The organism is Paraburkholderia sp. PAMB 6770, from assembly GCF_057748135.1.
Genome location: NZ_CM173238.1, coordinates 1 through 55,657 on the forward strand (window position 1 = coordinate 1; position 55,657 = coordinate 55,657).

Below are 55,657 nucleotides of genomic sequence, written 5' to 3' on the forward strand. Positions count from 1 at the left end.
GTTTCTCTGCTGCAGACGCAGCAACGCAGCGAAGCAGCGCCGGAGTGAACAGGGCAGTAGCGGGGCGCAGCACGCAGCGAATGTTCTTTAAAAACATACAGCCGATAAGTGTGGGCACTTGATGCAGGGCGCGCAGCGCGGGGTTCGCAAGAGCCGCGCGCAGGGCAAAAGTATCAAAGTGTCTCACACAGTATTGAAAGGAAGGTCAGGGCTGCTTCGTCAAGGGGCAGGGCCTGGCCGCAACGTCAGTACGTTGAGTGAGCGACCGGTTTAGCGGGAGACCGCGGAACCGAAAACAGTAACAGGTTTGAACTGAAGAGTTTGATCCTGGCTCAGATTGAACGCTGGCGGCATGCCTTACACATGCAAGTCGGACGGCAGCGCGGGCTTCGGCCTGGCGGCGAGTGGCGAACGGGTGAGTAATACATCGGAACGTGTCCAGTAGTGGGGGATAGCCCGGCGAAAGCCGGATTAATACCGCATACGATCTGTGGATGAAAGCGGGGGACCTTCGGGCCTCGCGCTACAGGGGCGGCCGATGGCAGATTAGCTAGTTGGTGGGGTAAAGGCCTACCAAGGCGACGATCTGTAGCTGGTCTGAGAGGACGACCAGCCACACTGGGACTGAGACACGGCCCAGACTCCTACGGGAGGCAGCAGTGGGGAATTTTGGACAATGGGGGCAACCCTGATCCAGCAATGCCGCGTGTGTGAAGAAGGCCTTCGGGTTGTAAAGCACTTTTGTCCGGAAAGAAAACCTTTGAGCTAATACCTCGTGGGGATGACGGTACCGGAAGAATAAGCACCGGCTAACTACGTGCCAGCAGCCGCGGTAATACGTAGGGTGCGAGCGTTAATCGGAATTACTGGGCGTAAAGCGTGCGCAGGCGGTGCTGTAAGACCGATGTGAAATCCCCGGGCTTAACCTGGGAACTGCATTGGTGACTGCAGCGCTGGAGTATGGCAGAGGGGGGTGGAATTCCACGTGTAGCAGTGAAATGCGTAGAGATGTGGAGGAACACCGATGGCGAAGGCAGCCCCCTGGGCCAATACTGACGCTCATGCACGAAAGCGTGGGGAGCAAACAGGATTAGATACCCTGGTAGTCCACGCCCTAAACGATGTCAACTGGTTGTCGGGCCTTCATTGGCTTGGTAACGTAGCTAACGCGTGAAGTTGACCGCCTGGGGAGTACGGTCGCAAGATTAAAACTCAAAGGAATTGACGGGGACCCGCACAAGCGGTGGATGATGTGGATTAATTCGATGCAACGCGAAAAACCTTACCTACCCTTGACATGGATGGAACCCCGCTGAGAGGTGGGGGTGCCCGAAAGGGAGCCGTCACACAGGTGCTGCATGGCTGTCGTCAGCTCGTGTCGTGAGATGTTGGGTTAAGTCCCGCAACGAGCGCAACCCTTGTCCCTAGTTGCTACGCAAGAGCACTCCAGGGAGACTGCCGGTGACAAACCGGAGGAAGGTGGGGATGACGTCAAGTCCTCATGGCCCTTATGGGTAGGGCTTCACACGTCATACAATGGTCGGAACAGAGGGTAGCCAAGCCGCGAGGTGGAGCCAATCCCAGAAAACCGGTCGTAGTCCGGATCGCACTCTGCAACTCGAGTGCGTGAAGCTGGAATCGCTAGTAATCGCGGATCAGCATGCCGCGGTGAATACGTTCCCGGGTCTTGTACACACCGCCCGTCACACCATGGGAGTGGGTTTTGCCAGAAGTGGCTAGTCTAACCGCAAGGAGGACGGTCACCACGGCAGGATTCATGACTGGGGTGAAGTCGTAACAAGGTAGCCGTATCGGAAGGTGCGGCTGGATCACCTCCTTTCCAGAGCCTGCGCCATGGCGCAAGTGCTCACGCTTATCGGCTGTAGGCATGACAGACTCAGGGGTCTGTAGCTCAGTTGGTTAGAGCACCGTCTTGATAAGGCGGGGGTCGCTGGTTCGAATCCAGCCAGACCCACCAATCTGTCGGAGGCGGGCCCCTGGGGGAAGACATGGGGGGCATAGCTCAGCTGGGAGAGCACCTGCTTTGCAAGCAGGGGGTCGTCGGTTCGATCCCGTCTGCCTCCACCAGTCCTCAATGCACGAAGCGCCTGCGGTGGCAGGGCCTGCGTGCATTGGCGATTGAGCCAGTCATGGCGGCGCGCACAGGGTGTGCGCCGGCTGTCGTTCTTTAACAATCAGGAAGAAGTAGTAAAGAGATTGGCCGAAAGCATCTCGAGATGGATGCGAGTAGGTGAATCAGGGTTGTGATTGTATCGATGTATCTCAGGGCCCTCGGAAGAGGGCAGTGGAATACGGCACAACGCGAAAACTCAACCTGTAGCGGGAAGGTGTCGGAAGAGACACACCTGTTATAGGGTCAAGCGAACAAGTGCATGTGGTGGATGCCTTGGCGATCACAGGCGATGAAGGACGCGGTAGCCTGCGAAAAGCTGCGGGGAGCTGGCAAACGAGCTTTGATCCGCAGATGTCCGAATGGGGAAACCCACTCCGAATGGAGTATCCGTGGCTGAATACATAGGCCATGTGAAGCGAACGCGGCGAACTGAAACATCTAAGTAGCCGCAGGAAAAGAAATCAACCGAGATTCCCAGAGTAGTGGCGAGCGAAATGGGAGCAGCCTGTACTCTTTATCTGCATTGTCAGCTGAACGCTCTGGAAAGTGCGGCCATAGTGGGTGATAGCCCCGTAGGCGAAGGCAGTGTGGAAGAACTGGGTGTACGACAAGTAGGGCGGGACACGTGAAATCCTGTCTGAAGATGGGGGGACCATCCTCCAAGGCTAAATACTCGTGATCGACCGATAGTGAACCAGTACCGTGAGGGAAAGGCGAAAAGAACCCCGGGAGGGGAGTGAAAGAGATCCTGAAACCGCATGCATACAAACAGTCGGAGCCTCGCAAGGGGTGACGGCGTACCTTTTGTATAATGGGTCAGCGACTTACATTCAGTGGCGAGCTTAACCGAATAGGGCAGGCGTAGCGAAAGCGAGTCCGAACAGGGCGTCCAGTCGCTGGGTGTAGACCCGAAACCAGGTGATCTATCCATGGCCAGGCTGAAGGCACGGTAACACGTGCTGGAGGGCCGAACCCACTAACGTTGAAAAGTTAGGGGATGAGCTGTGGATAGGGGTGAAAGGCTAAACAAACCTGGAAATAGCTGGTTCTCTCCGAAAACTATTTAGGTAGTGCCTCGTGTATCACCTTCGGGGGTAGAGCACTGTCATGGTTGAGGGGTCCATTGCGGATTACCTCGCCATAGCAAACTCCGAATACCGAAGAGTGCAATCACGGGAGACAGACATCGGGTGCTAACGTCCGGTGTCAAGAGGGAAACAACCCAGACCGCCAGCTAAGGTCCCGAAATATGGCTAAGTGGGAAACGAAGTGGGAAGGCTAAAACAGTCAGGAGGTTGGCTTAGAAGCAGCCACCCTTTAAAGAAAGCGTAATAGCTCACTGATCGAGTCGTCCTGCGCGGAAGATGTAACGGGGCTAAGCCATATACCGAAGCTGCGGATGCACAGCAATGTGCATGGTAGGAGAGCGTTCCGTAAGCCTGCGAAGGTGCACCGGAAGGTGTGCTGGAGGTATCGGAAGTGCGAATGCTGACATGAGTAGCGATAAAGGGGGTGAAAGGCCCCCTCGCCGTAAGCCCAAGGTTTCCTACGCAACGTTCATCGGCGTAGGGTGAGTCGGCCCCTAAGGCGAGGCAGAAATGCGTAGCTGATGGGAAGCAGGTCAATATTCCTGCACCAGTGTGAAATGCGATGGGGGGACGGATCGCGGAAGGTTGTCCGGGTGTTGGAAGTCCCGGTCGCTGCGTTGGAGAAGGTGCTCTGGCAAATCCGGGCACGGGATTCAAGGGCGTGGCGCGAGCTTCTCCGGAAGCGAAGCAACTGGAAGGGGTTCCAGGAAAAGCCTCTAAGCTTCAGTTTCACATTGACCGTACCGCAAACCGACACAGGTGGGCGAGATGAGTATTCCAAGGCGCTTGAGAGAACTCGGGAGAAGGAACTCGGCAAACTGGTACCGTAACTTCGGGATAAGGTACGCCCTTGTAGCTTGACAGGCCTGCGCCTGGAGGGTGAAAGGGTTGCAATAAACTGGTGGCTGCGACTGTTTAATAAAAACACAGCACTCTGCAAACACGAAAGTGGACGTATAGGGTGTGACGCCTGCCCGGTGCCGGAAGATTAAATGATGGGGTGCAAGCTCTTGATTGAAGTCCCGGTAAACGGCGGCCGTAACTATAACGGTCCTAAGGTAGCGAAATTCCTTGTCGGGTAAGTTCCGACCTGCACGAATGGCGTAACGATGGCCACACTGTCTCCTCCCGAGACTCAGCGAAGTTGAAGTGTTTGTGATGATGCAATCTCCCCGCGGCTAGACGGAAAGACCCCATGAACCTTTACTGCAGCTTTGCATTGGACTTTGAACCGGCCTGTGTAGGATAGGTGGGAGGCTGTGAAGCGTGAACGCCAGTTTGCGTGGAGCCGTCCTTGAAATACCACCCTGGCTTGTTTGAGGTTCTAACCTTGGGCCCTGAAGCGGGTCTGGGGACAGTGCATGGCAGGCAGTTTGACTGGGGCGGTCTCCTCCCAAAGTGTAACGGAGGAGTACGAAGGTACGCTAGGTACGGTCGGAAATCGTGCTGATAGTGCAATGGCATAAGCGTGCTTGACTGTGAGACTGACAAGTCGAACAGGTGCGAAAGCAGGTCATAGTGATCCGGTGGTTCTGTATGGAAGGGCCATCGCTCAACGGATAAAAGGTACTCTGGGGATAACAGGCTGATACCGCCCAAGAGTTCATATCGACGGCGGTGTTTGGCACCTCGATGTCGGCTCATCTCATCCTGGGGCTGTAGCCGGTCCCAAGGGTATGGCTGTTCGCCATTTAAAGAGGTACGTGAGCTGGGTTTAAAACGTCGTGAGACAGTTTGGTCCCTATCTGCCGTGGGCGCTGGAAGTTTGAGGGGGCCTGCTCCTAGTACGAGAGGACCGGAGTGGACGAACCTCTGGTGTACCGGTTGTCACGCCAGTGGCATCGCCGGGTAGCTATGTTCGGAAGAGATAACCGCTGAAAGCATCTAAGCGGGAAACTCGCCTCAAGATGAGACTTCCCCGGGGCTTCGAGCCCCTTGAAGGGTCGTTCAAGACCAGGACGTTGATAGGTCAGGTGTGGAAGCGCAGTAATGCGTTAAGCTAACTGATACTAATTGCCCGTAAGGCTTGATCCTATAACCGGTGTGTTTCGCCGCCCCCGAACCGGGATGCGCGGCAGACCACCCGGGTTGAGATCGCGTGTTGTGCCTGAAACAACGCAACCCCGCTTCAGCATCCCTCTTTACGCTTCTTCCCGATTGGCTGCGGCGCCGTGCCGGCGACGCAGCAACCCGTCATGCCTGATGACCATAGCGAGTCGGTCCCACCCCTTCCCATCCCGAACAGGACCGTGAAACGACTCCACGCCGATGATAGTGCGGATTCCCGTGTGAAAGTAGGTAATCGTCAGGCTCCTCATGCCCTCGCTCCGAACCCCGTCCACCTCCGTGGCGGGGTTCGGCCGTTTACGTGAACAGCTTATAAGTGAGAACGGTGGGGTTCGTGATCAGCACATAACGCTTGACACTGTGTTGCTCTTCCCCCATAATCAACAGTTCTCTGCGGAGGGGTGCCCGAGTGGCTAAAGGGGGCAGACTGTAAATCTGTTGGCTTACGCCTACGTTGGTTCGAATCCAACCTCCTCCACCAGAATGCTTGCTGTAGCGCAGTTGGGAGTCGCCAGATCCTTGCGGGTGTAGCTCAATGGTAGAGCAGAAGCCTTCCAAGCTTACGACGAGGGTTCGATTCCCTTCACCCGCTCCAGCAATAGATGTAGCGCCCATGTGGCTCAGTGGTAGAGCACTCCCTTGGTAAGGGAGAGGTCGGCAGTTCGATCCTGCCCATGGGCACCAGAAGTACTCGGTGATTGTTTGCGCGCGGCGCAACGTACGGAAAATCCTCTTAGGAGTCGAAAATGGCCAAGGGTAAGTTTGAGCGGACCAAGCCGCACGTGAACGTTGGCACGATTGGTCACGTTGACCACGGCAAGACGACGCTGACGGCGGCGATCACGACGGTGCTGACGGCGAAGTTTGGCGGTGAGGCGAAGGCATACGACCAGATCGACGCGGCGCCGGAAGAAAAGGCGCGCGGCATCACGATCAACACGGCGCACGTGGAGTACGAGACGGCGAACCGTCACTACGCGCACGTTGACTGCCCGGGTCACGCGGACTACGTGAAGAACATGATCACGGGCGCGGCGCAGATGGACGGCGCGATCCTGGTGTGCTCGGCCGCGGACGGTCCGATGCCGCAGACGCGCGAGCACATTCTGCTGGCGCGCCAGGTGGGTGTGCCGTACATCATCGTGTTCCTGAACAAGTGCGACATGGTGGACGACGCGGAACTGCTCGAGCTGGTGGAAATGGAAGTGCGCGAGCTGCTGTCGAAGTACGACTTTCCGGGCGACGACACGCCGATCATCAAGGGTTCGGCCAAGCTGGCGCTGGAAGGCGACAAGGGCGAGCTGGGCGAAGTGGCGATCATGAACCTGGCGGACGCGCTGGACACGTACATTCCGACGCCGGAGCGTGCGGTGGATGGTGCGTTCCTGATGCCTGTGGAAGACGTGTTCTCGATCTCGGGTCGGGGCACGGTGGTGACGGGCCGGGTGGAGCGCGGGGTGGTGAAGGTCGGCGAGGAAATCGAGATTGTCGGGATCAAGCCGACGGTGAAGACGACCTGCACGGGCGTGGAGATGTTCCGCAAGCTGCTCGACCAGGGTCAGGCGGGCGACAACGTGGGTATCCTGCTGCGCGGCACGAAGCGCGAAGACGTGGAGCGCGGGCAGGTGCTGGCGAAGCCGGGTTCGATCACGCCGCACACGCACTTCACGGCTGAGGTGTACGTGCTGAGCAAGGATGAGGGCGGCCGTCACACGCCGTTCTTCAACAACTACCGTCCGCAGTTCTACTTCCGTACGACAGACGTGACGGGCTCGATCGAGCTGCCGAAGGACAAGGAAATGGTGATGCCGGGCGACAATGTGTCGATCACGGTGAAGCTGATCGCGCCGATCGCGATGGAAGAAGGTCTGCGTTTCGCCATCCGTGAAGGCGGTCGTACCGTCGGCGCAGGTGTCGTCGCCAAGATCATCGAGTAAGCCAGCCAGTACTCGTTGATCAGAAGTTTCGGGGTTGGCGATAACGTCAACCCCAAAATGGTTTAGGGGTATAGCTCAACTGGCAGAGCGTCGGTCTCCAAAACCGAAGGTTGGGGGTTCGATTCCCTCTGCCCCTGCCAACTCTAGCGCCCAATGTGGCGTACGATAAGGTGTTATGGCGAATCCTTCCGTCGAAACTGTAAATACTTCCGGCGACAAGCTGATGCTCGTAGCGGGTGTATTGCTGGTCTTGGCCGGGTTCGTGGGATTCTTCTGGCTTGGTGGTCAGGAGTGGTATGTCCGCGGAGCCGCGCTGGCCGTAGGCCTCATCGCAGGCGTCGCTGTCGGGCTGCTCTCGGGGCCGGGTAAGGGCCTTATCGCTTTCGCGAAAGATTCTTACAGGGAAGTTCGCAAGGTTGTCTGGCCGACCCGAAAAGAGGCTACGCAAACCACACTCGTAGTGTTTGCGTTTGTGGTCACCATGGCTGTGTTTCTGTGGATCTGCGACAAGTCCATAGAATGGGTGATTTTCTCGGCGATTCTGGGCTGGAAATGATATGAGCGATACTCCCGCATCCCCGAGTGGAAAACGTTGGTACGTGGTGCACGCCTACTCCGGTATGGAGAAGAGCGTGCAGCGTGCGCTTCAGGAGCGCATCGAGCGCGCCGGCATGCAGAATCAGTTTGGCCAGATCCTGGTGCCGACTGAAGAGGTAGTTGAAGTCAAAGGCGGTCACAAATCGGTGACCGAGCGTCGTTTCTTCCCGGGCTATGTGCTCGTCGAGATGGAAATGACCGATGAAACCTGGCACCTCGTAAAAAACACGGCAAAAGTGACAGGGTTCGTGGGTGGAGCGCGGAATCGCCCGAGCCCGATTTCCCCGCGGGAAGTCGAAAAAATCATGTCGCAGATGCAGGAAGGGGTCGAAAAGCCCCGTCCGAAGACGCTGTTCGAAGTTGGCGAGATGGTGCGGGTAAAAGACGGTCCGTTCACGGACTTCAACGGGACCGTCGAAGAAGTCAATTACGAAAAATCTCGCGTCCGTGTGTCCGTCACTATTTTCGGCCGCGCTACGCCGGTCGAGCTCGAATTCGGGCAGGTCGAAAAGCTGTAAATCAAGAATCCACGAAGCGCGCCATAGGGCGCGTTTCGTATTTCGCGCTTACGGTCCGCGCAATGACCGTTGAGGAGCGTCAGTAGCCGATTCGTGGCGAACGCGCGTTACTACTCACCGAACGCCTTGGCGTTCCAACGAGGTTTTCAACATGGCAAAGAAAATCATCGGCTTTATCAAGCTGCAGATTCCTGCAGGTAAAGCCAATCCGTCGCCGCCGGTCGGTCCGGCGCTGGGCCAGCGCGGCCTGAACATCATGGAGTTCTGCAAGGCGTTCAACGCGCAGACTCAGGGTATCGAGCCGGGTTTGCCGATTCCGGTCGTTATTACCGCATTCGCCGACAAGAGCTTCACGTTTGTTCTGAAGACGCCGCCGGCGACCGTGCTGATCAAGAAGGCCGCGAAGGTCGACAAGGGTTCGAGCAAGCCGCACACCGACAAGGTCGGTCAGATCACGCGCGCTCAAGCCGAAGAAATCGCGAAGACCAAGATGCCGGATCTCACCGCTGCCGACCTGGACGCGGCGGTTCGGACCATCGCTGGTAGCGCCCGCTCGATGGGCATCACCGTGGAGGGCGTGTAAATGGCCAAGCTTTCGAAGCGTCTGCAAGCATTTGCAAACAAGGTGGATCGCCAGAAGCTGTACGCGATCGACGAAGCGCTGTCGCTCGTCAAGGAATGCGCGAGCGCCAAGTTTGACGAGTCGATCGACGTCGCGGTCCAGTTGGGCATCGACGCGAAGAAGTCGGATCAGGTGGTTCGCGGCTCCGTGGTGCTGCCGGCCGGTACCGGCAAGTCGGTTCGCGTCGCAGTGTTCGCGCAAGGCGACAAGGCCGAGCAGGCACGTGCCGCCGGCGCCGAAATCGTCGGGATGGAAGATCTCGCCGAGCAGGTGAAGGCTGGCAATCTGAACTTCGACATCGTGATCGCTTCGCCGGACACGATGCGTATCGTCGGTACGCTCGGTCAGATCCTCGGTCCGCGCGGCCTGATGCCGAACCCGAAGGTCGGTACCGTGACGCCGGACGTCGCGACTGCCGTCAAGAACGCGAAGGCGGGTCAGGTTCAATTCCGTGTCGACAAGGCCGGTATCATCCACGCCACGATCGGTCGCGCCTCGTTTGAGCCGGGCGCGCTGCGCACGAACCTCGGCGCGCTGATCGAGGCGCTGCAAAAGGCAAAGCCGGCATCGAGCAAGGGCGTGTACCTGCGCAAGATCGCGTTGTCGAGCACGATGGGCGTCGGCGTTCGCGTCGACCAGGCATCGCTCGCGGCACAGTAAGAAATCGGCGGCCCGACGCAAGTCGGGCCGCTTCAAGGGCTTTGGGCGGTTGCGCAAGGGCAGTTCGCATTGGGCAACCGGTTGTCAAAGACCGTTGGCGGAGCAGCAGCAGTCGGGCGGCTCCTTAATGTAAAGCCAACGCAGATGGCGAACCCGAAAAGGTTTTGAAGTGCTGACACCGTTTTCGTCGCGCGTTCTTGAGCGCGAAGGCGGTGGAAATACTCCGGACTGGTCGGACGCCGTTGTTGAACGCGATGCATGGGGTGCGAGCCCTCTGCGTCGAATCTGGAGGTTAACCGTGCCACTGAACAAAGAAAGCAAGCAGGCCGTCGTCGCTGAGGTCGCCGCGCAAGTCGCGAAGGCCCAGACCGTCGTTCTGGCTGAGTATCGTGGGATCACGGTTGGCGATCTGACCAAGCTGCGCGCGAAAGCGCGTGAGCAACAGGTTTACCTTCGCGTGCTGAAAAACACGCTGGCGCGTCGCGCCGTCGAAGGTACGCCGTTTGCTCCGCTGGCAGAGCAGATGACGGGCCCGTTGATCTATGGCATCTCTGAAGATGCGATTGCTGCTGCGAAAGTCGTCAACGACTTCAGCAAGAGCAATGACAAGCTGATCATCAAGGCCGGTTCCTACGAAGGCAATGTGATGGACAAGGCCGGCGTGCAAGCGCTTGCCAACATCCCGAGCCGCGAAGAACTGCTCTCGAAGCTGCTGTTCGTCATGCAAGCACCTGTTTCGGGCTTTGCTCGCGCGCTGGCCGCGCTCGCAGAGAAGAAGCAGGGCGAAGCAGCGTAACGAACCCAGCTTGGCGCCTGATCGCTGACTGTATCCGAATTCAATCTAGGAGTATTTCACATGGCAATCGCAAAAGAAGACATCCTCGAAGCCGTAGGCTCGATGTCGGTTCTGGAACTGAACGAACTCGTCAAGGCGTTCGAAGAGAAGTTTGGCGTGTCGGCTGCTGCTGTTGCAGTCGCGGGCCCGGCTGCAGGCGGCGGTGCTGCTGCAGCTGCTGAAGAGCAGACCGAGTTCACGGTCAACCTGCTCGAAGCCGGCGCGAACAAGGTGTCGGTCATCAAGGCCGTTCGCGAACTGACGGGTCTCGGCCTGAAGGAAGCGAAGGACCTGGTTGACGGTGCACCGAAGCCCGTCAAGGAAGCGGTGCCGAAGGCTGCCGCTGAAGAAGCGAAGAAGAAGCTCGAAGAAGCCGGCGCGAAGGCTGAAATCAAGTAAGTTTCAGCGCGCTGTGCGAAGGCTGGCGGTTTTACACCGCCGGCCTTTTTGTGCTTTGTGGGGACGGCGTTTTTGCGCGGCGTTGCCGGCAAGAACATGGTTCCCAGAAGCCAAAGAAAACCGCCTTTCGGCAACATCGACCGGCGATTCTCTTTGTCTTCTGAAGCGACTGCAGAAGGCAAGTTTGGTCGGGCAGCGGGGAAGTTTTCACACATGACAGGCATCCGCTGCCGTCAGCCAGCGGTTGGTAGCGGCCAACCACCAAGCTTTCAGGCTCGTTCAAGCCATCGGACGGCCATCGGGTCTCAGTCGGTGAACACTCGGGTTGTCACATCAAGGTTTCCTGCCTCGACAACAATGCCCGCCGTGATTCGGAGATCGTATGCAATATTCCTTCACCGAGAAGAAGCGTATTCGCAAGAGTTTCGCGAAGCGCCCCATCGTTCACCAAGTACCTTTCCTGCTGGCTACCCAGCTTGAATCATTCAGCACGTTTCTGCAAGCGGATACGCCGCTCGCACAACGTAAGGCCGAAGGCCTGCAGGCGGCGTTTACATCCGTTTTCCCGATCGTTTCGCACAACGGATTTGCGCGCCTCGAATTCGTCAGCTACATGCTGTCGTCTCCCGCGTTCAACATCAAGGAGTGCCAGCAGCGCGGCCTGACCTATTGTTCGGCGTTGCGCGCCAAGGTGCGCCTCGTTCTCCTCGACAAGGAATCGCCGAGCAAGCCGGTCGTCAAGGAGGTGAAGGAGCAGGAAGTGTACATGGGCGAAATTCCGCTCATGACGCCGACCGGCTCGTTCGTCATCAACGGCACGGAACGCGTGATCGTGTCCCAGCTGCACCGTTCGCCGGGCGTGTTCTTCGAGCACGACAAGGGCAAGACGCACAGCTCGGGCAAGCTGCTGTTTTCCGCGCGGATCATTCCGTACCGCGGCTCGTGGCTCGACTTCGAGTTCGATCCGAAGGACGTGCTGTATTTCCGCGTCGACCGCCGCCGCAAGATGCCGGTCACGATCCTGCTGAAGGCGATCGGTCTCACGCCGGAACAGATCCTCGCAAACTTCTTCGTGTTCGACAATTTTGCGCTGATGCCGGAAGGCGCGCAGATGGAATTCGTTCCGGAGCGTCTGCGCGGTGAAGTCGCGCGCTTCGACATCACGGACCGCGACGGGAACGTGATCGTCCAGAAGGACAAGCGGATCAACGCGAAGCACATTCGCGACCTCGACAACGCGAAGACGAAGTTCATTTCGGTTCCGGAAGACTATCTGCTCGGCCGCGTTCTCGCGAAGAACGTGGTGGACGGCGAAACGGGCGAAGTCATCGCAAACGCGAATGACGAAGTCACCGAGACGGTGCTCGAAAAGCTGCGCGAAGCGAAGATCAAGGACATCCAGACGCTCTACACGAACGACCTGGACCAGGGCCCGTATATCTCGTCGACGCTGCGTATCGACGAAACGGCCGACAAGATGGCCGCGCGTATCGCGATCTACCGCATGATGCGCCCGGGCGAGCCGCCGACCGAGGAAGCGGTCGAAGCGCTCTTCAACCGTCTTTTCTACAGCGAAGATGCGTACGACCTGTCGAAGGTCGGCCGGATGAAGTTCAACCGCCGCGTCGGCCGCGATGAAATCACCGGCCCGATGACGCTGCAGGACGACGACATCCTCGCGACGATCAAGATTCTCGTCGAGCTGCGCAACGGCAAGGGTGAAGTCGACGATATCGATCACCTCGGCAACCGTCGTGTGCGGTGCGTCGGCGAACTGGCGGAAAACCAGTTCCGCGCGGGCCTCGTGCGCGTCGAGCGCGCGGTGAAGGAGCGTCTCGGCCAGGCCGAAAGCGAAAACCTGATGCCGCACGACCTGATCAACTCGAAGCCGATTTCGTCGGCGATTCGCGAGTTTTTCGGTTCGTCGCAGCTGTCGCAGTTCATGGACCAGACCAACCCGCTGTCGGAAATCACCCACAAGCGCCGCGTGTCGGCTCTTGGCCCGGGCGGTCTGACGCGCGAGCGCGCCGGCTTCGAAGTGCGTGACGTGCACCCGACCCACTACGGTCGCGTGTGCCCGATCGAGACGCCGGAAGGTCCGAACATCGGCCTGATCAACTCGCTCGCGCTGTACGCGCACCTGAACGAATACGGCTTCCTCGAAACGCCGTATCGCAAGGTGACCGACGGCAAGGTGACCGACCAGATCGACTACCTGTCTGCAATCGAAGAAGGTCGTTATGTGATCGCTCAGGCGAACGCCGCGGTCGCGGACGAGGGCACGCTCACCGACGAACTCGTGTCGGCGCGCGAAGCGGGCGAAACGCTGATGGTCACGCCGGATCGTATCCAGTACATGGACGTCGCGCCGTCGCAGATCGTGTCGGTGGCTGCGTCGCTGATTCCGTTCCTCGAGCACGACGACGCGAACCGCGCGCTGATGGGCTCGAACATGCAGCGCCAGGCGGTGCCGTGTCTGCGCCCGGAAAAGCCGGTCGTCGGTACGGGGATCGAGCGCACGGTCGCGGTCGACTCCGGCACGACGGTACAGGCACTGCGCGGCGGCGTGGTGGATTACGTCGATGCGGGTCGTATCGTGATCCGCGCGAACGACGACGAAGCGCTGGCAGGCGATGTCGGCGTGGACATCTACAACCTGATCAAGTACACGCGTTCGAACCAGAACACGAACATCAACCAGCGTCCGATCGTCAAGGTGGGCGACAAGGTCGTACGTGGCGACGTGCTGGCCGACGGCGCATCGACGGACCTCGGCGAACTGGCGCTCGGCCAGAACATGCTGGTCGCGTTCATGCCGTGGAACGGCTACAACTTCGAAGATTCGATCCTGATTTCGGAGAAGGTCGTCGCGGATGACCGTTACACGTCGATTCACATCGAAGAGTTGAACGTCGTTGCACGCGACACGAAGCTCGGACCGGAAGAAATCACGCGCGACATTTCGAATCTCGCGGAAGTGCAGCTTGGCCGGCTCGACGAGTCGGGCATTGTCTACATCGGCGCGGAAGTCGAAGCGGGCGACGTGCTGGTCGGCAAGGTGACGCCGAAGGGCGAGACCCAGCTGACGCCGGAAGAAAAGCTGTTGCGCGCGATCTTCGGCGAAAAGGCCTCGGACGTGAAGGATACGTCGCTGCGCGTGCCGTCGGGCATGAGCGGCACCGTGATCGACGTGCAGGTGTTCACGCGCGAAGGCATCCAGCGCGACAAGCGCGCGCAGCAGATCATCGACGACGAACTGAAGCGCTATCGCCTCGACCTGAACGACCAGCTGCGCATCGTGGAAGGCGACGCGTTCCAGCGTCTGGCCCGCATGCTCGACGGCAAGGTTGCGAACGGCGGCCCGAAGAAGCTCGCGAAGGGCACGAAGATCGAGCAGGCTTACCTCGAGGATCTCGACCATTACCACTGGTTCGACATCCGCCTCGCGGATGAAGAAGCGGCCGCGCAGCTCGAAGCGATCAAGGATTCGATCGAACAGAAGCGTCACCAGTTCGACCTCGCATTCGAAGAGAAGCGCAAGAAGCTCACCCAGGGCGACGAACTGCCGCCGGGCGTGCTGAAGATGGTCAAGGTGTACCTCGCCGTGAAGCGTCGCCTGCAGCCCGGCGACAAGATGGCAGGGCGTCACGGCAACAAGGGCGTCGTGTCGAAGATCGTGCCGATCGAAGACATGCCGTACATGGCCGACGGCCGTCCGGCCGACGTCGTGCTGAACCCGCTCGGCGTGCCGTCGCGGATGAACGTGGGTCAGGTGCTCGAAGTCCACCTCGGCTGGGCCGCGAAGGGTCTCGGCTGGCGAATCGGCGAAATGCTGCAGCGCCAGACGAAGATCGAGGAACTGCGTGTGTTCCTGACGAAGATCTACAACGAGTCGGGCCGGGCAGAGGAACTGGACGGCTTCTCGGACGACGAGATTGTCGAACTCGCGCGGAACCTGCGCGAAGGCGTGCCGTTTGCGACGCCGGTGTTCGACGGTGCGACCGAAGAGGAAATGTCCGCGATGCTGGATCTCGCGTACCCGGACGAAGTCGCACAGCAGCTCGGCATGACGCCGTCGAAGAACCAGGTGCGTCTGTACGACGGCCGCACCGGCGAAGCGTTCGAGCGCCCGGTTACGGTCGGCTACATGCACTACCTGAAGCTGCATCACCTTGTCGACGACAAGATGCACGCGCGTTCGACGGGCCCGTACTCGCTGGTCACGCAGCAGCCGCTGGGCGGCAAGGCGCAGTTCGGCGGCCAGCGCTTCGGTGAAATGGAAGTGTGGGCGCTCGAAGCGTACGGCGCATCGTATGTGCTGCAGGAAATGCTGACGGTCAAGTCGGACGACGTGACGGGCCGGACCAAGGTCTACGAGAACCTGGTCAAGGGCGATCACGTGATCGACGCCGGCATGCCGGAATCCTTCAACGTGCTGGTGAAGGAAATCCGCTCGCTCGGTATCGACATCGACCTCGACCGCAACTAATCGGACTACGGAGAGAAGGCAATGAAAGCTCTGCTCGATCTATTCAAGCAAGTCCAACAAGAAGAAGTTTTTGACGCAATCAAGATCGGTCTGGCCTCGCCGGACAAGATCCGCTCGTGGTCGTTCGGCGAAGTCAAGAAGCCGGAGACCATCAACTACCGTACGTTCAAGCCCGAACGCGACGGTCTGTTCTGCGCGAAGATCTTTGGTCCGATCAAGGACTACGAGTGCCTGTGCGGCAAGTACAAGCGCCTGAAGCACCGCGGCGTGATCTGCGAGAAGTGCGGCGTCGAAGTGACGCTCGCGAAGGTCCGCCGTGAACGGATGGGCCACATCGAGCTCGCCTCGCCGGTCGCGCACATCTGGTTCCTGAAGAGTCTGCCGAGCCGTCTGGGCATGGTGCTCGACATGACGCTGCGCGACATCGAACGCGTGCTGTATTTCGAGGCGTATGTGGTGATCGACCCGGGCATGACGCCGCTGAAGGCGCGGCAGATCATGACCGAGGAGGATTACTACAACAAGGTCGAGGAGTACGGCGACGAATTCCGCGCGGAAATGGGCGCGGAAGGCGTGCGCGAACTGCTGCGCGCGATCAACATCGACGAGCAGGTCGAACAGCTGCGCTCCGAGCTGAAGAACACCGGCTCCGAAGCGAAGATCAAGAAGTACGCGAAGCGCCTGAAGGTGCTCGAGGCCTTCCAGCGTTCGGGCATCAAGCCGGAGTGGATGATTCTCGAAGTGCTGCCGGTGCTGCCGCCGGAACTGCGTCCGCTGGTGCCGCTCGACGGCGGCCGTTTCGCGACGTCGGACCTGAACGACCTGTACCGCCGCGTGATCAACCGGAACAACCGGTTGAAGCGCCTGCTCGAACTGAAGGCGCCGGAAATCATCGTCCGCAACGAAAAGCGGATGCTGCAGGAGGCCGTCGACTCGCTGCTCGACAACGGCCGCCGCGGCAAGGCGATGACCGGTGCGAACAAGCGCCCGCTGAAGTCGCTCGCGGACATGATCAAGGGCAAGGGCGGCCGCTTCCGTCAGAACCTGCTCGGCAAGCGCGTCGACTACTCGGGCCGTTCCGTGATCGTGGTCGGTCCGACGCTGAAGCTGCACCAGTGCGGTCTGCCGAAGCTGATGGCGCTCGAGCTGTTCAAGCCGTTCATCTTCAACAAGCTGGAAGTGATGGGCGTCGCGACGACCATCAAGGCGGCGAAGAAGGAAGTTGAAAACCAGACGCCGGTCGTGTGGGACATCCTCGAAGAGGTGATCCGCGAGCACCCGGTGATGCTCAACCGTGCGCCGACGCTGCACCGTCTCGGCATCCAGGCGTTCGAGCCGGTGCTGATCGAAGGCAAGGCGATCCAGTTGCATCCGCTCGTCTGCGCGGCGTTCAACGCCGACTTCGACGGCGACCAGATGGCCGTTCACGTGCCGCTGTCGCTCGAAGCGCAGATGGAAGCGCGCACGCTGATGCTGGCGTCGAACAACGTGCTGTTCCCGGCTAACGGCGATCCGTCGATCGTGCCGTCGCAGGATATCGTGCTGGGTCTGTACTACGCGACTCGCGAAGCGATCAACGGCAAGGGCGAAGGCCTCTCGTTTACCGGCGTGTCGGAAGTGATCCGTGCGTACGAGAACAAGGAAGTCGAGCTGGCGTCGCGCGTCAACGTGCGGATCACCGAAATGGTCCACAACGAGGACAAGTCGGAAGGCGCACCGGCGTTCGTGCCGAAAATCTCGCTGTACGCGACCACGGTCGGCCGCGCGATCCTGTCGGAGATCCTGCCGCCGGGCCTGCCTTTCTCGGTGCTGAACAAGCCGCTGAAGAAGAAGGAAATCTCGCGTCTGATCAACACCGCGTTCCGCAAGTGCGGTCTGCGCGAAACGGTGATCTTCGCCGATCAGCTGATGCAGTCGGGTTTCCGTCTCGCGACGCGCGCCGGCATCTCGATCTGTGTGGACGACATGCTCGTGCCGCCGCAGAAGGAGCAGATCGTCGGCGACGCCGCGAAGAAGGTGAAGGAATACGATCGGCAGTACATGTCGGGTCTCGTCACCGCGCAGGAACGCTACAACAACGTGGTCGACATCTGGTCGGCGACGTCGGAAGCGGTCGGCAAGGCGATGATGGAGCAGCTGTCGACCGAGCCGGTGGTGGATCGCGACGGCAACGAAACGCGTCAGGAGTCGTTCAACTCCATCTACATGATGGCGGACTCGGGCGCACGGGGTTCGGCGGTGCAGATCCGTCAGCTGGCCGGTATGCGCGGCCTGATGGCGAAGCCGGATGGCTCGATCATCGAGACGCCGATCACCGCGAACTTCCGCGAAGGCCTGAACGTGCTGCAGTACTTCATCTCGACTCACGGCGCACGTAAGGGTCTGGCGGATACGGCACTGAAGACCGCGAACTCCGGCTACCTGACCCGACGCCTCGTCGATGTGACGCAGGATCTCGTCGTGGTCGAAGACGATTGCGGCACGTCGAGCGGCGTTGCGATGAAGGCGCTCGTCGAAGGCGGTGAAGTGGTCGAAGCCCTGCGCGACCGGATCCTCGGCCGCGTTGCGGTCGCGGACGTGGTCAATCCGGAAACGCAGGAGACGCTGTACGAATCGGGCACGCTGCTCGACGAAGTGGCGGTCGAAGAGATCGAGCGTCTCGGCATCGACGAAGTGCGCGTGCGCACGCCGCTTACCTGCGAAACCCGCTATGGCCTGTGTGCATCGTGCTATGGCCGCGACCTCGGCCGCGGCTCGCTGGTGAACGTCGGCGAAGCGGTCGGCGTGATCGCGGCGCAGTCGATCGGCGAACCGGGCACGCAGCTCACGATGCGCACGTTCCACATCGGCGGCGCGGCATCGCGTGCGGCGGTGGCATCGTCGGTCGAAGCGAAGTCCAACGGTACGGTGCGTTTCACGTCGACGATGCGTTACGTGACGAATGCGAAGGGCGAGCAGATCGTCATTTCGCGTTCGGGCGAGGCGATGATCACGGACGATCACGGCCGCGAGCGCGAGCGTCACAAGGTGCCGTACGGCGCCACGCTGCTGCAACTGGATGGCGCGCAGATCAAGGCCGGTACCCAGCTCGCCACGTGGGATCCGATGACCCGCCCGATCATCACCGAGTACGGCGGTACGGTGAAGTTCGAGAACGTCGAGGAAGGCGTGACGGTCGCCAAGCAGATCGACGACGTGACCGGTCTCTCGACGCTGGTCGTGATCGACGTGAAGCGCCGCGGTTCGCAAGCCTCGAAGAGCGTGCGTCCGCAGGTGAAGCTGCTCGACGCGAACGGCGAGGAAGTGAAGATCCCGAACTCGGAACACTCGGTTCAGATCGGCTTCCAGGTCGGCGCGCTGATCACGGTGAAGGACGGTCAGCAGGTCCAGGTGGGTGAAGTGCTCGCACGTATCCCGACCGAATCGCAGAAGACCCGTGACATTACCGGCGGTCTGCCGCGCGTGGCGGAGCTGTTCGAAGCGCGTTCGCCGAAGGACGCGGGTATCCTCGCGGAGGTCACCGGCACGGTGTCGTTCGGCAAGGACACGAAGGGCAAGCAGCGTCTCGTCATCACGGACCTCGAGGGCAACCAGCACGAGTTCCTGATCGCGAAGGAAAAGCAGGTTCTGGTGCACGACGGTCAGGTCGTCAACAAGGGCGAAATGATCGTCGACGGGCCGGCGGATCCGCACGACATCCTGCGTTTGCAGGGTATCGAGGCGCTGTCGCGCTACATCGTCGACGAAGTGCAGGACGTGTATCGTCTGCAGGGCGTGAAGATCAACGACAAGCACATCGAAGTGATCGTGCGTCAGATGCTGCGCCGCGTGCAGATTTCCGATAACGGGGATACGCGCTTCATCCCGGGCGAACAGGTCGAGCGGTCGGACATGCTCGACGAGAACGACCGCATGAACGCGGAAGACAAGCGCCCCGCCACGTACGAGAACGTGCTGCTCGGTATCACGAAGGCGTCGCTGTCCACCGATTCGTTCATCTCGGCCGCATCGTTCCAGGAAACGACGCGCGTGCTGACCGAGGCCGCGATCATGGGCAAGCGCGACGACCTGCGCGGGCTGAAGGAAAACGTGATCGTCGGTCGTCTGATCCCGGCCGGTACCGGTCTCGCGTTCCACAAGGCGCGCAAGACCAAGGAGACGGCGGATCGCGAGCGCTTCGACCAGATCGCGGCCGAAGAGGCTTTCGACTTCGGTACGCCGGAAACCCCGGCCACCGAACAGCCGCACTCGGCCGAGTAAGTTCCGGCGGCTTCGGCTGCCTCGGCTGCATCGTCCGCAAAGCCGCCCGGTTTCGACCGGGCGGCTTTTTTTTATCGCACGGGCGTTCGTGCCGTCACCCGGGGAAGCGGCGGCAAGCCGCACGCGCGACCTGTCCTGCGTTCGGGCACCGACCGCGGCGGCGCCACGCGCGCGCAGGCCGAATAGCCAACGCGGCAGAGAAAGCACGATGGATGCGCGATTCGGTTGGTAAAATTCGCGTCACCTGCATCGCGCTGCTTTTCCCGAATTCATGTCCCGCTCGCTCGAAATCCTCAACGAAGTATTCGGCTACCCCGCGTTTCGCGGTCAGCAGGGCCAGATAGTCGAGCATGTTGCGGCGGGCGGCGATTGCCTGGTGCTGATGCCCACGGGCGGCGGCAAATCGTTGTGCTACCAGATTCCTTCGCTGGTGCGCCGCGAGGCCGGCTATGGGGCCGGCATCGTCGTGTCGCCGCTGATCGCGCTGATGCAGGATCAGGTGGCGGCGCTGCGTGAAGTGGGCGTGCGCGCCGCTTACCTCAATTCCACACTGTCGGGGGCCGAAGCGGCCGCGACCGAGCGTGCGCTTCGCGAAGGCGAGATCGATCTGCTCTACGTCGCGCCGGAGCGGCTGATGACCGCCCGCTTTCAGGAGTTGCTGGAGCGCACGCGCATCGGCCTTTTCGCGATCGACGAAGCGCATTGCGTTTCTCAATGGGGGCACGACTTCCGGCCGGAATATATCCAGCTTTCGGTACTGCACGAGCGCTTTCCCAACGTGCCGCGGATCGCGCTTACCGCGACAGCGGATGCAATCACGCGCGACGAAATTGTCCAGCGCCTCGCGCTGGACGACGCGCAGGTTTTCGTGTCGAGTTTCGACCGGCCGAACATCCGCTACCGGATCGTCGAGAAAGACAATGCGCGCACGCAACTGCTCGACTTCATCCGCGGCGAGCACACGAAGCCGGACGGCACGACCGACGCCGGCGTCGTCTACTGCCTGTCGCGCCGCAAGGTCGAGGAAACCGCGGAGTGGCTGCAGCAAAAGGGCATGCGCGCGCTACCGTACCACGCGGGAATGGAATTCGAGATTCGCCAGAAGCATCAGGAGATGTTTCAGCGCGAAGAGGGTGTGATCATGTGCGCGACGATCGCGTTCGGCATGGGCATCGACAAGCCCGACGTCCGCTTCGTCGCGCATCTGGATCTGCCGAAAAGCGTCGAAGGGTACTATCAGGAAACCGGGCGCGCGGGGCGCGACGGGCTGCCCGCCAACGCGTGGATGGCCTACGGCCTTGGCGACGTCGTGCAGCAGCGCAAGATGATCGACGAGTCGGATGCGGACGACGCGCACAAACGCGTGCAGACCAGCAAGCTCGACGCGCTGCTCGGCTTGTGCGAAACCGCGACATGCCGGCGCGTGCGTCTGCTGGGCTATTTCGGCGAGGCGAGCACGCCGTGCGGCAACTGCGATACCTGCCTCGAGCCGCCGGATACCTGGGATGCCACACGCGAGGCGCAAATGGCACTCTCCTGTGTATTCCGTGCGCAGCGCGCAAGCGGATTTCATTTCGGCGCCGGCCATCTGATCGAAATCCTGCGCGGCAACCGCGGCGAGAAGATCCTGCAACGCGGGCACGAGAAGCTGAGCACGTTCGGGATCGGGGCGGCAATCGGCGAGCCGGAGTGGCGTGCGATTTTCCGGCAACTGGTTGCCTTCGGCTATCTCACGGTCGATCACGAAGGCTTTGGCTCACTGGTGCTGACCGAGGCGAGCAAGCCCGTGCTCAAGGGCGAGCAGCGCGTGACGATGCGCCGCTACGTGAAGCCGACGCGCGTGCGGCAGTCGTCCGGCCGCACCAGCGAGCGGGCCGATCCGACGATCGGCATGGGGCCGCGCGAACGCGCGCGCTGGGATCGCCTGCGCGCCTGGCGGACCGAAACGGCGAAGAGCGACGGCGTGCCCGCGTATGTGATCTTCCACGATGCGACGCTCGCGGAGATTGCCCGCACGGAGCCGGCCTCAATCGAGGACCTGCGGGCGATTCCGGGCATGGGTGCCCGCAAGCTCGATCGCTTCGGCTGGGAATTGCTGTCCGTGATCGCCGCGGAGTAGCTCCGGCGGCCTGCCGCCGTGTCGGGCATCGCGCAAGCTATTGACTCATTTAATCTTTTCGGAATATTATGCTAGGTTCCGGTTCTTGCGGTACTCGCCTGTTGGCGGGTTTCGCGGTCCGGGAGTTCGATGCGCAACCTTTTCTGCTTTGCCCAGAAAGAAATGCGTCGATTTTGTTCAATTTCAGGAATAAACAATGCCAACCATCAATCAACTGGTTCGCAAAGGCCGCACTTCGGAAACCACGAAGAGCAAGAGTCCGGCCCTGCAGGACTGCCCCCAGCGTCGTGGCGTGTGCACCCGCGTGTACACCACGACGCCGAAGAAGCCGAACTCGGCGCTGCGTAAGGTCGCCAAGGTTCGTCTGACGAACGGCTTCGAAGTCATTTCGTACATCGGTGGTGAAGGCCACAACCTGCAGGAACACTCGGTCGTGCTGATCCGCGGCGGCCGTGTGAAGGACTTGCCGGGTGTGCGTTACCACATGGTTCGCGGCTCGCTGGATACCCAGGGCGTCAAGGATCGCAAGCAGGCTCGCTCGAAGTACGGCGCGAAGCGTGCCAAGGCCGGCAAGTAATCGGGCTGGCCGCTCGTTGCATCAGGTCGCCTGCAAGGGCGGTGTTGGCGGTGGTGCCGGATTCGCCGGTGCTGTCGAGTAAGTGGTCACCCGACCAGGCTGGTAAGTCGTCATGGATGAATCGGGTTAGTTGGTGGCCGCGGGGCGGTTGCATCGAAGTGCAGCGCTCCAACTGAAAAGTTAAAGGAAGAAACATGCCGCGTCGTCGCGAAGTCCCCAAGCGGGAAGTGTTGCCGGATCCGAAGTTCGGCAACGTAGATGTAGCCAAGTTCATGAACGTGCTGATGCTCTCGGGCAAGAAGTCGGTTGCCGAGCGTATCGTGTACGGCGCTTTTGAACAGATCCAGACCAAGGGTGGCAAGGACCCGCTGGAAGTGTTCACCGTTGCGCTCAACAACGTGAAGCCGGTGGTCGAAGTGAAGAGCCGCCGCGTTGGTGGTGCGAACTATCAGGTTCCGGTCGAAGTGCGTCCGTCGCGTCGTATGGCATTGGCGATGCGTTGGTTGCGCGAGGCTGCGAAGAAGCGCAGCGAGAAGTCGATGGCCCTGCGTCTGGCAGGCGAGCTTCAGGAAGCGGCCGAAGGCCGTGGCGGCGCAATGAAGAAGCGCGACGAAGTTCACCGGATGGCTGAGGCCAACAAGGCGTTCTCGCATTTCCGTTTCTAAGCGTCCCGAACCCGGGTCTAACGGAAAAATTCTGGGCGGGTGCGCTGATTTGGCGCCTCGCCCGTTTGTGTTAAGGCATGCAGGGTTTTCGACCCGGCATGCCAATCCCCATAGAGGATTAAAGTGGCTCGCAAGACACCTATCGAGCGCTACCGCAATATCGGTATCAGTGCTCACATCGACGCCGGCAAGACGACGACGACCGAGCGCATTCTGTTTTACACCGGTGTGAACCACAAGATCGGCGAGGTTCACGACGGCGCCGCTACCATGGACTGGATGGAGCAGGAGCAGGAGCGTGGCATTACGATCACGTCCGCTGCGACCACCGCCTTCTGGAAGGGCATGGGCAACAATTATCCCGAGCACCGGATCAACATCATCGACACCCCGGGGCACGTGGACTTCACGATCGAAGTCGAGCGCTCGATGCGCGTGCTCGACGGCGCGTGCATGGTCTACTGCGCGGTGGGCGGCGTGCAGCCGCAGTCGGAAACGGTGTGGCGCCAGGCGAACAAGTACAAGGTGCCGCGTCTCGCGTTCGTCAACAAGATGGACCGTACCGGCGCGAACTTCTTCAAGGTCTATGACCAGCTGAAGACCCGTCTGAAGGCGAACCCGGTGCCGGTCGTGGTGCCGATCGGCTCGGAAGAAAACTTCAAGGGCGTCGTCGACCTCCTGAAGATGAAGGCGATCGTCTGGGACGAAGCGTCGCAAGGCACGAAGTTCGAGTACGTCGACATCCCCGCCGAGCTCGTGGATACCTGCAACGAGTGGCGCGAGAAGATGATCGAATCGGCCGCGGAAGCCAGCGAAGAGCTGATGGAAAAGTACCTCGGCGGTGAAGAGCTGAGCGAAGCCGAGATCGTCAAGGCGCTGCGCGACCGCACGATTGCCTGCGAAATCCAGCCGATGCTGTGCGGCACCGCGTTCAAGAACAAGGGCGTGCAGCGCATGCTCGACGCCGTCATCGACTTCCTGCCGTCGCCGGTCGACATTCCGCCGGTCAAGGGCGAGCTGGAAAGCGGCGAAGCGGCCGAGCGCAGGGCGTCCGACGACGAGAAGTTCTCGGCACTCGCGTTCAAGATCATGACCGACCCGTTCGTCGGCCAGCTGATCTTCTTCCGCGTCTATTCGGGCGTCGTGAATGCAGGCGACACCGTGCTGAATTCGACCAAGGACAAGAAGGAGCGCCTCGGCCGTATTCTGCAGATGCACGCGAACAACCGCGAAGAAATCAAGGAAGTGCGCGCGGGCGACATCGCGGCTGCGGTGGGTCTGAAGGAAGCGACCACGGGCGATACGCTGTGCGATCCGTCGAACCCGATCGTTCTCGAGCGCATGGTGTTCCCGGAGCCGGTGATCTCGCAGGCCGTCGAGCCGAAGACGAAGGCCGACCAGGAAAAGATGGGCATCGCGCTGAACCGCCTCGCGCAGGAAGATCCGTCGTTCCGCGTGCAGACGGACGAGGAATCGGGCCAGACGATCATTTCGGGTATGGGCGAACTGCACCTCGAAATTCTCGTCGACCGGATGAAGCGTGAATTTGGCGTCGAGGCGACCGTCGGCAAGCCGCAGGTTGCTTATCGCGAAACGATCCGCAGCACCGCGAGCGACGTCGAAGGCAAGTTCGTCAAGCAGTCGGGCGGCCGCGGCCAGTACGGTCACGCGGTGATTACGCTCGAGCCGAACGAGCAGGGCAAGGGCTACGCGTTCCTCGACGAGATCAAGGGCGGCGTGATTCCGCGCGAATACATTCCGGCGGTGGACAAGGGTATCCAGGAAACGCTGAAGGCTGGCGTGCTGGCGGGCTTCCCGGTCGTCGACGTGAAGGTTCACCTGACGTTCGGTTCGTACCACGACGTCGACTCGAACGAAAACGCATTCCGCATGGCCGGTTCGATGGCGTTCAAGGAAGCGATGCGCAAGGCGAGCCCGGTCATTCTCGAGCCGATGATGGCAGTGGAAGTCGAGACGCCGGAAGACTACATGGGCAACGTGATGGGCGATCTGTCGGGTCGTCGCGGCATCGTCCAGGGCATGGAAGACATGGTGGGCGGCGGCAAGATCGTGCGCGCCGAAGTGCCGCTGTCGGAAATGTTCGGCTACTCCACGTCGCTGCGCTCGCTGACGCAAGGCCGTGCCACGTACACGATGGAGTTCAAGCACTATGCTGAAGCTCCGCGCAACGTGTCGGAAGCGATCATCAACGCGAAGTCGAAGTAATCGCGCGGCAAGTCATAACCGATCAACTTTTTTGAAAGAAGAGAAACATGGCAAAAGGTAAATTCGAACGGACCAAGCCGCACGTGAACGTTGGCACGATTGGTCACGTTGACCACGGCAAGACGACGCTGACGGCGGCGATCACGACGGTGCTGACGGCGAAGTTTGGCGGTGAGGCGAAGGCATACGACCAGATCGACGCGGCGCCGGAAGAAAAGGCGCGCGGCATCACGATCAACACGGCGCACGTGGAGTACGAGACGGCGAACCGTCACTACGCGCACGTTGACTGCCCGGGTCACGCGGACTACGTGAAGAACATGATCACGGGCGCGGCGCAGATGGACGGCGCGATCCTGGTGTGCTCGGCCGCGGACGGTCCGATGCCGCAGACGCGCGAGCACATTCTGCTGGCGCGCCAGGTGGGTGTGCCGTACATCATCGTGTTCCTGAACAAGTGCGACATGGTGGACGACGCGGAACTGCTCGAGCTGGTGGAAATGGAAGTGCGCGAGCTGCTGTCGAAGTACGACTTTCCGGGCGACGACACGCCGATCATCAAGGGTTCGGCCAAGCTGGCGCTGGAAGGCGACAAGGGCGAGCTGGGCGAAGTGGCGATCATGAACCTGGCGGACGCGCTGGATACGTACATTCCGACGCCGGAGCGTGCGGTGGACGGTGCGTTCCTGATGCCTGTGGAAGACGTGTTCTCGATCTCGGGTCGGGGCACGGTGGTGACGGGCCGGGTGGAGCGCGGGGTGGTGAAGGTCGGCGAGGAAATCGAGATTGTCGGGATCAAGCCGACGGTGAAGACGACCTGCACGGGCGTGGAGATGTTCCGCAAGCTGCTCGACCAGGGTCAGGCGGGCGACAACGTGGGTATCCTGCTGCGCGGCACGAAGCGCGAAGACGTGGAGCGCGGGCAGGTGCTGGCGAAGCCGGGTTCGATCACGCCGCACACGCACTTCACGGCTGAGGTGTACGTGCTGAGCAAGGATGAGGGCGGCCGTCACACGCCGTTCTTCAACAACTACCGTCCGCAGTTCTACTTCCGTACGACAGACGTGACGGGCTCGATCGAGCTGCCGAAGGACAAGGAAATGGTGATGCCGGGCGACAATGTGTCGATCACGGTGAAGCTGATCGCGCCGATCGCGATGGAAGAAGGTCTGCGTTTCGCCATCCGTGAAGGCGGTCGTACCGTCGGCGCAGGTGTCGTCGCCAAGATCATCGAGTAAAATCGAGGGTCGCAGTAGCAGTACGTGGTGCCCGGGTTCGGGCATCCGCCTCCAGGCGGGCGCCCGAACCTACGCTCTTTTGCTCATCGGCGGCGCAATACCGCCTCGCTCTTTTGAAGGAATTCGTCATGCAAAACCAGAAAATCCGTATTCGCCTGAAGGCTTTCGACTACCGTCTGATCGACCAGTCGGCTGCCGAAATCGTCGACACCGCGAAGCGGACTGGCGCGATCGTCCGTGGTCCGGTGCCGCTGCCGACGCGCATTCAGCGTTTCGACATCCTGCGCTCGCCGCACGTGAACAAGACGTCGCGCGATCAGCTCGAAATCCGTACCCACCTGCGCCTGATGGACATCGTCGACCCGACGGACAAGACCGTCGACGCGCTGATGAAGCTCGACCTGCCGGCCGGCGTGGACGTGGAAATCAAGCTGCAGTAAGGCTTCCAGCCGATGTCCGTCCAATCGGACATCGCTAAGTCATTGATTGCTTGCGAAAAACGAAAGGCCTCGCTATAATGCTAGGCTTTTCGCGCATTTGCGCAAAAAAGCCGGTGTACGTTGCCTCCCGGGCAGCCGGTATTTTGTAAATTAGCCCCGACCAATCGCAGTCGGGAATGGAGAAAACGATGAGCCTTGGACTCGTAGGTCGCAAGGTTGGCATGACCCGTATCTTCACGGCTGAAGGGGATTCGATCCCTGTCACCGTGCTGGACGTGTCCGACAACCGCGTGACGCAGATCAAGACTGTTGAATCCGACGGCTACACGGCCGTTCAGGTTGCTTTCGGTGCGCGTCGTGCTTCGCGCGTGACGAAGCCGCTGGCAGGGCATCTCGCCAAAGCCGGCGTGCAAGCCGGTGAAATCCTCAAAGAATTCAAGATCGATGCCGCCAAGGCTGCCGAGCTCTCGAGCGGCGCCGTGATCGGCGTTGATCTGTTCGAAGTAGGCCAGAAGGTCGATGTGCAGGGCACGTCGATCGGTAAGGGCTACGCCGGTACCATCAAGCGCTACAACTTCAGCTCGGGCCGCGCCTCGCACGGCAACTCGCGTTCGCACAACGTGCCGGGCTCGATCGGTATGGCGCAGGATCCGGGTCGTGTGTTCCCGGGCAAGCGGATGACGGGTCACATGGGTGACGAAACCGTTACCGTGCAGAATCTCGAAATCGCTCGCATCGACGCTGACCGCAAGCTGCTGCTGGTCAAGGGTGCCGTTCCGGGCGCCAAGGGTGGCAAGGTGTTCGTGACGCCCGCTGTGAAGGCGCGTGCCGAGAAAGGAGCGAAATAATGGAACTGAAGCTCCTGAATGCGAACGGTCAGGAAGGTGCGGGCGTGAACGCGTCGGACGCAGTGTTCGGCCGCGACTACAACGAAGCGCTGATTCACCAGATCGTCGTCGCCTACCAGGCGAACGCCCGCAGCGGCAACCGTGCGCAGAAAGACCGCGAGCAGGTCAAGCACACCACCAAGAAGCCGTGGCGCCAGAAGGGTACGGGTCGTGCGCGTGCCGGTATGTCGTCGAGCCCGCTGTGGCGCGGCGGTGGTCGTATCTTCCCGAATTCGCCGGAAGAAAACTTCGCGCAAAAGGTCAACAAGAAGATGCATCGCGCAGGCCTCTGCTCGATCTTCTCGCAGCTGGCTCGCGAAGGCCGCATCTCGGTGGTCGACGAACTGACGATCGAAGCGCCGAAAACCAGGCTGCTGGCCGAAAAATTCAAGGCAATGGGCCTCGATTCCGTGCTGGTCATCACCGACACGGTTGACGAGAACCTGTACCTCGCGTCGCGCAACCTCGCCCATGTGGCGGTTGTCGAGCCGCGTTACGCCGACCCGCTGTCGCTGATCTACTTCAAGAAAGTGCTGATCACGAAGGCTGCGGTCGCCCAGATCGAGGAGTTGCTGTCATGAGCGAGATTCGCAAGAACGATCATCGTTTGATGCAGGTCCTGCTCGCGCCGGTGATCTCCGAAAAGGCGACGCTGGTTGCCGACAAGCATGAGCAGGTTGTGTTCGAAGTTGCGCCGGACGCCACGAAGCAGGAAGTGAAGGCCGCCGTCGAACTGATGTTCAAGGTCGAAGTCGATTCCGTCAACGTGCTGGTTGCCAAGGGCAAGGCCAAGCGTTTCGGCCGTTTCAACGGCAAGCGCAAGGACGTGAAGAAGGCGTACGTCTGCCTGAAGCCCGGCCAGGAAATCAACTTCGAAGCGGAGGCCAAGTAATCATGGCAATCGTTAAAGTTAAGCCGACTTCGCCGGGTCGCCGCGCGATGGTCAAGGTGGTCAACAAGGAGTTGCACAAGGGCAAGCCGTACGCGCCGCTGCTCGACTCGCAAAGCTCGACCGCCGGCCGCAACAACAACGGCCACATCACGACGCGTCATAAGGGTGGCGGCCACAAGCACCACTATCGCGTGATCGATTTTCGTCGCACGAAGGACGGCATTCCGGCCAAGGTCGAACGTCTCGAGTACGACCCGAACCGTAGCGCGAACATTGCGCTGGTTCTGTACGCCGACGGCGAGCGCCGTTACATCATCGCGCCGAAGGGCGTGACGGTCGGCCAGCAACTGATGTCCGGTTCGGAAGCGCCGATCCGCGCAGGCAACACGCTGCCGATCCGCAACATCCCGGTCGGTACGACGATTCATTGCATCGAGATGCTGCCGGGCAAGGGCGCGCAAATGGCGCGTTCGGCCGGTACGTCTGCCATGCTGCTGGCGCGCGAAGGCACGTACGCGCAGGTTCGTCTGCGTTCGGGTGAAATTCGCCGCGTGCACGTCGAGTGCCGTGCAACCATCGGCGAAGTGGGTAACGAAGAGCACAGCCTGCGCCAGATCGGCAAGGCCGGCGCGAACCGCTGGCGCGGTATCCGTCCGACGGTGCGCGGCGTTGCAATGAACCCGATCGATCACCCGCACGGTGGTGGTGAAGGCCGCACGGCTGCAGGTCGCGATCCGGTGAGCCCGTGGGGCACGCCGACGAAGGGTTATCGCACCCGCAGCAACAAGCGCACGACGACGATGATCGTCCAGCGCCGTCACAAGCGTTAAGGAGTAGGCAATGGCACGTTCTGTTAAAAAAGGTCCGTTCTGCGACGCCCATTTGCTGAAGAAGGTTGAGGCGGCTGCAGCATCGCGCGACAAGAAACCGATCAAGACCTGGTCGCGCCGCTCGACGATCCTGCCGGACTTCATCGGTCTGACGATCGCCGTGCACAACGGCCGTCAACACGTTCCGGTGTATGTCACGGAAAACATGGTCGGCCACAAGCTTGGCGAGTTCGCACTGACCCGGACGTTCAAGGGTCACGCGGCCGACAAGAAGGCCAAGAAATAAGGGGCAATCAAGATGGAAGTGAAAGCAATTCATCGCGGTGCCCGCATCTCGGCGCAGAAAACGCGCCTTGTGGCTGACCAGATCCGCGGTTTGCCGGTCGACAAGGCGCTGAACGTTCTGACGTTCTCGCCGAAGAAGGCGGCTGGCATCGTGAAAAAGGTCGTGCTGTCGGCGATCGCGAATGCGGAGCACAACGAAGGCGCCGATATCGACGAGCTCAAGATCAAGAGCATCTACGTCGACAAGGCTGCGTCGCTCAAGCGTTTCACCGCGCGCGCGAAAGGCCGCGGCAACCGCATTGAGAAGCAATCCTGTCACATCACTGTGACGGTCGGGAATTAAGGGGTCATACGATGGGACAGAAAATTCATCCGACTGGCTTCCGTTTGGCCGTCAGCCGCAATTGGGCGTCGCGCTGGTACGCGAACAACAACAATTTCGCGGCGATGTTGCAGGAAGACATCGGTGTTCGTGAATACCTGAAGAAGAAGCTGAAGAACGCATCGGTGGGGCGTGTCGTCATCGAGCGTCCGGCCAAGAATGCGCGCATCACGATTTTCAGCTCGCGTCCGGGTGTCGTGATCGGCAAGAAGGGCGAAGACATCGAACTGCTGAAGTCGGAACTGCAGAAGCGCATGGGCGTTCCGGTTCACGTCAACATCGAAGAAATTCGCAAGCCGGAAACCGATGCGCAACTGATCGCCGATTCGATCACGCAGCAGCTCGAGCGCCGGATCATGTTCCGTCGCGCGATGAAGCGCGCGATGCAGAACGCGATGCGTCTGGGTGCCCAGGGCATCAAGATCATGAGCGCGGGCCGTCTGAACGGCATCGAAATCGCGCGTACGGAGTGGTATCGCGAAGGTCGCGTGCCCCTGCACACGCTGCGCGCCGACATCGACTACGCAACGTCGGAAGCCAAGACGACGTACGGCATCATCGGCGTGAAGGTGTGGGTCTACAAGGGCGACACCCTTGGCCGCAACGACGCCCCGGTGGTGGAAGAAGTCGCTGAGGAAAAGCGTCCGCGCCGTAACGCGCGTCCGGGTGGCGATCGCCGTCCGCGTCGCGATGGTGAAGGTGGCGGTCCGGCAGGTGCGCGCCGTGGCGCGCCCCGTCGCGCTGGCGGTGCCGGCGGCGACGGGAAGACGGGAGAATAACGATGCTGCAACCGAAACGCAGAAAGTATCGCAAAGAGCAAAAGGGTCGTAACACCGGTATCGCCACCCGCGGCAACGCGGTGTCGTTCGGTGAGTTCGGTCTGAAGGCGATCGGTCGCGGTCGTCTGACCGCGCGTCAGATTGAAGCGGCGCGTCGTGCGATGACCCGTCACATCAAGCGTGGCGGCCGTATCTGGATCCGCATTTTCCCGGACAAGCCGATCTCGACCAAGCCGGCAGAAGTACGTATGGGTAACGGTAAGGGTAACCCGGAGTACTACGTCGCCGAGATTCAACCGGGCAAGATGCTGTACGAAATGGACGGCGTAACCGAAGAACTGGCGCGTGAAGCGTTTCGTCTGGCTGCAGCCAAGCTGCCGCTGAAGACGAGCTTCATCGTTCGTCAGTTGGGCGCCTAAGGAGCAAATGATGAAGGCTTCCGAACTTCACCAGAAAGATAAGGCCGCGCTCAACAAGGAGCTGTCGGACCTGTTGAAGGCGCAATTCGGCCTGCGCATGCAGCTTGCGACCCAGCAGCTCACGAACACGAGCCAGCTGAAGAAGGTCCGTCGCGACATCGCACGTGTGCGGACCGTCCTGACTGAGAAGGCGAACCAGAAATGAACGATAGCGTGAAAACCTCGCTCAAGCGGACGCTGGTCGGCAAGGTCGTCAGCAACAAGATGGACAAGACCGTTACCGTGCTGGTCGAGCACCGCGTGAAGCACCCGATCTACGGCAAATACGTCGTGCGTTCGAAGAAGTACCACGCCCACGACGACGCGAACACCTATAACGAGGGCGACCTCGTCGAAATTCAGGAAACGCGTCCGATTTCGAAGACGAAAGCGTGGGTGGTGTCGCGTCTGGTCGAAGCCGCACGCGTGATCTGACGTCAGAAAGCTGTCGAAGTAGTTGAAATCGCAGTAAGTTTCGCTTGCAAGACCGGGATTATTTGTTATAATCCCGGTCTTCCCTCTTTGTGGGAGCCCTGTCGCGGGCGAAGTTGGTGGGGGAAGCGGTTCAGGCGCCAGCCTGCGCCGGCGGATTCACCGGATTGCGATGGCGGGTGTCGTTTGCCGTCGCTGCTGTTCTAACCCAAGCAGCCGATCGGCTGACGGGACCAAGACTGACCGGGCATGCCATGGTGGCGTGGCCGGATTAAGTTGGGAAAGATAAACCATGATCCAGACCGAAACTCGGCTTGAAGTGGCCGACAACACGGGTGCGCGTGAAGTCATGTGCATCAAGGTGCTCGGCGGCTCGAAGCGTCGTTATGCCAGCATTGGCGACATCATCAAGGTGACCGTCAAGGAAGCAACGCCGCGCGGGCGCGTGAAGAAAGGCGAAATCTACAACGCCGTGGTGGTTCGTACCGCCAAGGGCGTGCGTCGTCAGGACGGCTCGCTGATCAAGTTCGACGGCAATGCCGCCGTGCTGCTGAACACCAAGCTCGAGCCTATTGGCACCCGTATCTTCGGGCCCGTCACGCGTGAGCTGCGCAGCGAACGATTCATGAAGATCGTCTCGCTCGCGCCGGAAGTGCTGTAAGGAGTCGCGATGAACAAGATTCGCAAGGGTGACGAAGTCATCGTCACCACTGGCAAGGACAAAGGCAAGCGCGGCGTTGTGCTGGCCGTTGGCGAAGGCCGCGTGACGGTCGAGGGTGTCAACCTCGTCAAGAAGCACGTCAAGCCGAACCCGATGAAGGGTACGACCGGCGGTGTGGAAGCCAAGACGATGCCGCTGCAAATTTCGAACGTCGCACTGGTCGACGCGAATGGCAAGCCATCGCGCGTTGGCATCAAGGTCGAAGGTGGCAAGAAGGTTCGCTACCTGAAGACGACCGGTGCCGAGCTGAGCGCCTGACGCTGCGGAGTATAAAAATGGCTCGTTTGCAAGAGTTTTACAAAGAGAAGGTTGTACCCGGCCTCATCGAGAAGTTCGGTTACAAGTCCGTGATGGAAGTGCCGCGCATCACCAAGATCACCCTGAACATGGGTCTTGGCGAAGCGGTAGCCGACAAGAAGATCATCGAAAACGCCGTGGGCGACCTCACGAAGATCGCCGGCCAGAAGCCGGTCGTGACGAAGGCGCGCAAGGCAATCGCTGGCTTCAAGATCCGTCAGGGTTACCCGATCGGCGCAATGGTCACGCTGCGTGGCCGTGCGATGTACGAATTCCTCGACCGTTTCGTGACGGTCGCGCTGCCCCGCGTGCGCGACTTCCGTGGCGTGTCGGGCCGTGCATTCGATGGTCGTGGCAACTACAACATCGGCGTGAAAGAGCAGATCATTTTCCCCGAAATCGACTACGACAAGATCGACGCGCTGCGTGGGCTGAACATCAGCATCACGACGACCGCGAAGACCGACGACGAAGCAAAGGCACTGCTCGCCAGCTTCAAGTTCCCGTTCAGAAACTGAGGTTACCGTGGCTAAACTGGCACTGATTGAACGTGAAAAGAAGCGTGCTCGCCTCGCCGCCAAGTACGCTGGAAAGCGTGCTGCGCTGAAGGCGATCATCGGCGACATGAGCAAGTCCGAAGAAGAGCACTACGCAGCCCGTCTCGAACTGCAGCAACTGCCGCGCAATTCCAACCCGACGCGCAAGCGCAATCGCTGTGCGATCACGGGTCGTCCGCGCGGTACGTTCCGTAAATTCGGCCTTGCGCGTAACAAGATTCGCGAAATCGCGTTCCGCGGCGAAATCCCTGGCCTGACGAAGGCGAGCTGGTAATAGGAGAAACATAAATGAGCATGAGTGATCCTATCGCCGACATGCTGACTCGCATCCGCAATGCGCAGATGGTCGAGAAAGTTTCGGTGCAGATGCCCTCGTCGAAGGTGAAGGTTGCGATCGCGCAGGTCCTGAAGGACGAAGGCTATATCGACGATTTCGCGGTGAAGACCGAAGGTGCGAAATCGGAGTTGAACATTGTGTTGAAGTACTACGCCGGCCGTCCGGTCATCGAGCGCATCGAGCGCGTCTCGAAGCCCGGTCTGCGCGTGTACCGCGGCCGTAACGACATCCCCGTGGTCATGAACGGCCTCGGTGTTGCCATCGTGTCGACCCCGAAGGGTGTGATGACGGACCGCAAGGCGCGCGCAACGGGCGTGGGCGGCGAAGTCATCTGCTACGTCGCTTAAGGCCGAAAGGAGAGAAACATGTCTCGAGTAGGTAAAAGCCCGATCGTGCTGCAAGGCGCAGAAGTGGCGCTGAGCGACGACCTGATCACGGTCAAGGGTCCGTTGGGCACGATCAGCCAGAAGGCCAACCGTCTGGTGAAGGCGGTCAACGACAACGGCACGCTGAAGTTCGAGCCGGTCGACGGCAGCCGGGAAGCAAATGCGATGTCGGGCACGATGCGCGCACTGGTGGCGAACATGGTGAACGGCGTGACGAAGGGTTTCGAGCGCAAGCTGACGCTGGTAGGCGTCGGCTATCGTGCGCAGGCGCAAGGCGACAAGCTGAATCTGTCGCTGGGTTTCTCGCACCCGGTGGTGCACCAGATGCCGGCTGGCATCAAGGCCGAAACCCCGTCGCAAACCGAAATCGTGATCAAGGGGATCAACAAGCAGCAGGTCGGCCAGGTCGCGGCGGAAGTCCGCGGCTATCGTCCGCCGGAGCCCTACAAGGGCAAGGGCGTGCGCTATGCCGACGAGGTTGTGATCCTCAAAGAAACGAAGAAGAAGTAAGGGTGCGCAATCATGGATAAGACTCAATCTCGCCTGCGCCGCGCTCGTCAGACGCGTCTCAAGATCGCTGAGCTGCAGGTCGCGCGTCTGGCCGTGCATCGCACGAACACGCACATCTACGCGCAGGTGTTTTCGCCGTGCGGCACGAAGGTGCTCGCCAGCGCATCGACGCTTGAAGCCGAAGTGCGTGCGCAACTGGCTGACCAGTCGGGCAAGGGCGGCAACGTCGCCGCGGCCACGCTGATCGGCAAGCGTATCGCCGAGAAGGCCAAGGCTGCCGGCATCGAATCCGTCGCCTTCGACCGTTCGGGTTTCCGTTACCACGGCCGCGTGAAAGCGCTGGCTGATGCGGCGCGCGAAGCCGGACTCAAGTTCTAAGGGAAGAATTCGTCATGGCAAAGATGCAAGCGAAAGTTCAGGCTGACGAACGCGACGACGGCCTTCGCGAAAAGATGATTTCGGTCAACCGCGTGACCAAGGTGGTGAAGGGCGGCCGGATTCTCGGTTTCGCCGCACTGACCGTGGTCGGCGACGGTGACGGCCGCGTGGGCATGGGCAAGGGCAAGGCCAAGGAAGTGCCGGTCGCCGTCCAGAAGGCAATGGAGCAGGCTCGCCGCAACATGTTCAAGGTGCCGCTGAAAAACGGCACGCTGCAACACGAAGTGCACGGCAAGCACGGCGCGTCGATGGTTCTGCTCGCTCCGGCGAAGGACGGTACCGGCGTGATCGCGGGTGGCCCGATGCGCGCGGTGTTCGACGTGATGGGTGTGCAGAACGTGGTGGCCAAGAGCCACGGTTCGACGAACCCGTACAACCTGGTTCGCGCAACGCTCGACGGTCTGCGCAAGCAGTCTACGCCGGCCGACATCGCCGCGAAGCGTGGCAAGTCCGTCGAAGAAATTCTGGGCTAAAGGTGGACACCATGTCTGATAAAACTGTGAAGGTTCAGCTCGTCAAGAGCCTGATCGGGACTCGCGAGTCGCATCGTGCGACGGTGCGCGGCCTCGGCCTGCGCCGCCTGAACTCGGTCAGCGAGCTGCAGGATACGCCGGCGGTGCGCGGCATGATCAACAAGGTCTCGTACCTCGTGAAGGTCATCAGCTAAGCGGCTGACCAGGACTCAAGGAGCTGATAATGGAATTGAATAACCTGAAGCCGGCCGAAGGCTCGAAGCACGCAAAACGTCGCGTGGGTCGTGGTATCGGTTCGGGTCTCGGCAAGACGGCTGGCCGCGGTCACAAGGGTCAGAAGTCGCGTTCGGGCGGCTTCCACAAAGTGGGCTTCGAAGGCGGTCAAATGCCGCTGCAACGTCGCCTGCCGAAGCGAGGTTTCACGTCGCTGACGAAGGAATTCGTCGGTGAAGTGCGCCTGGCGGATCTGGAAAAGCTGCCGGTCGACGAGATCGATCTGCTGGCGCTGAAGCAAGCGGGCCTCGTGGGCGAACTGATCCGTAGCGTGAAGATCATCGCTACCGGCGAGCTGAAGCGCAAGATCGTTGTGAAGGGTCTGGGTGCGACGAAGGGTGCGCGTGCTGCGATCGAAGCAGCAGGCGGTTCCTTTGCCGAGTAACGAGCAAGTCGGTTGCCGTCACTAGCATTTGCATCGGAGAAGGTACTTGGCTAACAGTCCGAGTCTCGCAAAACCCGGTCGCGGCGCGGCGAAGTTCGGCGATCTGCGTCGGCGGGCAGTGTTTCTGCTGCTGGCGCTGGTCGTCTACCGGATCGGCGCGCACATTCCGGTTCCGGGTATCGATCCGGACCAGCTGGCGAAGCTGTTCCAGAGCCAGGCCGGCGGTATCCTGGGCATGTTCAACATGTTCTCGGGCGGCGCGCTGTCGCGGTTCACGATTTTCGCGCTGGGCATCATGCCGTACATCTCGTCATCGATCATCATGCAGCTGATGGCGATCGTGTCACCGCAGATGGAAGCGTTGAAGAAGGAAGGCCAGGCGGGACAGCGCAAGATCACGCAATACACGCGGATCTTCACGGTCGTGCTGGCGACTTTCCAGGCGTTCGGCATTGCGGTGGCGCTGGAAAATCAGCCCGGCCTCGTGCTGGATCCGGGCATGGTGTTTCGTTTGACGACAGTCGTGACGCTGGTGACGGGCACGATGTTCCTGATGTGGCTCGGCGAGCAGATCACGGAGCGCGGGCTGGGCAACGGGATCTCGATCATCATCTTCGGCGGGATTGCGGCAGGATTCCCGAACGCGATCGGCGGCCTGTTCGAACTGGTGCGTACCGGATCGATGGGGCCGTTCTCGGCGATTATCGTGGTCGCCCTGATTGCGGCGGTGACGTACGTGGTCGTGTTCATCGAACGGGGCCAGCGCAAGATTCTCGTGAACTACGCGAAGCGCCAGGTCGGCAACAAGATTTACGGTGGCCAGTCGTCGCATCTGCCGTTGAAGCTGAATATGTCGGGCGTGATCCCGCCGATCTTCGCATCGTCGATCATTCTGTTCCCGGCGACCATTCTGAACTGGTTCAGTTCGGGGTCGCGTCATAGCTGGTTTGCGGACACGCTGCACAACGTTGCAGACGCGCTCAAGCCGGGGCAGCCGGTCTATGTGTTGCTGTACGCACTGGCGATCGTCTTTTTCTGCTTCTTCTACACTGCTCTGGTGTTTAACAGCAGGGAAACGGCCGATAACCTGAAAAAGAGCGGCGCGTTCGTTCCGGGCATTCGTCCGGGCGATCAGACCGCGCGATATATCGACCGCATCCTCACGCGTCTGACGCTGGCTGGTGCGATCTATATCGTGTTCGTCTGCCTGCTGCCGGAGTTTCTGGTGCTGCGCTGGAACGTGCCGTTTTATTTTGGTGGAACGTCGCTGCTGATCATTGTTGTCGTCACAATGGATTTCATGGCACAGGTGCAGTCGTACGTTATGTCGCAACAGTATGAGTCGCTGCTGAAGAAAGCCAATTTCAAGGGCGGCGGCGTCCCGATGCGTTGAAAGGACTTATGGCCAAAGACGATGTGATCCAGATGCAGGGTGAAGTCATTGAAAACCTGCCTAATGCTACCTTCAGGGTGAAGCTGGAAAACGGCCATGTCGTATTGGGACACATATCCGGCAAGATGCGCATGCACTACATCCGCATCCTGCCGGGCGACAAGGTGACGGTTGAATTGACGCCTTACGATCTGTCGCGTGCGCGGATCGTGTTCCGGGCGAAGTGATTTGAAAAAAGGGTAATATCATGAAAGTGATGGCATCGGTTAAGCGCATTTGCCGCAATTGCAAGATCATCAAGCGCAAAGGCGTTGTGCGCGTGATTTGCAGCTCTGATCCGCGCCACAAACAGCGTCAAGGCTGACTGGCCGCGCTTTTGCTTGCGCTCTTAGTTTGAGGAAAAACAATGGCTCGTATTGCAGGGGTTAACATCCCGAACCACCAGCATACCGAAATCGGCTTGACGGCAATTTTCGGTATCGGCCGCACCCGCTCGCGCAGCATTTGCGTTGCCGCCGGCGTGCCGGTTTCCAAGAAGGTCAAGGACCTGACCGACGCAGATCTCGAGAAACTGCGTGAAGAAGTGGGCAAGTTCGTCGTGGAAGGCGATCTGCGCCGTGAAGTCACGATGAACATCAAGCGCCTGATGGACCTCGGCTGCTACCGCGGCGTGCGCCATCGCAAGGGTCTGCCCCTGCGCGGTCAGCGCACCCGTACGAATGCCCGCACGCGCAAGGGTCCGCGCCGTGCAGCAGCCGCGCTGAAGAAGTAAGCGGAACTGACAGTTACAGGAAAACGTAATGGCTAAGGCTTCGAACAACACCGCGGCGCAACGCGTTCGCAAGAAGGTCAAGAAGAACGTCGCCGAGGGCGTGGTTCACGTTCACGCGTCGTTCAACAACACCATCATCACGATTACCGACCGTCAGGGCAATGCGCTGGCGTGGGCAACGTCGGGCGGCCAGGGCTTCAAGGGCTCGCGCAAGTCGACCCCGTTCGCAGCCCAGGTGGCAGCCGAGTCGGCCGGCCGCGTGGCGATGGAATACGGCGTGAAGAACCTCGAAGTGCGGATCAAGGGCCCGGGCCCTGGCCGTGAGTCCGCGGTGCGCGCGTTGCATGGTCTTGGTATTAAGATCACCGCGATCTCCGACGTGACGCCGGTGCCGCACAACGGTTGCCGTCCGCCGAAGCGTCGCCGTATCTGATACGTTGCGTTCGTGCTTGTTTCTGCGCCTGTTGCCCCCGGGTCGCTTCCCGGTGACGACAGGCTGTGTGCGTTACTGAATTGCTAAGTCCACCGTTCGGCCCAAAGGGTGCGGACTAGCGCAGTCGCAAGGCTGCGTGATCAATTATCGAAGGAATCAACGTGGCACGTTATATCGGCCCGAAGGCCAAGCTGTCCCGCCGTGAAGGCACCGATCTCTTCCTGAAAAGCGCTCGCCGTTCGCTCGCCGACAAATGCAAGCTCGACAGCAAGCCTGGCCAGCACGGCCGCACCTCGGGTGCGCGCACGTCGGACTACGGCACCCAGCTGCGCGAGAAGCAGAAGGTCAAGCGGATCTATGGCGTGCTCGAACGCCAGTTCCGTCGCTACTTCGCGGAAGCCGACCGCCTGAAGGGCAACACCGGCGAAAACCTGCTGCAGCTGCTCGAATCGCGTCTCGACAACGTCGTCTATCGCATGGGCTTCGGCTCGACCCGCGCTGAAGCGCGCCAGCTCGTGAGCCACAAGGCGATCACGGTGAACGGTCAGGTCGCCAACATCCCGTCGCTGCAAGTGAAGGCCGGCGACGTCGTCGCCGTGCGCGAGCAGGCGAAGAAGCAGGCGCGCATTCTCGAAGCGCTGTCGCTCGCCGAGCAGAGCGGCATGCCGATCTGGGTCGCTGTCGATGCGAAGAAGTTTGAAGGCACGTTCAAGCAGAAGCCGGAGCGCAGCGACATCGCTGGCGACATCAACGAAAGCCTGATCGTCGAACTGTATTCGCGCTAATCGGATTGGCAGCCGGGGCACCCTGATTGCGTGAGGCAACGGGCAGTCCCGGCTGTTTATTTTCAGGTTGTGACCGGTCAGCCTTATCGGTGTAACGAGCCGAGGGTATTGAAAAGGAAAACCTATGCAAACGAGTTTGTTGAAGCCCAAGATCATCGCAGTTGAGTCGCTTGGCGAGAGCCACGCGAAAGTGGTCATGGAGCCGTTTGAACGCGGTTATGGCCACACCTTGGGCAATGCGCTCCGGCGCGTCCTGCTGTCGTCGATGGTGGGCTACGCGCCGACCGAAGTGACGATCGCAGGTGTCGTGCACGAGTATTCGACGCTCGACGGTGTGCAAGAGGATGTGGTCAACCTGCTGCTGAATCTGAAGGGCGTCGTGTTCAAGCTGCATAACCGTGACGAAGTGACGGTTACGCTGCGCAAGGAAGGTGAAGGCGTCGTCACCGCCGGTGACATCGAGCTCGCGCACGATTGCGAAGTGATCAATCCGGATCACGTGATCGCGCATCTGTCGAAAGGCGGCAAGCTCGACGTGCAGATCAAGGTCGAAAAGGGCCGCGGCTATGTGCCGGGCAACGTGCGCCGGTATGGCGAGGAAACGGCCAAGATCATCGGCCGTATCGTGCTGGATGCGTCGTTCTCGCCGGTTCGCCGCGTGAGCTACGCCGTCGAAAGCGCGCGTGTCGAACAGCGCACCGACCTCGACAAGCTCGTCATGAACATCGAGACGAACGGCGTGATCTCGCCTGAAGAAGCGATTCGCCAGTCGGCGCGCATCCTCGTCGACCAGCTGTCGGTATTCGCCGCGCTGGAAGGCACGGAAGCCGCTGCGGAAGCGCCGTCGCGCGCCCCGCAGATCGATCCGATCCTGCTGCGTCCGGTGGACGATCTCGAACTGACGGTGCGTTCCGCGAACTGCCTGAAGGCCGAGAACATCTACTACATCGGCGATCTGATCCAGCGTACCGAAAACGAGCTGCTGAAGACACCGAACCTCGGCCGCAAGTCGCTGAACGAAATCAAGGAAGTTCTGGCTTCGCGTGGCCTGACGCTCGGCATGAAGCTCGAGAACTGGCCGCCGGCAGGTCTCGACAAGTAATTGCGCCGTTCGGCGACAGGCGCGCGCTGCGCGCTGCCGCCGTATCCCGTGGCCAGGACGCGGACTTTCCCGTAAAATCCGCGTCTTGGCATTTTTCGCTACCGGCCCGTGCACTCGCAGGCGCATCCCTGCATCAGTGCGATAGAAGAGCTGGATTAAAACTTTGAATCGAAGGAACTGAAATGCGTCACCGTCATGGTCTGCGGAAACTGAACCGCACGAGCAGCCACCGTCTGGCAATGCTCCGTAACATGTCCAACTCGCTGATCGAGCACGAAGTCATCAAGACCACGCTCCCGAAGGCGAAAGAACTCCGCAAGGTCGTCGAGCCGCTGATCACGCTCGGCAAGAAGCCGTCGCTCGCGAACCGCCGTCTCGCGTTCAATCGCCTGCGCGACCGCGATTCGGTCACGAAGCTGTTCGACGTTCTGGGTCCGCGTTTCGCGAACCGCCCGGGCGGCTACCTGCGCATCCTGAAGTTCGGCTTCCGCGTGGGCGACAACGCGCCGATGGCGCTGGTCGAACTGCTGGACCGTCCGGAAGTCGAGGAAACGGCGGACGTGCAGGAAGCGGAATAAGCGTTCCGCTGCCGCTGAAAGGCCAGGCTTATGCCTGGCTTTTTTGTTTTTGTGCAGCCGTTCCGGTGTTTGCGGCGCATCCCGGTGATTCGCGGGGGCGGACGGACTCGCGGACGGCGCGTACGCCCGGTGTCAGCGGCGGCTCGGCGCGGGTGATACGATAGCGGGAGATCTATGTTGTCTTCGCCGGAGCCGCTTGTGAGCGTGATCGTGACGCTGATGCTGACCACCGTCCCCGACCGGGATACGGCTCGCGCACTCGCGGCGGGGGCGCTCGACGCGCGCCTTGCGGCCTGCGTGAGCGAACAGGCAAGCGTGCATTCCAGTTATCACTGGCAGGGCAGCGTCGAGTCCGGAGAAGAGATCCAGTTGTTGTTCAAAACCAGCGTCGCGCGTGCCGCGGAACTCGAACAGTTCATTCAGCAGCAGCACCCGTACGAGACCCCTGAAATTCTGTCATGGCAAGCGACGGCCGCTGCGTCTTACGGTCAGTGGGTCGTCGCCGAAACTCAACGCCCGATCCATGTTTAACGGTTTGCAACGGCGGCAGTGCGGTGTACTGCATGCCCTGATTCTCTGCTTCGCGACCCTGCTGGCCTTGTTAGGCGCGGGAGTTGCCCAGGCGGCAGACGATTTTCTCGACCCCTCAGTGGCGTTCCGGTTCAGCGCCAACGAGCAACCGGGGTCGGTGCTGGTTCATTTCCAGATTGCGGACGGTTATTACCTGTACCGCGAGCGTTTCGCGTTCGCGACCCGCGACGGAACGGCGACGCTCGGCGCCCCGCAATTGCCGCCCGGGCATATCAAGTTCGATCAGACGTTCGGCAAGAATGTCGAGACTTACCGCAATGCGCTGACGATCCGGATCCCTGTCGATCAGGCCACAGGGCCATTCGACCTTGTCGTGACGTCGCAAGGATGCGCGGACGCGGGCATCTGCTACCCGCCGATGGAACATGTCTATCACGTAGCCGGGGCCGCGCTTGAGCCGGCGGGTTCGGGCGCCGCGCCCCAGGCCGCCGGGACGTCGTCGTGGTACGAACGCGCGACCAGCGCGGACTACGCTCAATCGCTGCTCCAGGGCGGCAGCTTCCTGGCGATCATCGGTCTGTTCTTCGTCGCCGGCGCCGTGCTGAGCCTGCTGCCTTGCTCGTACCCGATGATCCCGATCCTGTCGGCCATCATCATCGGAGAGGGCGCGCGCGTGACCCGTGCGCGCGGATTCGCGCTGTCGCTCTCCTATGTGATCGGCATGGCGCTCGTCTATACGGTCCTCGGGATTGCCGCCGCACTGGTCGGCCAGAGCCTCGGTGCGTGGCTGCAAAACCCGTGGGTGCTAGGCGCGTTCGCGCTTCTGCTGACCGGCTTTGCGGTCGCGCTGATCGCCGGCTACGACATCGCGCTGCCGCAGCGTTGGCAGGACGGCGCGTCGCGCGCGTCGCAAGGCCGTGCCGGCGGCAAATTCGTTGCTGTTGCCCTCATGGGGGCGCTATCGGCGCTCGTGGTGGGCGCCTGCATGACCGCGCCGCTATTCGCCGTGCTGGCATTTATCGCGCATACCGGCAACGCGGTGCTCGGTGGCGCGGCGCTCTTTTCAATGGGCATCGGGCTTGGTGTGCCGCTGCTGATCATCGGGCTCGGAGCGGGGACGCTGTTGCCGCGCGCCGGTGCGTGGATGGACAGCGTGAAGGTGTTCTTCGGCGTGGTGCTGCTCGCGGCCGCGCTCTGGATTGTCTGGCCGGTGCTTGGCGCGGTCGCGCGGATGGTCCTGGTCGCGCTGTGGCTGCTCGTCGCGGCAGCGGCGCTCGGACTGTTCTCGCCGGCTGCCGGCAGCGCGTTGTGGCCACGTGTGCGGCGCGGCCTCGGCATGGCGCTGGGCATCTGGGCGGCTGCCCTGCTGGTGGGGCTCGCAGCCGGATCGACGGATCCGCTCAAGCCGCTTGCCGTGCTCGCCGCGCGGGGGGGCGCCATGGAAACAGCCAGTTCAGGCACTGCGCCGGACGCTGCCCAGGACGACGCGCTTAAATTTGCGCCGGTCAATTCCTCCGCGCAACTCGACCAGGCCGTTGCCGACGCCGCGCGCCCCGCCATGCTGGATTTCTATGCGGACTGGTGCGTCAGCTGCAAGGAGATGGAGAAGCTGACGTTCAGCGACCCGCGCGTACAGGCGCGTCTCGCGCAGTTGCGCCTGCTGCGCGCGGACGTGACCGCCAACACGCCAGACGATCAGGCGCTGCTGAAGCGATTCGGCCTGTTCGGCCCGCCCGGAATCATCTTTTTCGATCAGCACGGCAACGAAGTGCTGCGTGTCGTCGGGTACGAGTCGGCCGATACATTCCTGCGCCGTCTCGAGCGGCTCGGCAACGCGCCAAGCACATAAACCGGGGCCGGGCAAAAGCGGAGGCTTCATCACCTCCGCCCGTTCCCTTGGGCCGGAGGTGCGCGCGTTACCGCCGCATCCGGCCATCGGCGCGGCTACTTTTGCGCGCGCAGGATACGTGCGGCGTCGAGCGCGAAATAGGTCAGCACGCCGTCCGCGCCCGCCCGTTTGAACGCGAGCAGCGCTTCCATCATTACCTTGTCGTGATCGAGCCAGCCGTTTTGCGCGGCGGCCTTGATCATCGCGTATTCGCCGCTCACCTGGTACACGTAGGTCGGAAAGCGGAATTCGTCCTTCACGCGCCGGACGATGTCGAGGTACGGCATGCCCGGTTTGACCATCACCATGTCGGCGCCTTCGTCGATGTCGGCGCGCACTTCGCGCAGCGCTTCGTCGGTATTCGCCGGGTCCATCTGGTAGGTCATCTTGTTGCTCTTGCCCAGGTTCGCAGCCGAGCCCACCGCGTCGCGGAACGGGCCGTAGAATGCCGACGCGAACTTTGCGGAGTACGCCATGATCCGCGTATGGATATGGCCTTCGCTCTCGAGCATTTCGCGGATCGCGCCGATGCGGCCGTCCATCATGTCCGACGGCGCGACAATGTCGACGCCCGCCTCGGCCTGCGCGCGCGCCTGCTCCACGAGAATCTCGACCGTCTCGTCGTTGATCACGTAGCCCGCTTCGTCGAGCACGCCATCCTGACCGTGGCTCGTGTAGGGGTCGAGCGCCACGTCGGTGAGCACGCCCAGTTCGGGGAAGCGCTTCTTTAATTCGCGTACCGCGCGCGGAATCAAGCCGGCCGGGTTGGCCGCCTCGCGGCCGTCGGGCGTTTTCAGTGACGGCTCGATCGCGGGAAACAGCGACAGCACCGGCACGCCGAGCTCGACGCACTGCTCGGCGACACCCATCAGCAGATCGACCGAGACGCGCTCGACGCCGGGCATCGACGGCACGGCCTGCCGTTCGTGCGTGCCTTCGACGACGAATACGGGATAGATCAGGTCGTTGGCAGTGAGGACGGTTTCGCGCATCAGGCGGCGCGAGAAGTCGTCACGCCGCATGCGGCGCGGACGGTGGTGCGGGTAGAAGCTCATGGCAGATATCGTAGCGGTGACGGGATGGCAAAAGACATGGCTGAAATGCGCGTCCCCTCCTGTCGAAAACTCTTTTCGGGACAATGGTATATCATACCGATCGAGCAAGGCGCCCAGCGCTGACCTCCCCGCTTCTCCTCCCTGAGCGGGTGCCTGTCGTTTTTCGATTAGGCTGTTTGGCCCGCCGTCTGTTGCGGCGGGCTTTTTTATGCCTGCGCGAAGCGGACGGTGCGCGGGCCGCGCGTCCCCGCGTCGGCGCGCATCGGCATCAGGGCTCGGCGTCGTTGGATGGGTGGGTCTCTGCAGGCCGGATCCAGCCCTCGATCAGCGCGTGGGCTTCGTCGAGACCCGTGCGCTTGAGCGCCGAAAAGAGCTGCGCGGTCAGCTCGCCCTGGTAGCCGGCATCCCGATACTCGGCGAGCCCTTTGCGTGCGTCGCGCAATGCATTGACGCTTTCCTGACGCGTCAATTTGTCACATTTGGTCAGCAAGGTGTGGATCGGTTTGCCGGTGGGCGCAAACCACTCGATCATCAGCCGGTCGAGTTCGGTGAGCGGCCGGCGCGCATCCATCATCAGGACCATGCCGCGCAGTTGCGAGCGCGACTGCAGGTAGCGCGACAGCAGCGCCTCCCAGTGCGCTTTCGCGGCCCCCGGAACTTCCGCATAGCCGTAGCCCGGCAAATCCACGAGGTAGCCGGCCGGTTCGTCGACGGGGCCGACCGAGAAGTAATTGATGTGCTGCGTGCGGCCCGGCGTTTTGCTGGCGAACGCGAGGCGTTTCTGGTTGCAAAGGACGTTGATCGCCGTCGATTTACCCGCGTTCGAGCGGCCGGCAAACGCGACTTCCGGTTGCGGGGTGCCCGGCAGATCACGCAGGTGATTGACGGTGGTGAAAAAGTGCGACTGATGGAGCAGGAAGGGCATGGGACACGAGGAGGGACGCGGAGAAGCCCTGGGATGGGCGGGGCTAGCCCGACTGGCGCCTGAGCAATTAGCGAGTTATTGTACAGTATGATGGTTTACCGAAAGCCGGGGGCGTTTGCGCGCACGCTTCCGGGGTAAACGGGTCGTCGTTTTGCCGAACCTCTAATTCCCACAAGACGAAATAGGGTGTGCGAATGAACCGACTGTGCAAAGCTTTGACGATGCTTCAGGTGGCGGCAGGTTTCTCAGTTTTGGCAGTTCAGGCGCAAGCGGCAGATCCGGCAAAGCCGGACATCAACCGGGGACAGGCCATCGCCACGCAGGTTTGCGCGGCGTGTCACGGGGCGGACGGCAACAGTGCCGGCGGCGCCTATCCGAAGCTGGCCGGGCAGCATGCCGGATATCTCGTCAAACAGCTGATGGACTTCAGAACCCAGCCCGGCGAAAAGCAGCCTGCACGTAATAATGCAATTATGGCTGGCATAGCATCGGCGCTTTCCAATCAGGATATGATCAACGTTGCCGCGTATTTTGCCGCGCAGACACCCAAGCCCGGCTACGCGCATGACAAGGCCACGGTCCCGCTCGGCCAGACCATTTATCGCGCGGGCATCGCCGCCAAGGCCGTACCGGCGTGCGCCGGCTGCCACGGTCCGAACGGCCAGGGTATTCCCGTGCAATACCCGCGCCTGTCGGGGCAGTGGGCGGAATACACCGTCGCGCAGCTGACCGCGTTTGCTCAAGGTCCGGGCGCGCGCAACAACAGCGAGGCGATGCACACCATCGCGTCGCGCATGTCGGATGCTGAAATCAAGGCGGTTGCCGACTACATCGCCGGCTTGCATTGAGAAAGCTGGCGTTGAAGCGTCCATGCCCCGCTGGGCTGGCCAGAACAAGAAAAGGGTGGCGGCGTCGCGCGACACGCGGCCTTCCACCCTTTTTGCTGTTGAGTTGGAGTGTGAATGAGCGTCACCACGTCTGAAATCGAAGTCACGTCGGACCAGCGGCCCCGGCAACGGGCGATCGAATTGCTGAGTTCTATGCGGTTCGCCATCGCGCTGCTGGTCGTGCTCGCGATCGCCAGCATCATCGGCACGGTCCTCACGCAAGACGATCCCTATCCGAACTACGTCAACCAGTTCGGCCCGTTCTGGGCCGACATCTTCCGCTCGCTCAGCCTCTACACCGTTTATAGCAGCTGGTGGTTCATGCTGATCCTCGGCTTTCTGATGGTGTCGGTGTCGTTGTGCGTGACGCGCAACGCGCCGAAGATGATTGCTGACATGAAGAGCTGGAAGGACAAGGTCCGCGAATCGAGCCTGCGCGCGTTTCATCACAAGGGCGAGTTCGTCGTGCGCGGCTCGCGCGCGCAGGCGTCGGGCGCGCTTGCCGCGCTGTCGGGCCGGCTCGGCTACCGGTTCGTCACGCGCGAGTCCGACGGCGCGACGCTGATCGCCGCAAAGCGCGGCGCGCTCACGAAGCTCGGCTACATTTCGGCGCACGTTGCGATCGTCGTCATCTGCATTGGCGGGCTGCTCGACAGCAATCTGCCGATTCGCCTGCAGATGTGGCTGTTCAACAAGACGCCGATCGCCACGAACACCGTGATCGGCCAGATCGGGCCCGAACACCGGCTGTCGCAGTCGAACCCGACCTTTCGCGGCTATGCGTGGGTGCCGGAGGGCGACCACGTGTCGACCGCGATCCTGAACCAGCCGAACGGCTCGTTGATCCAGGATCTGCCGTTTTCGATCCAGCTGAACAAATTCATTGTCGAGTACTACTCGACCGGCATGCCGAAGCTGTTCGCGAGCGACATCGTCGTGATCGATCACAAGACCGGCGCGCGCATTCCGGCGCGCGTCGAAGTGAACAAGCCGTTCGAATACGACGGCGTGTCGATCTATCAGTCGAGCTTCCAGGACGGCGGCTCGCAACTGAAGATGACCGCCTATCCGATGAGCGGCGACAGCGCGAAGAGCAGCCCGTTCGGCGGCACGATCGGCAACTCGGCGCCGCTCGGGCATGCGGTGCCGGGCGCGGACGGACAGACGATCGAGTTCGCCGATTTTCGCGCGATCAACGTCGAAAACATCTCGAACGGCAGCGGCGCGACCGATGTGCGCGGGGTCGCGCATCATTCGCTGGAGCAGGCGTTCGACGAGCGGCTCGGCTCGGGCGCGAAGTCGTCGAAGCCGCTCGACCTGCACAACGTCGGCCCGTCGGTGCAATACAAGGTGCGTGACAAGGATGGCCAGGCACGCGAGTACAACAACTACATGCTGCCGGTCGACATCGGCGGCGAAAAGGTGTTTCTCGCCGGGATGCGCACGAGCCCCGACGAGCCGTTCCGTTATCTGCGCATTCCGGTCGACGCGCATGGCACGGTCAACCAGTGGATGAACCTGCGCGCCTCGCTCGCGAACCCTGCGCTGCGCGCGGCCGCCGCGCACCGCTTCGCGCTGCGCACGGTGCCCGCTTCGAGCCCGGCGTTGCAGCAGCACCTCGAAGAGAGCGCATTGCGCGTGTTGACCCTCTTTGCGGGCGCGGACCCCAGTCTGGGCACCTTGCAGAACGGTCAGGCCGTGGGCGGCTTTCAGGCGATTGCGGCGTTCATCGACCGCTCGGTGCCGCGGGCCCAGCAGGAGAAGGCCGCCAGCCTGCTGCTGCGCATGCTCGAGGGCGTCACGTGGGACTTGTGGCAACTGACCCGCGAGCAGGCGGGCGAGCCCGACGCGACGGTCAATGCCGACAATAGCCTGTTCGTTCAGGGGGCGATCAACGCGATGTCCGACAGCTTTTTGTATGGATCTCCTGTCTATTTACAACTCGACTCATTCAGGCAGGTCCAGGCTTCGGTATTTCAGTTGACGCGCGCGCCGGGCAAAAAAGTCGTGTATCTTGGCAGCCTGCTTCTCGTGTTGGGCATCTTCTCGATGTTCTTCGTGCGCGAACGGCGTCTCTGGTTCTGGATCAAAGACACCGAAGGCGGCACGAATGTCGTGATGGCAATGTCGAGCGCGCGCAAGACGCTCGACTTCGACAAGGAGTTCGTGCAGACGCGCGACGCCGTGGGCGCCGCGCTGGGTGTCAAACCCGCCGACGCAGGCGACGCACCGGGTCACGCCGGTCCGCCGTCCACCGGCTCACAGGATACGACCCGCTAAGATCATGGACTTGACTCAGGTTACCCCGTCCCCTTCGCGCGGCAATGTGCTGCCCGTCCAGTCGAAGGAAGAGCCGGCGCTGTTCGACCAGCGTCCGTTCCTGAAGCGCCTCGGCGTGTTCGACTGGCTGTTCGCGCTGGCGATGGTCGCGGGAGCGGGTTTCGCGCTCAGCCGCTACCACGCGTACATGAACTACTACAACAAGGTCGTGCTGGTCGGCGCGACCGCCGCGTTCGTCACGCTCGGCTGGCGCTGGAAGCCGGTGCGGCTGCTGATGGCCGGCATCGCGGTGCTGTCGCTGTTCGCGATCCACGTGTACCAGGGCGACCTTGCGCGCGCGGACAGCGCGTTCTTCCTCAAATACTTCCTGTCGAGCCAGTCCGCCATCCTGTGGATGAGCGCGCTGCTCGTGCTGGCCACCTTCTTCTATTGGGTCGGCCTGATCGCGCGTTCGCCGTCGGGCGCGGCGATCGGCTCGAAGATGACGTGGGCCGCGGTGCTGATGGGCTTCGTCGGCATGATGGTGCGCTGGTACGAGTCCTACCTGATCGGCGCGGACGTCGGACATATTCCGATCTCGAACCTGTACGAAGTGTTCGTGCTGTTCTGCCTCGTGACGTCGCTGTTCTATCTGTACTACGAACAGCACTACAACACGCGCGCGCTCGGCGCGTTCGTGCTGCTCGTGATCAGCGCGGCGGTCGGGTTCCTGATGTGGTATTCGATTTCCCGCGACGCGCAGCAGATCGAGCCGCTCGTGCCCGCGCTGCAAAGCTGGTGGATGAAGATTCACGTGCCGGCGAACTTCATCGGCTACGGCAGCTTCGCGCTGTCGGCGATGGTGGGCGTCGCGTATCTCGTGAAGGAAAACGGCATGCTCGTCGATCGCCTGCCGCCGCTCGAAGTGCTCGACGACGTGATGTACAAGTCGATCGCCGTGGGTTTCACATTCTTCACGATCGCGACGATCCTCGGCGCGCTCTGGGCCGCGCAGGCATGGGGCGGCTACTGGAGCTGGGATCCGAAGGAAACGTGGGCGCTGATCGTCTGGCTGAACTACGCGGCGTGGCTGCATATGCGGCTCATGAAGGGGCTGCGCGGCGCGATTGCCGCGTGGTGGGCCCTCACCGGGCTGATGGTGACCACATTTGCGTTCCTTGGCGTGAACATGTTCCTCTCCGGGCTGCATAGTTACGGCAAGCTGTAAGATCCGCCGTTCTCGAACGACTGATAACCGCCGGGTGCATCGCACCGGCGGTTTTTTTCATTTGAGCCGGAATACGTGTGCATCCATCGTGTTCGCCAGAACAGTACATGGCATGTGCGGTCGAACGGATTTATCTTCGGGGCCCAGGCGGCCCGTGGGAGCAGCATCATGTGGATCAGGCGAGGCGAAAAGACGCGCTTGCGGGGCGGCGACATTCCTGGCGGCGAGATTACGCCGCCACACCTCTATCAGGACCGGCGGCGCGTGCTGCAGGCGGCGGGCGCAGCGGCGCTCGGCGGCCTCGTTGGCGTGAGCGGCGAGGCGCACGCCGAATACAGTTCGCCGGAGGCAAAAGGACGCAAACTGGCCGCAAGGACGAACCCGAAGTTCGTCGTGCCCGACAAGGTGACCTCTTACACGGACATTACGACGTACAACAATTTCTACGAGTTCGGGACTGGCAAGAGCGACCCGTCGGAGAATGCGGGCACGTTGCGTCCGCACCCGTGGCGCGTGAGCGTCGAGGGAGAAGTGAAGAATCCGAAAGTCTACGACATCGACGATCTCGTGCGGCTTGCGCCGCTCGAAGAGCGCGTGTACCGGCACCGCTGCGTCGAGGCGTGGTCGATGGTGATGCCGTGGATCGGCTTTCCGCTGTCGGAGCTGATCCGGCGCGCGGAGCCGACCGGCAACGCGAAATTCGTGCAGTTCATCACGCTCGATGACCCGTCCCAGATGCCGGGCCTGGCAGACCCGATTCTGAACTGGCCGTATTCCGAGGGGCTGCGAATGGACGAGGCGATGAACCCGCTGACGCTGCTGACAGTTGGCGTCTACGGGGTCGTGCTGCCCAACCAGAACGGCGCGCCGATCCGCATTGTCGTGCCGTGGAAATACGGCTTCAAGAGTGCCAAGACGCTCGTGAAGATCCGCTTCGTCGAAAAGCAGCCGCCCACGAGCTGGAACACGTATGCGCCGACCGAATACGGCTTCTATTCGAACGTGAACCCGCACGTCGACCATCCGCGCTGGAGCCAGGCGACCGAGCGGCGCATCGGCGAGGACGGCTTTTTCACGCCGCGGCGCAAGACATTGATGTTCAACGGCTACGGCGATTTCGTCGCGTCGATGTACCAGGGCATGGACCTGCGCAAGAACTTCTGAGCGGAGCGACGCGATGGTCTCTGAAACGCAAACCGCAGCCGATCGCGTGCCGCGCGGCACAGGCGCTTCGCGCCGGCCGGCGCGGGCGGGTGCCCGATGGGTTCGGCCGGCGAAGGTCGCGGTGTTCGTCGCGGCCTGGTATCCGCTCGCGCGGCTCGTGTTCCTGGGCTTCACGAATGGTCTCAGCGCCAATCCGACCGAGTTCGTGACCCGCTCGACCGGGCTCTGGACGCTGGTGTTCCTGTGCATCACGCTGGCGGTCACGCCGCTGCGGCGCCTGACCGGCGTGGCCGAGCTGCTGCGCTTTCGGCGCATGCTGGGTCTCTTTACGTTTTTCTACGCGACGCTGCACTTCTTCTCGTACATCTGGTTCGACGAATGGTTCGACGTGGTGGCGATCGCGAAGGATATCGCGAAGCGGCCGTTCATCATGGTCGGATTCGCGGGGTGGGTGCTGTTGAGCGTGCTGGCGATCACGTCGCCGCGGGCGATGGTGCGCAGGCTCGGACGCCGATGGCAGACGGTGCACCGGGCGATCTATGCGATCGCCGCGCTCGCGATCCTGCATTTCTGGTGGATGAAGGCGGGCAAGCACGATCTGCAGCTGCCGAAGCTTTATGGCGCCATCGTTGTCGCGCTGCTCGGCTGGCGTGCTGTCGTGTGGGCGCGCGGCAGGCTGCTCGCATCGGCCACGAAACGCTAGGCGTGGGGCGCGGCCGCTGCGGATGACGACGCGCGCAGCAAAAAGGCGATGCCGCTTCGAGGCGGCATCGCCTTTCTTTAAGTGGCGGCGCGGATGTCCCGCTCAGTCTGGCAGGACGGATTCGCCCGCAAACAGCTGGCGGATGTCTTCGCGCGCGCGGACGACGTGCACGCAGGTGCCGTCGACCATCACTTCCGCGGCGCGTGCGCGCGTGTTGTAGTTCGAGCTCATCACGAAGCCGTATGCGCCCGCCGAGCGCACCGCCAGCAGATCGCCTGGCTCGATGGCGAGCGCGCGCGCGCGGCCCAGCCAGTCGCCGCTTTCGCACACGGGGCCGACGACGTCGTACCGTTGCGCCGGCTCGTCGCGCTTCACGACCGGTTCGATGGCGTGATACGCCTCGTACATCGCGGGGCGGGCCAGATCGTTCATGGCGGCGTCGACGATGGCGAAGTTTTTCTCCGCGCCCGGCTTGAGAAATTCCACACGGGTGAGCAGCACGCCCGCATTGCCGACGAGCGAGCGCCCCGGCTCGAAATACACGTCGCGATGACCGTGGCCGCGCGCTTCGATGTGATCGAGCACGGTGCGCACGAACACGCCGATTTCGGGCGGCGTTTCGTCGTCGTACGTGATGCCGAGACCACCGCCGACATCGAGATGGCGAATCGTCGTGCCATCCGATTCGATCTGTTCGACGAGTTCGAGCAGTTTGTCGACCGCGTCGAGGTACGGCGCGATCTCGGTGATCTGGGAGCCGATATGGCAGTCGATGCCGACGACATCCAGATGCGACATTGCCGCCGCCGCGCGATAGGTGGCGCGTGCGTCGTCGAATGCGACACCGAACTTGTTCGACTTGAGGCCGGTGGAGATGTACGGATGTGTTTTCGCGTCGACGTCCGGGTTCACGCGCAGCGAGACCGGTGCGGTCTTGCCGATGCGCGCGGCGACCGCATTCAGGCGGTCGAGCTCCGGGATCGATTCGACGTTGAAGCATTTGACGCCTGCTTCGAGCGCCTCGCGCATTTCCGCCGCACTCTTGCCGACGCCGGAGAACACCACGTTTTCTGCTTTTCCGCCGGCGGCGAGCACGCGCGCGAGTTCGCCGCCCGAGACGATGTCGAAGCCCGCACCGAGCCGCGCGAACACGTTGAGCACCGCGAGATTGCTGTTGGCCTTGACCGCGACGTGGACGGTGGCGCGACGCCCCGCGCAGGCGCCGGCGTAGGCTTGCCATGCGGCGGTGAGCGCGGCGCGCGAGTAGACGTACAGCGGCGTGCCGAACTGTTCGGCGAGCGAGACGGCGGACACGCCTTCGGCGTGCAGCACGCCGTCGACGTAGGCGAATGCGGAGCGAGTCATGCGCGGAGTCTTATTGATCGGAGGTGCTAACGGACGAAGCGGACGGCGGGGTCGACGCGGCCGGCCCGGATGCGCTGCGCAGCGTCGCGGCCGGCGTGAGCTGAAGCGGCGACGCGGTATCGGCAGGCGAATCCGGTTGCGCGGCGGCGGCGGGCGTTTGCGTGTCGAACGTGGGTTTCGGCGGCAGCGGCGGCACCACGGGCATGTAGAGCGGGCCGCGTTGCCCGCAGCCGCCAAGTGCGGCACAACCTGCGAGAATGGCCAATGCCGCTACAATCGCGCGGGGCGCCTGGGTGCCACGCGCGGCAGAGCGCAACCGAAGTACAGCACGCATGACTGTCCCTGAGTAAACAATCGTTGGAGTTTAGCATGTCCGATAGCGAATACCTGACGCGCGCGGAGGCCGTGCTCGCGGCCGTGGAGCGCGCGCTCGACGATACCGCAGCCGACATCGAGTTCGAGCGCAGCGGCAATGTGCTGACGCTCGAATTCGAGAACGGCTCGAAGATCATCGTCAATCTGCAGCCGCCGATGCAGGAGATCTGGATCGCTGCAAAGGCGGGGGGCTTCCACTTCCGTTACGTGGATGATGCGTGGCGGGACACGCGCGGGGGCGCCGAGTTTTTTGCCGCGCTGTCGGAGTACGCGACGCAACAGGCCGGCGAACCGGTTCATTTCGCTGCGTGAACGCTGCCCCGTGAGCGTGCGGCGGCCACGTGGCCACGCGCTCACGCATGGCCGTCACGCGGCCGGTCAGTGGCCGCGGAACAGATTCATGATGTCCTGTTTCTCCTGCTCGCCGACCTGGCCGGGCGGCGCGGCGCCCGACGCCGGGTCTTCCGCCAGGGCATCCGCTGCCGGCCCGGCAACCCCGACCGTCGCGACGAACCCGTTGCCTGGCGTGAAGTTGGCGAAGTAGAGCTCGTCGGCGAGCGTCACGACGCCGGCCGGCACAGGCGGCCGATAGGCGGGCACGCCTTTGAGCGCCTTGCCCATGTAGTCGATCCAGACCGGCAGTGCGAGTCCGCCGCCGGTTTCGCGGTCGCCGAGGCTGCGCGGCGCGTCGTAGCCGATCCACGCAATCGCCGCGAGCGTGTGCTGATAACCGGCGAACCACGCGTCGTGCGAATCGTTCGTGGTGCCGGTCTTGCCGGCGAGGTCGGTGCGTCCGAGCACGTTGCTTCGCGCGCCCGTGCCGTGTTGCGCGACGCTTAGCAGCAGACTGTTCATCACATAGGCATTGCGCGGATCGATGGCGAGCGGCGCCGTGGAACCCGCGACGAGCGGCTGCGCCTGCGCAACCGCGATGCCGCGCTGGTCGGTGACGGCCGCGATCAGGTAGGGGTTGATGCGATAGCCGCCGTTTGCGAAGACGGAATAGCCGACCGCCATCTGCAGCGGCGTCACGAGTCCTGCGCCGAGCGCCATCGGCAGGTAGGCGGGGTGCCGCTGCGCGTCGAAGCCAAAGCGCGTGATGTATTGCTGCGCGTATTTGGGCCCGATCTGGTTCAGGATCCGGATCGACACGAGATTCTTCGATTTCTGCAGCGCCGTGCGCATCGTCATCGGGCCGTCGAATCCGCCGCCGTAGTTTTTCGGTTCCCAGGGGCGGCCGCCGGTTTCCGCCGCGCTGAAGAAGAGCGGCGCGTCATTGATGACCGTTGCCGGTCCGAGTCCCTTTTCGAGCGACGCGGAATAAATGAAGGGTTTGAAGCTCGACCCCGGCTGACGCCACGCCTGGGTGACATGGTTGAACTTGTTCTTGTTGAAGTCGAAGCCGCCGACGAGCGCGCGGATCGCGCCATCCTGCGGGACCAGTGAGACAAATGCGCCTTCGGCCTGCGGCAACTGCGTGATCGACCAGCTGCCGTCGTTGCCTCTCACGACGCGGACGATCGCACCGGGCCGGATGCGCTGGCCTGGCTGCGCGCGCGGCCCGAGCGAGAACGCTGCGAATTTCAGGCCGTCGCCGCGCACCGTCGCGACCGAGCCGTCGGCGAGCGTCGCCTCGACGAGCCGCGGGCTGGCCGACGTCACGACCGCCGCGCGCAGCTCGCCGTTGTCGGGATGCGCGACGAGCGCCTCGTCGATCGCCTGCTCGCGCATGCCGGCGTCCGGCTGCAGCGCGACGAACGCTTCCGGGCCGCGATAGCCGTGACGCCGTTCATAGCCCATCAGCCCATTGCGCAATGCCTGGTAGGCGCTCGCCTGATCGGCGGAATCGATGGTCGTGACCACGTTCAGGCCCATCGTATAGGCCTCCTCGTGGAATTGCGCGTACATCATCTGCCGCACCATCTCCGCGACGTATTCCGCATGCACGCCGAACGTCGGGTTTGCGCGCCTGACCACGAGCGGCTGCGCGCTCGCCTCGCTGTATTGCGCGGGCGTAATGT

The 55,657-nt window shown here is 61.7% G+C and carries 56 protein-coding genes, 6 tRNA genes and 3 rRNA genes (1 of these 65 cut by a window edge); 60 read left to right on the forward strand and 5 right to left on the reverse strand.

Annotated features, from left to right (window positions below):
- Nucleotides 1–309: 309 nt before the first annotated feature.
- The 54 genes from AC3AP7_RS00005 (at nt 310) to dsbD (ending at nt 43,636) form a co-directional block, all read left to right on the forward strand.
- A 16S ribosomal RNA gene (locus AC3AP7_RS00005) occupies nt 310–1,840 on the forward strand.
- Between the two features lie 61 nt (nt 1,841–1,901).
- Nucleotides 1,902–1,978, forward strand: a tRNA-Ile gene (locus tag AC3AP7_RS00010).
- A 34-nt stretch (nt 1,979–2,012) separates the two neighbouring features.
- Nucleotides 2,013–2,088: transfer RNA gene (locus tag AC3AP7_RS00015), tRNA-Ala, on the forward strand.
- A gap of 287 nt (nt 2,089–2,375) precedes the next feature.
- A 23S ribosomal RNA gene (locus AC3AP7_RS00020) occupies nt 2,376–5,256 on the forward strand.
- Nucleotides 5,257–5,420: 164 nt separating this feature from the next.
- Nucleotides 5,421–5,533, forward strand: a 5S ribosomal RNA gene (gene rrf, locus AC3AP7_RS00025).
- The 16S, 23S and 5S rRNA genes sit together here with 5 tRNA genes alongside, the layout of an rRNA operon.
- A 151-nt stretch (nt 5,534–5,684) precedes the next feature.
- A tRNA-Tyr gene (locus AC3AP7_RS00030) sits at nt 5,685–5,770 on the forward strand.
- Between the two features lie 40 nt (nt 5,771–5,810).
- A tRNA-Gly gene (locus AC3AP7_RS00035) sits at nt 5,811–5,884 on the forward strand.
- A 14-nt stretch (nt 5,885–5,898) separates the two neighbouring features.
- Nucleotides 5,899–5,973, forward strand: a tRNA-Thr gene (locus AC3AP7_RS00040).
- Between the two features lie 62 nt (nt 5,974–6,035).
- Nucleotides 6,036–7,226 (forward strand): elongation factor Tu, encoded by a 1,191-nt coding sequence (gene tuf / locus AC3AP7_RS00045; RefSeq protein ID WP_102645092.1) that lies wholly within the window; start codon nt 6,036–6,038, stop codon nt 7,224–7,226.
- Between the two features lie 64 nt (nt 7,227–7,290).
- Nucleotides 7,291–7,366: transfer RNA gene (locus AC3AP7_RS00050), tRNA-Trp, on the forward strand.
- A gap of 35 nt (nt 7,367–7,401) precedes the next feature.
- On the forward strand, nt 7,402–7,782 hold the full coding sequence (secE, locus tag AC3AP7_RS00055) for a preprotein translocase subunit SecE (protein WP_475766829.1): 381 nt from the start codon (nt 7,402–7,404) through the stop codon (nt 7,780–7,782).
- Nucleotide 7,783: 1 nt separating this feature from the next.
- Entirely contained in the window at nt 7,784–8,341 is a 558-nt protein-coding gene (gene nusG / locus AC3AP7_RS00060) for a transcription termination/antitermination protein NusG (protein ID WP_475766826.1), read from the forward strand.
- Nucleotides 8,342–8,492: 151 nt separating this feature from the next.
- The gene (gene rplK, locus AC3AP7_RS00065) at nt 8,493–8,924 is read left to right on the forward strand and encodes a 50S ribosomal protein L11 (RefSeq protein ID WP_475766824.1); all 432 of its coding nucleotides are present in this window, start codon (nt 8,493–8,495) and stop codon (nt 8,922–8,924) included.
- The gene (gene rplA / locus AC3AP7_RS00070; protein ID WP_475766821.1) at nt 8,925–9,623 is read left to right on the forward strand and encodes a 50S ribosomal protein L1; all 699 of its coding nucleotides are present in this window, start codon (nt 8,925–8,927) and stop codon (nt 9,621–9,623) included. It abuts the gene before it with no gap.
- Between the two features lie 298 nt (nt 9,624–9,921).
- On the forward strand, nt 9,922–10,419 hold the full coding sequence (rplJ, locus tag AC3AP7_RS00075; protein WP_475766818.1) for a 50S ribosomal protein L10: 498 nt from the start codon (nt 9,922–9,924) through the stop codon (nt 10,417–10,419).
- 60 nt (nt 10,420–10,479) lie between these two features.
- Complete coding sequence (gene rplL, locus AC3AP7_RS00080; RefSeq protein WP_475766816.1) at nt 10,480–10,857, forward strand: 50S ribosomal protein L7/L12; 378 nt, start codon at nt 10,480–10,482, stop codon at nt 10,855–10,857.
- Between the two features lie 382 nt (nt 10,858–11,239).
- Nucleotides 11,240–15,346, forward strand: coding sequence for a DNA-directed RNA polymerase subunit beta (gene rpoB, locus AC3AP7_RS00085; protein ID WP_475766813.1), 4,107 nt, complete (start codon nt 11,240–11,242; stop codon nt 15,344–15,346).
- A 21-nt stretch (nt 15,347–15,367) separates the two neighbouring features.
- Entirely contained in the window at nt 15,368–19,606 is a 4,239-nt protein-coding gene (rpoC, locus tag AC3AP7_RS00090; protein WP_475766811.1) for a DNA-directed RNA polymerase subunit beta', read from the forward strand.
- 271 nt (nt 19,607–19,877) lie between these two features.
- Nucleotides 19,878–21,725, forward strand: a complete 1,848-nt coding sequence (recQ, locus tag AC3AP7_RS00095) for a DNA helicase RecQ (protein ID WP_475766810.1) — start codon at nt 19,878–19,880, stop codon at nt 21,723–21,725.
- Between the two features lie 196 nt (nt 21,726–21,921).
- The gene (rpsL, locus tag AC3AP7_RS00100; RefSeq protein WP_006053290.1) at nt 21,922–22,302 is read left to right on the forward strand and encodes a 30S ribosomal protein S12; all 381 of its coding nucleotides are present in this window, start codon (nt 21,922–21,924) and stop codon (nt 22,300–22,302) included.
- Between the two features lie 194 nt (nt 22,303–22,496).
- Nucleotides 22,497–22,967: a 30S ribosomal protein S7 gene (gene rpsG, locus AC3AP7_RS00105; protein WP_008343817.1), complete on the forward strand. Its 471-nt coding sequence runs from the start codon at nt 22,497–22,499 to the stop codon at nt 22,965–22,967.
- A 123-nt stretch (nt 22,968–23,090) separates the two neighbouring features.
- On the forward strand, nt 23,091–25,193 hold the full coding sequence (fusA, locus tag AC3AP7_RS00110; RefSeq protein WP_475766806.1) for an elongation factor G: 2,103 nt from the start codon (nt 23,091–23,093) through the stop codon (nt 25,191–25,193).
- Between the two features lie 47 nt (nt 25,194–25,240).
- The gene (gene tuf / locus AC3AP7_RS00115; RefSeq protein WP_102645092.1) at nt 25,241–26,431 is read left to right on the forward strand and encodes an elongation factor Tu; all 1,191 of its coding nucleotides are present in this window, start codon (nt 25,241–25,243) and stop codon (nt 26,429–26,431) included.
- A 128-nt stretch (nt 26,432–26,559) separates the two neighbouring features.
- Complete coding sequence (rpsJ, locus tag AC3AP7_RS00120; protein ID WP_017777154.1) at nt 26,560–26,871, forward strand: 30S ribosomal protein S10; 312 nt, start codon at nt 26,560–26,562, stop codon at nt 26,869–26,871.
- A gap of 188 nt (nt 26,872–27,059) precedes the next feature.
- Nucleotides 27,060–27,719, forward strand: coding sequence for a 50S ribosomal protein L3 (gene rplC / locus AC3AP7_RS00125; RefSeq protein ID WP_475766804.1), 660 nt, complete (start codon nt 27,060–27,062; stop codon nt 27,717–27,719).
- The gene (gene rplD, locus AC3AP7_RS00130) at nt 27,719–28,339 is read left to right on the forward strand and encodes a 50S ribosomal protein L4 (RefSeq protein WP_475766802.1); all 621 of its coding nucleotides are present in this window, start codon (nt 27,719–27,721) and stop codon (nt 28,337–28,339) included. The genes rplC and rplD overlap by 1 nt, the downstream gene beginning before the upstream one ends.
- On the forward strand, nt 28,336–28,650 hold the full coding sequence (rplW, locus tag AC3AP7_RS00135) for a 50S ribosomal protein L23 (RefSeq protein WP_475766800.1): 315 nt from the start codon (nt 28,336–28,338) through the stop codon (nt 28,648–28,650). The genes rplD and rplW overlap by 4 nt, the downstream gene beginning before the upstream one ends.
- 2 nt (nt 28,651–28,652) lie before the next feature.
- A complete protein-coding gene (gene rplB, locus AC3AP7_RS00140; RefSeq protein WP_475766798.1) occupies nt 28,653–29,480 on the forward strand; it encodes a 50S ribosomal protein L2 in 828 nt (275 codons plus the stop codon).
- A gap of 10 nt (nt 29,481–29,490) precedes the next feature.
- Nucleotides 29,491–29,766, forward strand: a complete 276-nt coding sequence (rpsS, locus tag AC3AP7_RS00145) for a 30S ribosomal protein S19 (protein WP_475766796.1) — start codon at nt 29,491–29,493, stop codon at nt 29,764–29,766.
- A gap of 12 nt (nt 29,767–29,778) precedes the next feature.
- The gene (gene rplV / locus AC3AP7_RS00150; RefSeq protein WP_004199272.1) at nt 29,779–30,108 is read left to right on the forward strand and encodes a 50S ribosomal protein L22; all 330 of its coding nucleotides are present in this window, start codon (nt 29,779–29,781) and stop codon (nt 30,106–30,108) included.
- 11 nt (nt 30,109–30,119) lie between these two features.
- A complete protein-coding gene (rpsC, locus tag AC3AP7_RS00155; RefSeq protein ID WP_012434570.1) occupies nt 30,120–30,926 on the forward strand; it encodes a 30S ribosomal protein S3 in 807 nt (268 codons plus the stop codon).
- 2 nt (nt 30,927–30,928) lie between these two features.
- Nucleotides 30,929–31,345, forward strand: coding sequence for a 50S ribosomal protein L16 (gene rplP / locus AC3AP7_RS00160; RefSeq protein ID WP_475766793.1), 417 nt, complete (start codon nt 30,929–30,931; stop codon nt 31,343–31,345).
- Between the two features lie 10 nt (nt 31,346–31,355).
- Entirely contained in the window at nt 31,356–31,550 is a 195-nt protein-coding gene (gene rpmC / locus AC3AP7_RS00165; protein WP_075159014.1) for a 50S ribosomal protein L29, read from the forward strand.
- On the forward strand, nt 31,547–31,819 hold the full coding sequence (gene rpsQ / locus AC3AP7_RS00170; protein ID WP_133661209.1) for a 30S ribosomal protein S17: 273 nt from the start codon (nt 31,547–31,549) through the stop codon (nt 31,817–31,819). The genes rpmC and rpsQ overlap by 4 nt, the downstream gene beginning before the upstream one ends.
- 289 nt (nt 31,820–32,108) lie before the next feature.
- The gene (rplN, locus tag AC3AP7_RS00175; protein WP_006998478.1) at nt 32,109–32,477 is read left to right on the forward strand and encodes a 50S ribosomal protein L14; all 369 of its coding nucleotides are present in this window, start codon (nt 32,109–32,111) and stop codon (nt 32,475–32,477) included.
- A gap of 9 nt (nt 32,478–32,486) precedes the next feature.
- The gene (gene rplX, locus AC3AP7_RS00180) at nt 32,487–32,795 is read left to right on the forward strand and encodes a 50S ribosomal protein L24 (RefSeq protein ID WP_475766789.1); all 309 of its coding nucleotides are present in this window, start codon (nt 32,487–32,489) and stop codon (nt 32,793–32,795) included.
- A 17-nt stretch (nt 32,796–32,812) separates the two neighbouring features.
- On the forward strand, nt 32,813–33,352 hold the full coding sequence (gene rplE, locus AC3AP7_RS00185; RefSeq protein WP_475766787.1) for a 50S ribosomal protein L5: 540 nt from the start codon (nt 32,813–32,815) through the stop codon (nt 33,350–33,352).
- Between the two features lie 7 nt (nt 33,353–33,359).
- Nucleotides 33,360–33,665 carry a 30S ribosomal protein S14 gene (gene rpsN, locus AC3AP7_RS00190; RefSeq protein ID WP_475766785.1) on the forward strand — a complete coding sequence of 102 codons (306 nt, stop codon included), beginning with the start codon at nt 33,360–33,362 and terminating at the stop codon, nt 33,663–33,665.
- A 14-nt stretch (nt 33,666–33,679) separates the two neighbouring features.
- Nucleotides 33,680–34,075 carry a 30S ribosomal protein S8 gene (rpsH, locus tag AC3AP7_RS00195; protein WP_475766783.1) on the forward strand — a complete coding sequence of 132 codons (396 nt, stop codon included), beginning with the start codon at nt 33,680–33,682 and terminating at the stop codon, nt 34,073–34,075.
- Nucleotides 34,076–34,093: 18 nt separating this feature from the next.
- Entirely contained in the window at nt 34,094–34,624 is a 531-nt protein-coding gene (gene rplF, locus AC3AP7_RS00200; protein ID WP_475766781.1) for a 50S ribosomal protein L6, read from the forward strand.
- 12 nt (nt 34,625–34,636) lie between these two features.
- Entirely contained in the window at nt 34,637–35,002 is a 366-nt protein-coding gene (gene rplR / locus AC3AP7_RS00205; RefSeq protein ID WP_042269746.1) for a 50S ribosomal protein L18, read from the forward strand.
- 14 nt (nt 35,003–35,016) lie between these two features.
- A complete protein-coding gene (rpsE, locus tag AC3AP7_RS00210) occupies nt 35,017–35,535 on the forward strand; it encodes a 30S ribosomal protein S5 (protein ID WP_167045433.1) in 519 nt (172 codons plus the stop codon).
- Between the two features lie 11 nt (nt 35,536–35,546).
- On the forward strand, nt 35,547–35,729 hold the full coding sequence (rpmD, locus tag AC3AP7_RS00215) for a 50S ribosomal protein L30 (RefSeq protein WP_008923335.1): 183 nt from the start codon (nt 35,547–35,549) through the stop codon (nt 35,727–35,729).
- Between the two features lie 29 nt (nt 35,730–35,758).
- Nucleotides 35,759–36,193: a 50S ribosomal protein L15 gene (gene rplO / locus AC3AP7_RS00220; RefSeq protein WP_475766777.1), complete on the forward strand. Its 435-nt coding sequence runs from the start codon at nt 35,759–35,761 to the stop codon at nt 36,191–36,193.
- Nucleotides 36,194–36,239: 46 nt separating this feature from the next.
- Complete coding sequence (secY, locus tag AC3AP7_RS00225; RefSeq protein WP_475766775.1) at nt 36,240–37,586, forward strand: preprotein translocase subunit SecY; 1,347 nt, start codon at nt 36,240–36,242, stop codon at nt 37,584–37,586.
- An 8-nt stretch (nt 37,587–37,594) separates the two neighbouring features.
- Nucleotides 37,595–37,813, forward strand: a complete 219-nt coding sequence (infA, locus tag AC3AP7_RS00230) for a translation initiation factor IF-1 (RefSeq protein WP_004521905.1) — start codon at nt 37,595–37,597, stop codon at nt 37,811–37,813.
- A gap of 20 nt (nt 37,814–37,833) precedes the next feature.
- A complete protein-coding gene (gene rpmJ / locus AC3AP7_RS00235; protein ID WP_004199844.1) occupies nt 37,834–37,950 on the forward strand; it encodes a 50S ribosomal protein L36 in 117 nt (38 codons plus the stop codon).
- Nucleotides 37,951–37,992: 42 nt separating this feature from the next.
- On the forward strand, nt 37,993–38,358 hold the full coding sequence (gene rpsM, locus AC3AP7_RS00240; protein ID WP_475766771.1) for a 30S ribosomal protein S13: 366 nt from the start codon (nt 37,993–37,995) through the stop codon (nt 38,356–38,358).
- Nucleotides 38,359–38,386: 28 nt separating this feature from the next.
- Complete coding sequence (gene rpsK, locus AC3AP7_RS00245) at nt 38,387–38,791, forward strand: 30S ribosomal protein S11 (protein WP_017777173.1); 405 nt, start codon at nt 38,387–38,389, stop codon at nt 38,789–38,791.
- A gap of 161 nt (nt 38,792–38,952) precedes the next feature.
- Nucleotides 38,953–39,576 carry a 30S ribosomal protein S4 gene (rpsD, locus tag AC3AP7_RS00250; RefSeq protein WP_475766768.1) on the forward strand — a complete coding sequence of 208 codons (624 nt, stop codon included), beginning with the start codon at nt 38,953–38,955 and terminating at the stop codon, nt 39,574–39,576.
- Between the two features lie 124 nt (nt 39,577–39,700).
- The gene (locus tag AC3AP7_RS00255) at nt 39,701–40,678 is read left to right on the forward strand and encodes a DNA-directed RNA polymerase subunit alpha (protein WP_207005406.1); all 978 of its coding nucleotides are present in this window, start codon (nt 39,701–39,703) and stop codon (nt 40,676–40,678) included.
- Nucleotides 40,679–40,860: 182 nt separating this feature from the next.
- Entirely contained in the window at nt 40,861–41,256 is a 396-nt protein-coding gene (gene rplQ / locus AC3AP7_RS00260) for a 50S ribosomal protein L17 (protein ID WP_475766766.1), read from the forward strand.
- A 174-nt stretch (nt 41,257–41,430) separates the two neighbouring features.
- Nucleotides 41,431–41,787 carry a divalent-cation tolerance protein CutA gene (cutA, locus tag AC3AP7_RS00265; RefSeq protein WP_487362657.1) on the forward strand — a complete coding sequence of 119 codons (357 nt, stop codon included), beginning with the start codon at nt 41,431–41,433 and terminating at the stop codon, nt 41,785–41,787.
- Entirely contained in the window at nt 41,780–43,636 is a 1,857-nt protein-coding gene (dsbD, locus tag AC3AP7_RS00270; RefSeq protein ID WP_475767870.1) for a protein-disulfide reductase DsbD, read from the forward strand. The genes cutA and dsbD overlap by 8 nt, the downstream gene beginning before the upstream one ends.
- A 95-nt stretch (nt 43,637–43,731) precedes the next feature.
- Here dsbD and hemB read toward each other — a convergent pair whose 3' ends face one another.
- On the reverse strand, nt 43,732–44,730 hold the full coding sequence (gene hemB, locus AC3AP7_RS00275; RefSeq protein WP_475766764.1) for a porphobilinogen synthase: 999 nt from the start codon (nt 44,728–44,730) through the stop codon (nt 43,732–43,734).
- Nucleotides 44,731–44,998: 268 nt separating this feature from the next.
- Nucleotides 44,999–45,655, reverse strand: coding sequence for a ribosome biogenesis GTP-binding protein YihA/YsxC (yihA, locus tag AC3AP7_RS00280; RefSeq protein ID WP_475766762.1), 657 nt, complete (start codon nt 45,653–45,655; stop codon nt 44,999–45,001).
- A gap of 194 nt (nt 45,656–45,849) precedes the next feature.
- Here yihA and AC3AP7_RS00285 point away from each other — a divergent pair, with 194 nt between their 5' ends.
- From AC3AP7_RS00285 to msrQ, 5 genes are all read left to right on the forward strand, one after another.
- On the forward strand, nt 45,850–46,503 hold the full coding sequence (locus AC3AP7_RS00285) for a c-type cytochrome (protein WP_475766759.1): 654 nt from the start codon (nt 45,850–45,852) through the stop codon (nt 46,501–46,503).
- 114 nt (nt 46,504–46,617) lie between these two features.
- The gene (locus AC3AP7_RS00290) at nt 46,618–48,822 is read left to right on the forward strand and encodes a cytochrome c biogenesis protein ResB (protein ID WP_475766757.1); all 2,205 of its coding nucleotides are present in this window, start codon (nt 46,618–46,620) and stop codon (nt 48,820–48,822) included.
- Between the two features lie 4 nt (nt 48,823–48,826).
- Complete coding sequence (gene ccsB, locus AC3AP7_RS00295; RefSeq protein WP_475766755.1) at nt 48,827–50,029, forward strand: c-type cytochrome biogenesis protein CcsB; 1,203 nt, start codon at nt 48,827–48,829, stop codon at nt 50,027–50,029.
- Nucleotides 50,030–50,197: 168 nt separating this feature from the next.
- Nucleotides 50,198–51,193 (forward strand): protein-methionine-sulfoxide reductase catalytic subunit MsrP, encoded by a 996-nt coding sequence (msrP, locus tag AC3AP7_RS00300; protein ID WP_475766753.1) that lies wholly within the window; start codon nt 50,198–50,200, stop codon nt 51,191–51,193.
- A gap of 13 nt (nt 51,194–51,206) precedes the next feature.
- Nucleotides 51,207–51,896: a protein-methionine-sulfoxide reductase heme-binding subunit MsrQ gene (gene msrQ, locus AC3AP7_RS00305; protein WP_475766751.1), complete on the forward strand. Its 690-nt coding sequence runs from the start codon at nt 51,207–51,209 to the stop codon at nt 51,894–51,896.
- A gap of 102 nt (nt 51,897–51,998) precedes the next feature.
- On the opposite strand, the gene lysA is transcribed toward msrQ, so the two are convergent.
- Together lysA and lptM are read right to left on the reverse strand one after the other, a co-directional pair.
- Nucleotides 51,999–53,261 carry a diaminopimelate decarboxylase gene (gene lysA / locus AC3AP7_RS00310; protein ID WP_475766749.1) on the reverse strand — a complete coding sequence of 421 codons (1,263 nt, stop codon included), beginning with the start codon at nt 53,259–53,261 and terminating at the stop codon, nt 51,999–52,001.
- A 10-nt stretch (nt 53,262–53,271) separates the two neighbouring features.
- The gene (lptM, locus tag AC3AP7_RS00315) at nt 53,272–53,526 is read right to left on the reverse strand and encodes an LPS translocon maturation chaperone LptM (protein ID WP_475766747.1); all 255 of its coding nucleotides are present in this window, start codon (nt 53,524–53,526) and stop codon (nt 53,272–53,274) included.
- A 104-nt stretch (nt 53,527–53,630) separates the two neighbouring features.
- Here lptM and cyaY point away from each other — a divergent pair, with 104 nt between their 5' ends.
- Nucleotides 53,631–53,948 carry an iron donor protein CyaY gene (gene cyaY / locus AC3AP7_RS00320; protein WP_475766745.1) on the forward strand — a complete coding sequence of 106 codons (318 nt, stop codon included), beginning with the start codon at nt 53,631–53,633 and terminating at the stop codon, nt 53,946–53,948.
- 66 nt (nt 53,949–54,014) lie between these two features.
- On the opposite strand, the gene AC3AP7_RS00325 is transcribed toward cyaY, so the two are convergent.
- Nucleotides 54,015–55,657 carry the 3' portion of a penicillin-binding protein 1A gene (locus tag AC3AP7_RS00325; protein WP_475767868.1) on the reverse strand. 754 nt of this gene lie beyond the right edge of the window, so only the last 1,643 of its 2,397 coding nucleotides appear in the window; its start codon lies beyond the right edge, outside the window — the gene reads right to left on this strand; it ends in the stop codon at nt 54,015–54,017.

Excerpts from the sequence above, each read along its gene's own strand:
- tuf (WP_102645092.1), top strand. The coding sequence starts at position 6,036 with ATGGCCAAGGGTAAGTTTGAGCGGACCAAGCCGCACGTGAACGTTGGC.
- secE (WP_475766829.1), top strand. The coding sequence starts at position 7,402 with ATGGCGAATCCTTCCGTCGAAACTGTAAATACTTCCGGCGACAAGCTG.
- nusG (WP_475766826.1), top strand. The coding sequence starts at position 7,784 with ATGAGCGATACTCCCGCATCCCCGAGTGGAAAACGTTGGTACGTGGTG.
- rplK (WP_475766824.1), top strand. The coding sequence starts at position 8,493 with ATGGCAAAGAAAATCATCGGCTTTATCAAGCTGCAGATTCCTGCAGGT.
- rplA (WP_475766821.1), top strand. The coding sequence starts at position 8,925 with ATGGCCAAGCTTTCGAAGCGTCTGCAAGCATTTGCAAACAAGGTGGAT.
- rplL (WP_475766816.1), top strand. The coding sequence starts at position 10,480 with ATGGCAATCGCAAAAGAAGACATCCTCGAAGCCGTAGGCTCGATGTCG.
- rpoB (WP_475766813.1), top strand. The coding sequence starts at position 11,240 with ATGCAATATTCCTTCACCGAGAAGAAGCGTATTCGCAAGAGTTTCGCG.
- rpoC (WP_475766811.1), top strand. The coding sequence starts at position 15,368 with ATGAAAGCTCTGCTCGATCTATTCAAGCAAGTCCAACAAGAAGAAGTT.
- recQ (WP_475766810.1), top strand. The coding sequence starts at position 19,878 with ATGTCCCGCTCGCTCGAAATCCTCAACGAAGTATTCGGCTACCCCGCG.
- rpsL (WP_006053290.1), top strand. The coding sequence starts at position 21,922 with ATGCCAACCATCAATCAACTGGTTCGCAAAGGCCGCACTTCGGAAACC.
- rpsG (WP_008343817.1), top strand. The coding sequence starts at position 22,497 with ATGCCGCGTCGTCGCGAAGTCCCCAAGCGGGAAGTGTTGCCGGATCCG.
- tuf (WP_102645092.1), top strand. The coding sequence starts at position 25,241 with ATGGCAAAAGGTAAATTCGAACGGACCAAGCCGCACGTGAACGTTGGC.
- rpsJ (WP_017777154.1), top strand. The coding sequence starts at position 26,560 with ATGCAAAACCAGAAAATCCGTATTCGCCTGAAGGCTTTCGACTACCGT.
- rplC (WP_475766804.1), top strand. The coding sequence starts at position 27,060 with ATGAGCCTTGGACTCGTAGGTCGCAAGGTTGGCATGACCCGTATCTTC.
- rplD (WP_475766802.1), top strand. The coding sequence starts at position 27,719 with ATGGAACTGAAGCTCCTGAATGCGAACGGTCAGGAAGGTGCGGGCGTG.
- rplW (WP_475766800.1), top strand. The coding sequence starts at position 28,336 with ATGAGCGAGATTCGCAAGAACGATCATCGTTTGATGCAGGTCCTGCTC.
- rplB (WP_475766798.1), top strand. The coding sequence starts at position 28,653 with ATGGCAATCGTTAAAGTTAAGCCGACTTCGCCGGGTCGCCGCGCGATG.
- rpsS (WP_475766796.1), top strand. The coding sequence starts at position 29,491 with ATGGCACGTTCTGTTAAAAAAGGTCCGTTCTGCGACGCCCATTTGCTG.
- rplV (WP_004199272.1), top strand. The coding sequence starts at position 29,779 with ATGGAAGTGAAAGCAATTCATCGCGGTGCCCGCATCTCGGCGCAGAAA.
- rpsC (WP_012434570.1), top strand. The coding sequence starts at position 30,120 with ATGGGACAGAAAATTCATCCGACTGGCTTCCGTTTGGCCGTCAGCCGC.
- rplP (WP_475766793.1), top strand. The coding sequence starts at position 30,929 with ATGCTGCAACCGAAACGCAGAAAGTATCGCAAAGAGCAAAAGGGTCGT.
- rpmC (WP_075159014.1), top strand. The coding sequence starts at position 31,356 with ATGAAGGCTTCCGAACTTCACCAGAAAGATAAGGCCGCGCTCAACAAG.
- rpsQ (WP_133661209.1), top strand. The coding sequence starts at position 31,547 with ATGAACGATAGCGTGAAAACCTCGCTCAAGCGGACGCTGGTCGGCAAG.
- rplN (WP_006998478.1), top strand. The coding sequence starts at position 32,109 with ATGATCCAGACCGAAACTCGGCTTGAAGTGGCCGACAACACGGGTGCG.
- rplX (WP_475766789.1), top strand. The coding sequence starts at position 32,487 with ATGAACAAGATTCGCAAGGGTGACGAAGTCATCGTCACCACTGGCAAG.
- rplE (WP_475766787.1), top strand. The coding sequence starts at position 32,813 with ATGGCTCGTTTGCAAGAGTTTTACAAAGAGAAGGTTGTACCCGGCCTC.
- rpsH (WP_475766783.1), top strand. The coding sequence starts at position 33,680 with ATGAGCATGAGTGATCCTATCGCCGACATGCTGACTCGCATCCGCAAT.
- rplF (WP_475766781.1), top strand. The coding sequence starts at position 34,094 with ATGTCTCGAGTAGGTAAAAGCCCGATCGTGCTGCAAGGCGCAGAAGTG.
- rplR (WP_042269746.1), top strand. The coding sequence starts at position 34,637 with ATGGATAAGACTCAATCTCGCCTGCGCCGCGCTCGTCAGACGCGTCTC.
- rpsE (WP_167045433.1), top strand. The coding sequence starts at position 35,017 with ATGGCAAAGATGCAAGCGAAAGTTCAGGCTGACGAACGCGACGACGGC.
- rpmD (WP_008923335.1), top strand. The coding sequence starts at position 35,547 with ATGTCTGATAAAACTGTGAAGGTTCAGCTCGTCAAGAGCCTGATCGGG.
- rplO (WP_475766777.1), top strand. The coding sequence starts at position 35,759 with ATGGAATTGAATAACCTGAAGCCGGCCGAAGGCTCGAAGCACGCAAAA.
- infA (WP_004521905.1), top strand. The coding sequence starts at position 37,595 with ATGGCCAAAGACGATGTGATCCAGATGCAGGGTGAAGTCATTGAAAAC.
- rpmJ (WP_004199844.1), top strand. The coding sequence starts at position 37,834 with ATGAAAGTGATGGCATCGGTTAAGCGCATTTGCCGCAATTGCAAGATC.
- rpsM (WP_475766771.1), top strand. The coding sequence starts at position 37,993 with ATGGCTCGTATTGCAGGGGTTAACATCCCGAACCACCAGCATACCGAA.
- rpsK (WP_017777173.1), top strand. The coding sequence starts at position 38,387 with ATGGCTAAGGCTTCGAACAACACCGCGGCGCAACGCGTTCGCAAGAAG.
- AC3AP7_RS00255 (WP_207005406.1), top strand. The coding sequence starts at position 39,701 with ATGCAAACGAGTTTGTTGAAGCCCAAGATCATCGCAGTTGAGTCGCTT.
- rplQ (WP_475766766.1), top strand. The coding sequence starts at position 40,861 with ATGCGTCACCGTCATGGTCTGCGGAAACTGAACCGCACGAGCAGCCAC.
- cutA (WP_487362657.1), top strand. The coding sequence starts at position 41,431 with ATGTTGTCTTCGCCGGAGCCGCTTGTGAGCGTGATCGTGACGCTGATG.
- dsbD (WP_475767870.1), top strand. The coding sequence starts at position 41,780 with ATGTTTAACGGTTTGCAACGGCGGCAGTGCGGTGTACTGCATGCCCTG.
- hemB (WP_475766764.1), bottom strand. The coding sequence starts at position 44,730 with ATGAGCTTCTACCCGCACCACCGTCCGCGCCGCATGCGGCGTGACGAC.
- yihA (WP_475766762.1), bottom strand. The coding sequence starts at position 45,655 with ATGCCCTTCCTGCTCCATCAGTCGCACTTTTTCACCACCGTCAATCAC.
- AC3AP7_RS00285 (WP_475766759.1), top strand. The coding sequence starts at position 45,850 with ATGAACCGACTGTGCAAAGCTTTGACGATGCTTCAGGTGGCGGCAGGT.
- AC3AP7_RS00290 (WP_475766757.1), top strand. The coding sequence starts at position 46,618 with ATGAGCGTCACCACGTCTGAAATCGAAGTCACGTCGGACCAGCGGCCC.
- ccsB (WP_475766755.1), top strand. The coding sequence starts at position 48,827 with ATGGACTTGACTCAGGTTACCCCGTCCCCTTCGCGCGGCAATGTGCTG.
- msrP (WP_475766753.1), top strand. The coding sequence starts at position 50,198 with ATGTGGATCAGGCGAGGCGAAAAGACGCGCTTGCGGGGCGGCGACATT.
- msrQ (WP_475766751.1), top strand. The coding sequence starts at position 51,207 with ATGGTCTCTGAAACGCAAACCGCAGCCGATCGCGTGCCGCGCGGCACA.
- lysA (WP_475766749.1), bottom strand. The coding sequence starts at position 53,261 with ATGACTCGCTCCGCATTCGCCTACGTCGACGGCGTGCTGCACGCCGAA.
- cyaY (WP_475766745.1), top strand. The coding sequence starts at position 53,631 with ATGTCCGATAGCGAATACCTGACGCGCGCGGAGGCCGTGCTCGCGGCC.